This window comes from Cellulomonas alba, assembly GCF_030362835.1.
Taxonomy (GTDB): Bacteria; Actinomycetota; Actinomycetes; order Actinomycetales; family Cellulomonadaceae; genus Cellulomonas; species Cellulomonas alba.
This window is the reverse complement of record NZ_JAUCGQ010000001.1, coordinates 1,539,128-1,596,586: the sequence shown is the minus strand read 5'-3', so window position 1 is coordinate 1,596,586 and position 57,459 is coordinate 1,539,128. Positions and strand designations below refer to the sequence as shown.

General features: G+C 75.1%; 50 protein-coding genes and 1 pseudogene (2 of these 51 only partly in view). 30 read left to right on the top strand and 21 right to left on the bottom strand.

The genetic code is table 11. The features are described 5' to 3' along the window. Positions 1–1,877, top strand: partial view of a glycoside hydrolase family 31 protein gene (locus tag QRT04_RS07275; RefSeq protein ID WP_289454545.1) — the 3' portion only. It extends 481 nt beyond the left edge of the window; 1,877 of the gene's 2,358 nt are visible here — the last part of the coding sequence; its start codon lies beyond the left edge, outside the window; its stop codon occupies positions 1,875–1,877. A 34-nt stretch (positions 1,878–1,911) separates the two neighbouring features. Here QRT04_RS07275 and QRT04_RS07270 read toward each other — a convergent pair whose 3' ends face one another. Continuing rightward, entirely contained in the window at positions 1,912–2,790 is an 879-nt protein-coding gene (locus QRT04_RS07270; RefSeq protein WP_289454544.1) for a L,D-transpeptidase, read from the bottom strand. Between the two features lie 133 nt (positions 2,791–2,923). Here QRT04_RS07270 and QRT04_RS07265 point away from each other — a divergent pair, with 133 nt between their 5' ends. From QRT04_RS07265 to QRT04_RS07240, 6 genes are all read left to right on the top strand, one after another. Further along, positions 2,924–3,745, top strand: a complete 822-nt coding sequence (locus QRT04_RS07265; RefSeq protein WP_289454543.1) for a tyrosine-protein phosphatase — start codon at positions 2,924–2,926, stop codon at positions 3,743–3,745. A 261-nt stretch (positions 3,746–4,006) separates the two neighbouring features. Then, complete coding sequence (locus QRT04_RS07260; protein WP_289454542.1) at positions 4,007–4,228, top strand: hypothetical protein; 222 nt, start codon at positions 4,007–4,009, stop codon at positions 4,226–4,228. An 18-nt stretch (positions 4,229–4,246) separates the two neighbouring features. Beyond that, the gene (locus QRT04_RS07255; RefSeq protein ID WP_289454541.1) at positions 4,247–5,413 is read left to right on the top strand and encodes a LacI family DNA-binding transcriptional regulator; all 1,167 of its coding nucleotides are present in this window, start codon (positions 4,247–4,249) and stop codon (positions 5,411–5,413) included. A 143-nt stretch (positions 5,414–5,556) separates the two neighbouring features. Further along, a complete protein-coding gene (locus tag QRT04_RS07250; RefSeq protein ID WP_289454540.1) occupies positions 5,557–7,470 on the top strand; it encodes an AAA family ATPase in 1,914 nt (637 codons plus the stop codon). A gap of 9 nt (positions 7,471–7,479) precedes the next feature. Further along, a complete protein-coding gene (locus tag QRT04_RS07245; protein WP_289454539.1) occupies positions 7,480–8,409 on the top strand; it encodes an Fpg/Nei family DNA glycosylase in 930 nt (309 codons plus the stop codon). 139 nt (positions 8,410–8,548) lie between these two features. Next, a complete protein-coding gene (locus tag QRT04_RS07240) occupies positions 8,549–9,055 on the top strand; it encodes a hypothetical protein (RefSeq protein WP_289454538.1) in 507 nt (168 codons plus the stop codon). Positions 9,056–9,094: 39 nt separating this feature from the next. Here the strand turns inward: QRT04_RS07240 and QRT04_RS07235 are convergent, their stop codons facing one another. After that, positions 9,095–9,934, bottom strand: coding sequence for a hypothetical protein (locus QRT04_RS07235; protein ID WP_289454537.1), 840 nt, complete (start codon positions 9,932–9,934; stop codon positions 9,095–9,097). A 155-nt stretch (positions 9,935–10,089) separates the two neighbouring features. Next, positions 10,090–10,767: pseudogene (locus QRT04_RS07230) on the bottom strand (DUF1684 domain-containing protein); the annotation flags it as partial. On the opposite strand from QRT04_RS07230, the gene QRT04_RS07225 reads away from it, so the two are divergent. The 8 genes from QRT04_RS07225 to QRT04_RS07190 all read left to right on the top strand — a co-directional run bounded on the left by QRT04_RS07225 (position 10,766) and on the right by QRT04_RS07190 (position 22,812). Further along, entirely contained in the window at positions 10,766–11,200 is a 435-nt protein-coding gene (locus tag QRT04_RS07225) for a YdeI/OmpD-associated family protein (RefSeq protein ID WP_289454535.1), read from the top strand. The pseudogene QRT04_RS07230 and the gene QRT04_RS07225 sit on opposite strands and share 2 nt — an antisense overlap. An 84-nt stretch (positions 11,201–11,284) precedes the next feature. Continuing rightward, positions 11,285–13,195 carry a helicase HerA-like domain-containing protein gene (locus tag QRT04_RS07220; RefSeq protein WP_289454534.1) on the top strand — a complete coding sequence of 637 codons (1,911 nt, stop codon included), beginning with the start codon at positions 11,285–11,287 and terminating at the stop codon, positions 13,193–13,195. A gap of 74 nt (positions 13,196–13,269) precedes the next feature. After that, positions 13,270–14,448 carry an RtcB family protein gene (locus QRT04_RS07215; RefSeq protein ID WP_289454528.1) on the top strand — a complete coding sequence of 393 codons (1,179 nt, stop codon included), beginning with the start codon at positions 13,270–13,272 and terminating at the stop codon, positions 14,446–14,448. Between the two features lie 163 nt (positions 14,449–14,611). Further along, positions 14,612–16,645: a cellulose binding domain-containing protein gene (locus tag QRT04_RS07210; RefSeq protein WP_289454527.1), complete on the top strand. Its 2,034-nt coding sequence runs from the start codon at positions 14,612–14,614 to the stop codon at positions 16,643–16,645. Positions 16,646–16,706: 61 nt separating this feature from the next. After that, positions 16,707–17,648, top strand: coding sequence for an LLM class F420-dependent oxidoreductase (locus QRT04_RS07205; protein ID WP_289454526.1), 942 nt, complete (start codon positions 16,707–16,709; stop codon positions 17,646–17,648). 536 nt (positions 17,649–18,184) lie between these two features. Then, positions 18,185–19,873 (top strand): glycosyltransferase family 2 protein, encoded by a 1,689-nt coding sequence (locus QRT04_RS07200; RefSeq protein WP_289454524.1) that lies wholly within the window; start codon positions 18,185–18,187, stop codon positions 19,871–19,873. Then, the gene (locus QRT04_RS07195) at positions 19,870–20,598 is read left to right on the top strand and encodes an HlyD family efflux transporter periplasmic adaptor subunit (protein ID WP_289454522.1); all 729 of its coding nucleotides are present in this window, start codon (positions 19,870–19,872) and stop codon (positions 20,596–20,598) included. The genes QRT04_RS07200 and QRT04_RS07195 overlap by 4 nt, the downstream gene beginning before the upstream one ends. 54 nt (positions 20,599–20,652) lie before the next feature. Further along, entirely contained in the window at positions 20,653–22,812 is a 2,160-nt protein-coding gene (locus QRT04_RS07190; protein WP_289454520.1) for a glycosyl hydrolase, read from the top strand. Here QRT04_RS07190 and QRT04_RS07185 read toward each other — a convergent pair. The 4 genes from QRT04_RS07185 to QRT04_RS07170 all read right to left on the bottom strand — a co-directional run bounded on the left by QRT04_RS07185 (position 22,735) and on the right by QRT04_RS07170 (position 25,682). Beyond that, the gene (locus QRT04_RS07185) at positions 22,735–24,147 is read right to left on the bottom strand and encodes a glycosyltransferase 87 family protein (RefSeq protein WP_289454518.1); all 1,413 of its coding nucleotides are present in this window, start codon (positions 24,145–24,147) and stop codon (positions 22,735–22,737) included. The two genes, QRT04_RS07190 and QRT04_RS07185, sit on opposite strands and share 78 nt — an antisense overlap. A gap of 220 nt (positions 24,148–24,367) precedes the next feature. Beyond that, positions 24,368–24,646, bottom strand: coding sequence for a hypothetical protein (locus QRT04_RS07180; RefSeq protein ID WP_289454516.1), 279 nt, complete (start codon positions 24,644–24,646; stop codon positions 24,368–24,370). Between the two features lie 110 nt (positions 24,647–24,756). Continuing rightward, entirely contained in the window at positions 24,757–25,389 is a 633-nt protein-coding gene (locus QRT04_RS07175) for a LytR C-terminal domain-containing protein (RefSeq protein WP_289454514.1), read from the bottom strand. Then, a complete protein-coding gene (locus QRT04_RS07170; protein WP_289454512.1) occupies positions 25,386–25,682 on the bottom strand; it encodes a type II toxin-antitoxin system VapB family antitoxin in 297 nt (98 codons plus the stop codon). The genes QRT04_RS07175 and QRT04_RS07170 overlap by 4 nt, the downstream gene beginning before the upstream one ends. A gap of 137 nt (positions 25,683–25,819) precedes the next feature. Here QRT04_RS07170 and QRT04_RS07165 point away from each other — a divergent pair, with 137 nt between their 5' ends. The 5 genes from QRT04_RS07165 to QRT04_RS07145 all read left to right on the top strand — a co-directional run bounded on the left by QRT04_RS07165 (position 25,820) and on the right by QRT04_RS07145 (position 33,315). Further along, complete coding sequence (locus QRT04_RS07165; protein ID WP_289454510.1) at positions 25,820–26,428, top strand: PadR family transcriptional regulator; 609 nt, start codon at positions 25,820–25,822, stop codon at positions 26,426–26,428. Further along, positions 26,425–27,168 (top strand): ABC transporter ATP-binding protein, encoded by a 744-nt coding sequence (locus QRT04_RS07160; RefSeq protein WP_289454508.1) that lies wholly within the window; start codon positions 26,425–26,427, stop codon positions 27,166–27,168. The genes QRT04_RS07165 and QRT04_RS07160 overlap by 4 nt, the downstream gene beginning before the upstream one ends. 92 nt (positions 27,169–27,260) lie before the next feature. Continuing rightward, on the top strand, positions 27,261–29,996 hold the full coding sequence (locus tag QRT04_RS07155) for an ABC transporter permease (protein ID WP_289454506.1): 2,736 nt from the start codon (positions 27,261–27,263) through the stop codon (positions 29,994–29,996). Between the two features lie 198 nt (positions 29,997–30,194). After that, entirely contained in the window at positions 30,195–32,309 is a 2,115-nt protein-coding gene (locus tag QRT04_RS07150) for an MMPL family transporter (protein ID WP_289454505.1), read from the top strand. Positions 32,310–32,436: 127 nt separating this feature from the next. Continuing rightward, positions 32,437–33,315, top strand: a complete 879-nt coding sequence (locus QRT04_RS07145) for an aldo/keto reductase (RefSeq protein WP_289454504.1) — start codon at positions 32,437–32,439, stop codon at positions 33,313–33,315. A 60-nt stretch (positions 33,316–33,375) separates the two neighbouring features. Here QRT04_RS07145 and QRT04_RS07140 read toward each other — a convergent pair whose 3' ends face one another. The 6 genes from QRT04_RS07140 to QRT04_RS07115 form a co-directional block, all read right to left on the bottom strand. Beyond that, a complete protein-coding gene (locus tag QRT04_RS07140; RefSeq protein ID WP_289454502.1) occupies positions 33,376–33,942 on the bottom strand; it encodes an O-acetyl-ADP-ribose deacetylase in 567 nt (188 codons plus the stop codon). A gap of 695 nt (positions 33,943–34,637) precedes the next feature. Next, a complete protein-coding gene (gene dtd / locus QRT04_RS07135; protein WP_289454500.1) occupies positions 34,638–35,072 on the bottom strand; it encodes a D-aminoacyl-tRNA deacylase in 435 nt (144 codons plus the stop codon). Between the two features lie 13 nt (positions 35,073–35,085). Then, a complete protein-coding gene (locus QRT04_RS07130) occupies positions 35,086–35,430 on the bottom strand; it encodes a DUF2516 family protein (protein ID WP_289454498.1) in 345 nt (114 codons plus the stop codon). A 71-nt stretch (positions 35,431–35,501) separates the two neighbouring features. Beyond that, entirely contained in the window at positions 35,502–36,638 is a 1,137-nt protein-coding gene (locus QRT04_RS07125) for an FUSC family protein (RefSeq protein ID WP_289454496.1), read from the bottom strand. Between the two features lie 3 nt (positions 36,639–36,641). Further along, positions 36,642–37,856: a CAF17-like 4Fe-4S cluster assembly/insertion protein YgfZ gene (gene ygfZ / locus QRT04_RS07120; RefSeq protein ID WP_289454494.1), complete on the bottom strand. Its 1,215-nt coding sequence runs from the start codon at positions 37,854–37,856 to the stop codon at positions 36,642–36,644. A gap of 2 nt (positions 37,857–37,858) precedes the next feature. After that, the gene (locus tag QRT04_RS07115; RefSeq protein ID WP_289454492.1) at positions 37,859–38,467 is read right to left on the bottom strand and encodes an FABP family protein; all 609 of its coding nucleotides are present in this window, start codon (positions 38,465–38,467) and stop codon (positions 37,859–37,861) included. 149 nt (positions 38,468–38,616) lie between these two features. Between QRT04_RS07115 and QRT04_RS07110 the strand changes: the two genes are divergently transcribed. Then, positions 38,617–38,982: a DsrE family protein gene (locus QRT04_RS07110; protein ID WP_289454490.1), complete on the top strand. Its 366-nt coding sequence runs from the start codon at positions 38,617–38,619 to the stop codon at positions 38,980–38,982. Between the two features lie 19 nt (positions 38,983–39,001). Here QRT04_RS07110 and QRT04_RS07105 read toward each other — a convergent pair whose 3' ends face one another. The 3 genes from QRT04_RS07105 to QRT04_RS07095 all read right to left on the bottom strand — a co-directional run bounded on the left by QRT04_RS07105 (position 39,002) and on the right by QRT04_RS07095 (position 40,811). Then, positions 39,002–39,481, bottom strand: coding sequence for a DUF4395 domain-containing protein (locus tag QRT04_RS07105; protein WP_289454488.1), 480 nt, complete (start codon positions 39,479–39,481; stop codon positions 39,002–39,004). A 110-nt stretch (positions 39,482–39,591) separates the two neighbouring features. Beyond that, positions 39,592–40,074 (bottom strand): TlpA family protein disulfide reductase, encoded by a 483-nt coding sequence (locus QRT04_RS07100; protein ID WP_289455734.1) that lies wholly within the window; start codon positions 40,072–40,074, stop codon positions 39,592–39,594. A 2-nt stretch (positions 40,075–40,076) separates the two neighbouring features. Continuing rightward, a complete protein-coding gene (locus QRT04_RS07095; protein WP_289454486.1) occupies positions 40,077–40,811 on the bottom strand; it encodes a hypothetical protein in 735 nt (244 codons plus the stop codon). A gap of 173 nt (positions 40,812–40,984) precedes the next feature. Here QRT04_RS07095 and QRT04_RS07090 point away from each other — a divergent pair, with 173 nt between their 5' ends. The 4 genes from QRT04_RS07090 to QRT04_RS07075 all read left to right on the top strand — a co-directional run bounded on the left by QRT04_RS07090 (position 40,985) and on the right by QRT04_RS07075 (position 44,855). After that, positions 40,985–41,713, top strand: coding sequence for a winged helix-turn-helix transcriptional regulator (locus QRT04_RS07090; protein ID WP_289454484.1), 729 nt, complete (start codon positions 40,985–40,987; stop codon positions 41,711–41,713). A gap of 4 nt (positions 41,714–41,717) precedes the next feature. Further along, complete coding sequence (gene nhaA, locus QRT04_RS07085; RefSeq protein ID WP_289454482.1) at positions 41,718–42,944, top strand: Na+/H+ antiporter NhaA; 1,227 nt, start codon at positions 41,718–41,720, stop codon at positions 42,942–42,944. Positions 42,945–42,956: 12 nt separating this feature from the next. After that, on the top strand, positions 42,957–43,889 hold the full coding sequence (locus QRT04_RS07080; protein WP_289454480.1) for an alpha/beta fold hydrolase: 933 nt from the start codon (positions 42,957–42,959) through the stop codon (positions 43,887–43,889). 114 nt (positions 43,890–44,003) lie between these two features. Continuing rightward, positions 44,004–44,855, top strand: coding sequence for a SanA/YdcF family protein (locus QRT04_RS07075; RefSeq protein WP_289454478.1), 852 nt, complete (start codon positions 44,004–44,006; stop codon positions 44,853–44,855). A 6-nt stretch (positions 44,856–44,861) separates the two neighbouring features. On the opposite strand, the gene QRT04_RS07070 is transcribed toward QRT04_RS07075, so the two are convergent. Then, positions 44,862–45,659 carry an SDR family NAD(P)-dependent oxidoreductase gene (locus QRT04_RS07070; RefSeq protein WP_289454476.1) on the bottom strand — a complete coding sequence of 266 codons (798 nt, stop codon included), beginning with the start codon at positions 45,657–45,659 and terminating at the stop codon, positions 44,862–44,864. 85 nt (positions 45,660–45,744) lie between these two features. Between QRT04_RS07070 and QRT04_RS07065 the strand changes: the two genes are divergently transcribed. The 3 genes from QRT04_RS07065 (at position 45,745) to QRT04_RS07055 (ending at position 49,529) form a co-directional block, all read left to right on the top strand. After that, positions 45,745–48,132, top strand: a complete 2,388-nt coding sequence (locus QRT04_RS07065; protein WP_289454474.1) for a DNA polymerase III subunit gamma and tau — start codon at positions 45,745–45,747, stop codon at positions 48,130–48,132. 46 nt (positions 48,133–48,178) lie between these two features. After that, positions 48,179–48,778 (top strand): recombination mediator RecR, encoded by a 600-nt coding sequence (gene recR, locus QRT04_RS07060; protein WP_289454470.1) that lies wholly within the window; start codon positions 48,179–48,181, stop codon positions 48,776–48,778. Positions 48,779–48,962: 184 nt separating this feature from the next. Further along, positions 48,963–49,529, top strand: coding sequence for a DUF5063 domain-containing protein (locus QRT04_RS07055; protein ID WP_289454468.1), 567 nt, complete (start codon positions 48,963–48,965; stop codon positions 49,527–49,529). Positions 49,530–49,596: 67 nt separating this feature from the next. On the opposite strand, the gene QRT04_RS07050 is transcribed toward QRT04_RS07055, so the two are convergent. The 4 genes from QRT04_RS07050 to QRT04_RS07035 all read right to left on the bottom strand — a co-directional run bounded on the left by QRT04_RS07050 (position 49,597) and on the right by QRT04_RS07035 (position 55,052). After that, positions 49,597–50,697 carry an ABC transporter permease gene (locus QRT04_RS07050; RefSeq protein WP_289454466.1) on the bottom strand — a complete coding sequence of 367 codons (1,101 nt, stop codon included), beginning with the start codon at positions 50,695–50,697 and terminating at the stop codon, positions 49,597–49,599. Further along, a complete protein-coding gene (locus QRT04_RS07045; RefSeq protein WP_289454464.1) occupies positions 50,694–51,689 on the bottom strand; it encodes an ABC transporter ATP-binding protein in 996 nt (331 codons plus the stop codon). Before QRT04_RS07045 ends, QRT04_RS07050 begins: the two co-directional genes overlap by 4 nt. A 175-nt stretch (positions 51,690–51,864) precedes the next feature. Further along, entirely contained in the window at positions 51,865–53,157 is a 1,293-nt protein-coding gene (locus QRT04_RS07040; RefSeq protein WP_289454463.1) for a cellulose-binding domain-containing protein, read from the bottom strand. A gap of 122 nt (positions 53,158–53,279) precedes the next feature. Further along, positions 53,280–55,052 (bottom strand): endonuclease/exonuclease/phosphatase family protein, encoded by a 1,773-nt coding sequence (locus QRT04_RS07035; RefSeq protein WP_289454461.1) that lies wholly within the window; start codon positions 55,050–55,052, stop codon positions 53,280–53,282. 245 nt (positions 55,053–55,297) lie between these two features. On the opposite strand from QRT04_RS07035, the gene QRT04_RS07030 reads away from it, so the two are divergent. Together QRT04_RS07030 and QRT04_RS07025 are read left to right on the top strand one after the other, a co-directional pair. Further along, complete coding sequence (locus QRT04_RS07030; protein WP_289454458.1) at positions 55,298–56,578, top strand: aspartate kinase; 1,281 nt, start codon at positions 55,298–55,300, stop codon at positions 56,576–56,578. Then, positions 56,575–57,459 carry the 5' portion of an aspartate-semialdehyde dehydrogenase gene (locus QRT04_RS07025; RefSeq protein ID WP_289454456.1) on the top strand. Its footprint extends 168 nt past the window's final position, so the window shows 885 of its 1,053 coding nt (coding positions 1–885); its start codon is at positions 56,575–56,577; its stop codon lies off the right edge, out of view. The genes QRT04_RS07030 and QRT04_RS07025 overlap by 4 nt, the downstream gene beginning before the upstream one ends.

Sequence of the window (57,459 nt, the reverse complement as noted above, 5' to 3'; positions counted from 1 at the left end):
GCACGCGGCAGGACCTCTACGTGTTCGCGTACGGGCTCGACCACGCCGACGCGGTGCGCGCGCTGTACGCCGTGTCCGGTGCGCCACCGCTGCTGCCCCGCTGGGCGCTCGGCACCTGGTGGAGCCGCTTCCACCGGTACACGGCCGACTCGTACCTCGCGCTGATGGACCGGTTCCGCGACGCGGGCATCCCGCTCTCGGTCGCGGTGATCGACATGGACTGGCACCTGACGGACGTCGACCCGCGGCACGGCTCGGGCTGGACGGGGTACACGTGGGACCGGGCGCTGTTCCCGGACCCCGACGCGTTCCTCGCCGAGCTCCACCGCCGCGGCCTGCGCGTCACGCTCAACGTGCACCCCGCCGACGGAGTCCGGTCGTTCGAGGACTCGTACCCGGCGATGGCCGCCGCGCTCGGGGTGAGCGACGGCGAGCCCGTCGCGTTCGACGTCACGAACCGCGAGTTCGTCACCGCGTACCTCGAGATCCTGCACCGCGGCCTCGAGGCGCAGGGCGTCGACTTCTGGTGGATCGACTGGCAGTCGGGCGCGCACTCGCGGCTGGCCGGGCTCGACCCCTTGTGGATGCTCAACCACTTCCACTGGCTCGACAACGCGCGTGACGACCGGCCCGGCCTGATCCTGTCGCGCTATGCCGGCCCCGGATCGCACCGGTACCCGATCGGGTTCTCGGGCGACGCCGTCGTCTCGTGGGCGTCGCTCGCGTTCCAGCCCGAGTTCACCGCGACCGCCGCGAACGTCGGCTACGGCTGGTGGAGCCACGACATCGGCGGACACATGCACGGCGTCAAGGACGACGAGCTCGCGACGCGGTGGGTGCAGCTCGGCACGTTCTCCCCCGTGCTGCGGCTGCACTCGTCCGCCAACGCGTTCGGCACCAAGGAGCCGTGGTCGTTCGGGCTCGAGGCGGAGCGCGTGCAGACGCAGTTCCTGCGGCTGCGCCACCGGCTGCTGCCGTACCTGCACACGATGAACCACCGCGCCCACGCCGGCGCCGCGCTCGTCGAGCCGCTCTACTACCGCTGGCCGCACGCGACGCAGGCGTACGAGCACCCCACGCAGTTCACGTTCGGCACCCAGCTCGTGGTGGCGCCGGTCGTGCAGCCCGCGTCGCGCACGTCCCGGCTCGCGCGCGTGCCCGCGTGGCTGCCTGCCGGCACGTGGGTCGACGTGCTGACGGGCCTCGTCTACGACGGCGACCGCGAGCTCGCGTTCCACCGACCGCTCGAGGCCCTGCCGGTGCTCGCACCCGCAGGCGCGATCGTGCCGCTCGACGGTGCCGCGGTGCCGGGTGCCGCCAGCGACCTCCCGGAGCACGTCGAGCTGCTGGTGGCCGCCGGCGCCGACGGTGCGTTCGAGCTCGTCGAGGACGCCGGTTCGCGGGATCCCGCGGGGATCGTGCGCACCGCGATCACGTTCGACCAGGCCGCGGGCCGCCTGACGGTCCGTCCCGCCGAAGGGGCGACCGAGGTGCTCCCGCCACGACGCACGTGGACGTTCACGTTCCTCTCCCTCGACCCGGGTCGGGCTCCGGCCGTCGCGGTGGACGGCGTCACGGTCGACGCGCAGGAGTCGAGGCAGGACGGCCGGGTGTCGGTCACCGTCGCGGACGCGGAGCCCGGTGCCGCGCTGACCGTCGACCTCGGGCCGGCGCCCGACCTCGCGCCCAACGACGTGCCCGCGCGGTCGTTCGCGCTGCTCGACGCCGCGCAGATCGAGCTCGACGTCAAGGAGCGCGCGCACGCCGTCGTGGCGAGCGACCGGCCCCTGCACGTGCGGCTCTCCAGCCTGACGGCGCTCGCCGTCGATCCCGACGTGCACGCGGCGCTCGAGGAGCTGATGCTCGCGCGCCCGTGACGCGTGCCGCGCCGACGGACGCGCGGGCAGGCCGTCAGACGATCGTCACGGGCGTCCCGGCCGGCGCGTCCCACAGCACGTCCATGACGTGGTCCGTGATGCGCACGCACCCGTGCGACACGTGCCCGTGCCGCAGCGACGTCGTGGTGTGGATCGCGGTCACGGCGGTGCCCGTCGGCCGGTCCCAGTGGTCGATCGAGTCGCTCTGGATCGACAGCGGCAGCACGCGCGGCGTGGTCGTGCCCGGCTCGACCCAGTGCGGGCCGAGCAGGAACGCCAGCGTGCGCGGCGTCGGCCACTGCGGCGACCCGACGGCCCGGACGGGGTACGTCCGCACGCGCGTGCCGTCGTCGACCGTGAGCGTCAGCGCGTGGGTGTCGACGCGGATCGACCACGCGGTCGACCCGGCGCGCGTGTCGACGGCCCGCACCCACACGCTGTGGCCGTTGACCTCGTGCCGGTCGTCGCTCGGCAGCGCCCCGCGCGTCGCGACGAGCACGCGCAACCAGCCGTCGCGCTCGTCGAGCACGGGCACGACGGTCGCGAGGCCGAGCGTGCGCTCGGGCAGCACGCCGACCGGCCGGCCGGCAGGCGTCTCGAGCGCCGCGGTGTCGCGCGTGACGACCGCCGTGCGCCACGTGCCGTCCGCCGCGCGGAGCGGCGCGGTGTCGTCGAGCCCGGGCAGACCGCCGACCACGTGGAGCGGGTCGATCACGGGCAGGCCGCTCAGCCCGACGCGCGGCGGGACGGGCGTCGGCGGCGCGCCCTTCGCCACCGCGACGGCCGCGTGCAGCACGACGGGGGGCGGCCCGGCCGCCACCGGGGCGGACGGCGAGCAGCCGGCGAGCACGCCAACCGCGAGAACAGCCGCCGCGAGCACCCGCGCGGGTGCGGTCAGCGGCTCTCGGGGCACGGCACGCCTCCTCGCGGGTGGGGGATCCGCCTCCAGCATGCGCGGTCCGCCGGGCTCGTGCCAGGGGCGTCCGCGCGGGCGCGACCGCGGCGGCCGGGTGCCCAGGGCGGCGCGCGCGTGCCAGGCTCGCGGCATGACGGCCGAGACCGCCGACCCGCACGTGATCGCCACCCCCGCGGTGCCCAACCTGCGCGACCTCGGCGGCCGCGCGACCGCCGACGGCGGCGAGGTCGTGCACGGTGTCGTCTTCCGCTCCGCGACGCTCGACTCCGCCGACGTGCCGACCGACCCGGTGCTCGCGGCGCTCGGCATCCGCACGGTCGTCGACCTCCGCACCGCGGGCGAGCGCGCCACGCGCCCGGACCTGCTCCCCGACGGTGCGCGGGGCCTCGCCCTCGACGTGCTCGCCGACGCGACGCAGGCCGCCGCCGCGCGGTCCGGAGCCGCGCAGGTCGCCGACGTCGTGCGCGCGCCGGGAGGGGTCGCCGACGCGTTCGCGGGCGTCGACGCCGCGGCCCGCATGCGCGACACGTACCGCGACCTCGTCGTCGCGCCGAGCGCGCTCGCGGCCTACCGCGGGCTGGTGGACGCGGTGCTCGACCCGGCCGGTGTCCCGCTGCTCTTCCACTGCACCGCGGGCAAGGACCGGACCGGCTGGGGCGTGACGGTGCTGCTGCTGGCGGCGGGTGTCGACGAGGACGGCGCGATCGAGGAGTTCCTCGCGGTGAACCCCGCGGTGCGGGCGACGTTCGCACCGATGCTCGCGCAGCTCGAGGCGGTGGGCGGCGACCCGACGGTGCTCGCTCCGCTGCTCGAGGTCCGGCCCGACTACCTGGCGGCCGCCCTCGACGCGATGCGCGCGCGGTTCGGCTCGTTCGACGCGTACCTGTCGGACGGGCTGGGTCTGACGCCGCTGCGCGTCGAGGCTCTGCGGAACGTGCTGCGCGCCGACTGACCACGTCGCGGCGGCCCGCCGACCACCTGCCGAGAGCGGCCCGTCCGATCCCGCCCGCGCGCCGAGCACGCGGCGGTCCGACGCCGCCCGCGCGGCGGGTGTGCCGGGTGTCGAGCGCGCCGGAGCCCGCTCGTCATCCCGGCGACAGGCAGCTCGACCGCACTCGGAAGAAATCTCGCGATTCCACTTGACCGGTACAGCAGACGGTCATACTGTAGCGGTACAGAACTTGACCGGTACAGCAACGAGGAGGGACCCGCCATGGACACCGCACCGCTCGCCCTGATCATGAACAGCAAGGCCGTCGAGTACGCCGACAACGCGCGACCCGACTCGCCGGTCGTCGAGCCCCGGGCGCCCCGCGTCCGCCGCCCGCACGCGGTCCGGACGCGCTTCGCGCTCGCCGGCGTCCTGCACCGCGCGGCCGACGCGCTCACCCCGCCCGCCGCCCCGTGCGACCACGTGCCCCACGGCGCGTGGTGAGCGGGCGGCGTGCCCGAGGTGAGCCAGGACGTGGCCGTCGCGACGGCCGGCGACGCCTACCCTGACCTGCATGGTGCGAGCGACCGTGCGGGTCAGGGTGACGTCGTGGCCCGCGTGACGCTGCAGACCGTCGCCGACAAGGTCGGCGTCAGCCGCATGACGGTCTCGAACGCCTTCTCGCGCCCCGACCAGCTCTCCGCCGAGCTGCGTCGCAAGATCCTCGCCGCGGCCGACGAGCTCGGCTACGTCGGCCCCGACCCCGCCGCGCGAGCACTCGCGCGGGGGAGCGCCGGCACCATCGGCGTCGTCTTCACCGAGTCCGTCGGCGAGGCCTTCCGCGACCCCATCGCCGCGTCGTTCCTCGGCGCGGTCGCGACCGAGCTCGGCGGGACCGGCCGCGGCATGACGCTGCTGCCGTCGACGGGCGCGGGCGGCACGATCCCCGCGCGCGACATCGCGATGGACGGCGCGCTGCTCTACGCGTGCACCGCCGACAGCCAGGCGCTCGACTGGCTCCAGCGCCGGCGGCTCCCCCTGGTGTTCGTCGACCAGGCCCCCGTCGAGGGCGCCTCGAGCGTGCTGCTCGACGACCGCGCCGGCTCGGCCGAGGCGGCGCGCCACCTGCTCGAGCTGGGGCACCGACGCGTGGGGCTGCTCGTCACGGCGTGGGGCAGCCTCCGGCCCGGCGACAGCGCGCGCATCGCGCCCGACGCGGCGACCGCGGGCGACGGCTACGTCTCGCGCGAGCGGGTCGACGGCTGGATGTCCGAGCTCGGCCCCGCGGGTGCCGAAGTGCTCGCCGCGGAGATGTACGACAACACCGAGCGGTACGCGGAGCCCGCGGCGCGGCTGCTGCTCGACCGGCCCGACCGGCCGACCGCGATTCTCTGCTTCTCCGACCTCGTCGCGTGGACCGTGCTGCGGGTGGCCCGTGAGCTCGGGCTCGACGTGCCGGGCGACGTCTCGGTGGTCGGCTACGACGACAGCCCGATCGCCCGCAGCACGGCCCCCGAGCTGACGACCGTCCGCCAGGACCTCGACGCCAAGGGTCGCGCGACCGCGACGCTGCTCGACCACGAGATCGCTCGCTCGCGCGGCCTGCCGGGGGCGCCGGACGGGCCCGAGCACGTGACGATCCCGACCCGGCTCGTCGTGCGCGGGAGCACCGCGCCACCCCGGGGCTGAGCCGCCGGCCCTCCACGGGGATCGAGGGTTACGCCGATCGGGTGGTCCGAATTGTCCGATGTTGCCGGGTTCTCCGGTGGGCCGGACGATGACAGGATCGCGGCCGCCTGGTCGTGGCGCATCTCGACCGGAAGGCCTCGCCCGTGGACCAGCCCGCCGCGCCCGCCGCCCGCCCCGCCATCCCTGCCGCGAAGGACGCGCCCGCCGACCTCCCGGCCAGCCCGCTGCGCGCCGGCGCGCACGACATCGCGCTCGAGCGCGAGCGCGTGCGGCGCCGCCGTGTGTACCGGCTCGCGCTCACGGCGCTGACCGTCGAGGTCTACGTGATCGCGGCGGCGCTGATGGGCCGCCGGATCCTGCCGGCGCTGCCGACGCTCGACCCGATGATCGTCGTCCCCGTCCTCTTCTTCGTGCTGCTCACCGTGATGATGCTCGGCATGACGATGGGCACGGCGCGCTCGCCGCACCTCGTCTACCGGCCCGAGCAGGTCGACGTCCGGCTCGAGGACGTGATCGGCATCGACCCCGTGCTCGAGGACGTGCGCCGCTCGATCGACCTCTTCCAGACGCACCGCCGGTTCGCGGACCAGATGGGCGGCACGCCGCGCCGCGGCTTGCTGTTCGAGGGCCTGCCGGGCACGGGCAAGACGATGACGGCGAAGGCGATGGCCGCCGAGGCCGGGGTCCCGTTCCTGTTCGTCTCCGCGACGTCGTTCCAGTCGATGTACTACGGCGCGACCGCCAAGAAGATCCGCGCGTACTTCAAGGCGCTCCGCAAGGCGGCCCGCACCGAGGGCGGCGCGATCGGGTTCATCGAGGAGATCGACGCGATCGCGCTCGCGCGCGGCGGCATGCTGGGCGGCTCGGTGCCCGCGGGGCTCGGGGCGATGCACGGTGGCCCGCTCGGCCTCGTCACGAACCGCGTCGTGTCCGAGGGCACGGGCGGCGTCGTCAACGAGCTGCTCGTACAGATGCAGTCGTTCGACGAGCCCGCCGGCTGGGACAAGCTCGTCAACCGCGCGACGGCCCGCGTCAACCTGCTGCTGCCGGCGCACCGCCAGCTCAAGCAGCGCAAGCCCGGCCGCGCGCCGATCCTGCTCATCGCCGCGACGAACCGCGCCGACTCGCTCGACCCCGCGCTGCTGCGGCCGGGCCGGTTCGACCGGCACCTGACCTTCTCGCCGCCCGACGCGTACGGCCGCCGCGCGCTCGTCGACCACTTCCTCGCCAAGCGCGCGCACGACGCGGGCCTCGACGACCCCGCCGCGCGCGACCGCCTCGCCGCGGCGACCATCGGCTGGACGCCCGTGATGATCGAGCACCTGCTCGACGAGGCGCTCGTCAACGCGCTGCGCCGCAGCGTCACCGCGATGTCGTTCGAGGACGTCGAGCGGGCGCGCATCACCGAGATGGTCGGCATCGGCCAGCCCGTCCGGTACACGGAGCACGAGCGCCGCCTGATCGCGACGCACGAGGCCGGCCACGCCGTCACCGCCTGGCTCGTCGCGCCCAACCGCACGCTCGAGGTGCTGACGATCGTCCGCCGCGGGAGCGCGCTGGGCATGCTCGCGCACGACGACTGCGAGGAGGTCTGGACCCACTCGCACTACGACCTGCGTGCGCTCGTGCAGATCGCGATGGGCGGCTGGGTCGCCGAGGAGCTGTTCTTCGGGCAGACGTCGACCGGTCCGGCGAGCGACCTCGCGGCGGCGACGCGGACGGCGGCGCAGATGGTCGGCGCGGCCGGCATGACGGGCTCGCTGGTGTCGTTCGCGGCGACGGGCAAAGACCTCGTTTCGGCGGTGCTCGCCGACGCCGTGGCGCGCGAGCAGCTCGAGGGCGTGCTCGACGACGCGCGCAGCTCCGTGCGCCGGCTGCTGTCGAAGCAGCGCCACCTGGTCGAGGCGCTGCGCGACGCGCTGCTCGACCGGCACGAGCTGATCGGCGAGGAGATCACGGACGTGCTCGCGATCGCCCGCGACGCGCACGACGGCGTCTCGCGGCCGCCCGTGGTGCTCGAGCCGACCGTGGACCACTCGGACACCGCGCTCGCGTAGCCTGCGGCGGTGCCCGAAGGCCACACCGTCCACCGGATCGCGCGGCAGTTCCGTGCCGACCTCGTGGGGCACGCGCTCCGCGTGAGCTCGCCACAGGGCCGGTTCGCCGCGGGTGCCGCGCGGATCGACGGACGGCGCCTGGAGTCCGCGACGGCGGTCGGCAAGCAGCTGTTCCTCGGCTTCGAGGGCGGCGACGTGCTGCGCGTGCACCTCGGGCTCTACGGCGCGTGGGACTTCTACGGGCGCGTCTCGCCGGTCGTCGCGGGGCAGGAGGCGCGCGGGTCGATGGGCGCGCCTCGGCTGCGGCGCGCCGTGCGGATGGGCGAGGGGGAGACCGCGCTGCGCGGTCCGGACGGTGGCGCGGAGGACTTCCCGCCGCCGCCCGTCGGCCAGGTGCGCGTGCGGCTGGCCGCGCCCGAGTCGGTGGCCGACCTGCGCGGACCGACCGCGTGCGAGGTGATCGACGAGGATGCGGCCGCGCTCGTCGTCGAGCGGCTCGGACCGGACCCGGTCACCGCGCCCGACCTGCGGGCCGCGGGCGAGGTCGTCGTCGACCGGGTGGTGGCGCGCGGCGTGCCTGTCGGACAGCTGCTCATGGAGCAGTCGGTCGTCGCCGGCATCGGGAACATCTACCGGGCCGAGCTGCTGTTCCGCGCGCGGCTCGACCCGTGGACGCCCGGCCGGCACGTGCCGCGCGAGCTCGTGCGTGCGATCTGGCACGACTGGGCCGTGCTGCTCGCCGACGGGATCGAGACGGGCGCGATCCTCACGCGCGAGGACCTCGACGCCGACGGGCGGGCGCGCGCGCTCGCCGACCCGGAGCAGCGGCACTGGGTCTACGGCCGCGCGGGGCTGCCGTGCCGCGTGTGCGGGACGCCGGTGCTGGTCGAGGAGATGGCGACGCGCAAGCTGTACCGCTGCCCGGTCTGCCAGGCCTGACGCGCAGTCGGACGCAACCGGTCCGGCACGCGAGCACGACGTGCGCAGCGCGGCGCGCGCCGGTCTCAGCCAACCACCAGGATCCGCCCCTAGCGTGAGGTCCGCACGCCCGTCCCAGCCCGCCGACCAGGGGGTTCGCGTGAGCCACCGCATCAAGGTCGCGGCCCTCGCTGTCGCGCTGGTCGCCCTCGTCGGGTGCACCGCGACGCACGGCGCGCCGCAGCGGCCGGTCGCCTCGGTCACGTCCGCGGCGCCGGACTGCCGGGCGAGCGACGTCGTGGCGCAGCTGCTCGGCGGCCGCGGCAACCCGACGCCGGCCACGACTCCGGGGCGCGTGCCGAGCGGGTTCGTTCCCGCCGCCGCCGTCGAGTGCTCGAGCGCCGGCGGCGCGCAGGCCGTGGTGGAGCGCCGGATGTCGGGCGACCTCGCCGCTCTCGTGACGACGCTCGACCGGCCGTCGGACCGCGCCGCCGACGTGTGCCCGGCCATGGGGCAGATCCAGCCGGTGCTCTACCTGGTCGACGCGCAGGGGCGGACCGTGCGGGTCGCGTGGCCGCTCGACCGGTGCGGGTACGTCCAGCAGCGCGCGTCGGACGCTGTCGCGGCGCTGCACGTCGACTCGGAGCAGACGCTCGCGGTCGGCTGACGGCCGGGCCGCGGGACCGCGGACTGCGGCCAGCGGGGCTCAGGCCGGGTCGAGGCCGAGCAGGCGCCGCCACGCGCGGTGGTGCTGCACCGTGACGCCCTCGAACCGCGGCACCGCGGCGAACGCGGCGGCGACCAGCGCGGTCTCGCGCGCGAGGGTGCCGGCATCGTCGTCGCCGAACGTGTACTGCGGGCCGCCGGCGACCGCGGGCGTGTCGGTCTCGACACCGACCTCGCACGGCAGCCCCGCACGGGCGACCGCCTGGACGGCGGGCTCGGCGATCGCGACGATGCCGTCGGGCCCGCCCGCGCGGTCCCGGAACGCGACGACCGCGACCCGGTCCACGCGCGTCAGCAGGTCGTCGAGAAGCGTGCCGCGCGCGCCGGGAGTCGAGGCGAGCCACCACGGCGCGTCCACGCCGAGCGCGACCCCGGCCGGCAGCGACGCCCGCACGCGCGTCAGGAGCTCGAGCCATCGCTCGGTGACGCCCGCCCTGTCCGTGCCCCACGCGGGTGTGGCCCACGGCTCGACGTCGAGCTGCACGTGGTCCGCACGCCCGCGTGCGGCCCGCACAGCCGCAGCCGCCCAGGTGACCGCGAGCCCGGGATCCGCCAGCCAGCCGGGATCGCCGCCGAGCGGACCCGCGCGCAGCCCCGCGTCCGCCAGCGCGGCGGTCGCAGCGGTGAACCACTCGCCGACGGGTCCCTCGTCGGCCGCCCAGGGTGCCGCCAGGTGCACGCGCGTCATGCACCGCTCGACGCAGAACACGCTGAGGGCCTCCGGCGCTGCCGGCGCGTAGCCGGTTCCGCGCGCGTCGACGCCGCGGGGCACCGGGTTGTCCCAGGCCCACATGGCGGTGATCGCAGGGGGAGCCGTCACCGTTGCTTGTGCGGCTTCTTCGTGCGGTCCGGCTTGCGGTCGGCCTTGGGCGGCTTGCGGTCGGGTGGCGCGTGGCCGTGCGGCACGTCGCGGGGGGCCTCGTCCGAGGCGGCGGCCGCATGCGGCTCGTCGTCCCACGAGCGCGTCGGCCAGACCCGCTCGCCCACCGGGACCTCGGCGGTCAGCGTGTTCGCGCGCGTCGCGAGCGGGCAGGCCCACGCGGGCTCGTACGCGCACGTCGGGTTGTACGCGAAGTTGAGGTCGACCACCAGCAGCCCCCGGGTGGTCCCGAGGTCCGCCCCCTTGATCGTGTCGAGCAGGTAGCGGCCGCCGCCGAACGTGCCGCCCGGCCGGCCCGCGAGCGCGTCCCGCACCGGCAGGAACAGCCCGCCTCCGTACCCCTGCAGCGCCCAGAGCGCGAGCGACCCGAGCCCGGGCAGCTCGACCGAGGCCACGCGCTCGAACGTCACGACGCCGTCCGTGCCGGTCGACACGTCGAGGCGCTGCCGGGTACCGGGGCGCACCTCGACCTCGAACCGGAACGACGCGTCGTACGGCGCGACGTCGAGCCCGGCGAACGACGCGCGCGTCGCGGCGTCGAGCGGCGACGCGGGGTGGTCGGCGAACAGCTCGTCCCGCCGCTGCACCCACACGGCGTGCGCGCCGGCCGGGTCGTCGGCCGCGATCCGCCTGACCTCGGCGTACGCCTCCGCGACGCGGCGCCGCCAGTCGGCGACGAGGAGCGGGTCGGTGACGAGCGGGGCGGGCACCCGCCCACGGTCGCACGCCCGCGCGCCTGCGCGCGACTCAGCGCGCGGGTACGGTCCGGCCATGCGCTACCGGACGACGCTGCTGCTGCACGGCAAGACCGCGACGGGCTTCGAGGTGCCGGACGACGTGGTCGCGGAGCTCGGTCGCGGCCGGCGCGTGCCCGTCGTCGTGACGATCAACGGGTACTCCTACCGGACCACCGTCGCGCCCTACGGCGGCCGCAACCTGATCCCGCTCAACGCCGAGAACCGCGCGGGCGCGGGCATCGAGGCGGGCGACGAGGTCGACCTGGACCTCGAGGTCGACGACGAGCCCCGCACGGTCGAGGTCCCCGACGACCTCGCAGCCGCGCTCGCGGACGCCGGGGCGCGCGCCGCGTTCGACGCGCTCTCGTTCACGGCCCAGCGCGAGATCGTCACGGGCGTGCTCGGTGCGAAGAGGGCCGAGACGCGCGAGCGCCGGATCGCGCAGGCGGTCGCGAGCCTCGGGGCCTGACGGGGGCTGAGAGGGGCGGTCGCGAGCGGCGGGGCCGACGTCCCACGCCCTGCCGCGTGCAGCCCGCCGCCGTACGATCCCGACATGTCGGACAGCGCTGCCCCACAGTCCTCGGCCGACCTCGCCGCACTGCGGGCCGCCGCCGCCCAGGCCGCCGCGGAGGCGGCGCAGGCCAAGGCCGATGCCGCGGCAGCCGCGCTCGCCGCCGCGGAGGCGGCCGCGTCCGCGCCTGCCCCGCCGGTCGCTGATGCGTCGAACCCGCCGGTCGCCGACGAGTCGACGGCAGCGCCGGCCGCAGCGGCGTCCGCCGACCCGCCGGTCGCCGCGGCAGGTCCGTCAGGCCCGGAGGCGTCCCCCGCCCCGCACCCGCCCACCGCGGCTCCTGCCCTGTCCGAGTACGCCCAGCGGGTCACCGCGGGCTACGCGTTCGCCGGCGCGAAGCTCCCGCTCGGCGCGCTGGTCGAGGGCGACGCCCCGGTCCCCGCCGTCCAGGTCGGGCTCCCGCTCGCGATGCTCAACCGCCACGGCCTCGTCGCCGGCGCCACCGGCACGGGCAAGACGAAGACGCTGCAGGGCCTCGCGGAGGGTCTGTCGACCGCCGGCGTGCCGGTGTTCGTCGCCGACATCAAGGGCGACCTCTCCGGCCTGTCGGTCCCCGGCGCGGCGGACGAGAAGCTGCTCGCACGGACGGCGGCGCTCGGTCAGGAGTGGCAGCCGACGGCGTTCCCGGTCGAGTTCCTGACGCTCGGCGGCGTGGGCACCGGGAACCCGATCCGGACGACGGTCACGGACTTCGGGCCGCTGCTGCTCGGCAAGGTGCTCGGGCTGAACCCGACGCAGGAGTCGAGCCTCGGCCTGATCATGCACTGGGCGGACACCCGCGGTCTGGCGCTGCTCGACCTCAAGGACCTGCAGTCGACCATCGCGTACCTCGTCGGCGACGAGGGCAAGGCCGAGCTGCAGGGCATCGGAGGACTCTCCGCGGCGACGGCCGGCGTCATCCTGCGCGAGATCGTCACGCTCCAGAGCCAGGGCGCCGACGCGTTCTTCGGCGAGCCGGCGTTCGACGTCAGCGACCTGCTCCGCACCGCGTCGGACGGCCGCGGCGTGATCAGCGCGCTCGAGCTGCCCGGCGTCCAGGACCGACCCGCGCTGTTCTCGACCTTCCTGATGTGGCTGCTCGCCGAGCTGTTCCAGGTGCTGCCCGAGGTCGGCGACCCCGAGAAGCCGACGCTCGTCTTCTTCTTCGACGAGGCGCACCTCCTGTTCCACGACGCGTCCGACGACTTCCTCTCGCAGGTGACGCAGACCGTCCGGCTCATCCGGTCGAAGGGCGTCGGCGTCTTCTTCGTGACGCAGAGCCCGAAGGACGTGCCCGAGGACGTGCTCGGTCAGCTCGGCAACCGGGTGCAGCACGCGCTGCGCGCCTACACGCCCGACGACGCGAAGGCGCTGCGCGCGGCCGCCCGCACGTTCCCGACGTCGCCGTACGACCTCGAGAAGGTGCTGACGGCGCTCGGCACGGGCGAGGCGATCGTCACCGTGCTGTCCGAGAAGGGCGCCCCGACGCCCGTCGCGTGGACGCGGCTGCGCGCCCCCGAGTCGTCGATGAGCCCGGCGCCCGCCGACGGCATGGCGGCCGCGGTCGCCGCGTCACCGTTCGCGTCGCGGTACGGCGCGGCCGTCGACCGCGAGTCCGCCTACGAGCTGCTGGGCAAGCGGGCCGAGGAGGCCGCGACCGCCGCGCACGAGGCCGAGGCCGCCGCGCAGGCGCAGAAGCAGGCCGCCGACGAGGCCGCGGCCCAGGCCAAGCTCGACGCCGCCGCGGCGAAGGCGCGCGCCGACGAGGCCGCGCGCGAGGCGAAGGCCCGCGACGCCGCCACGCGCCACACGAAGTCGGAGGCCGAGAGCATCCTCACGTCGGTGCTCCGCTCGGCGGGCACGCAGATCGGCCGCGAGATCACGCGCTCGATCTTCGGCACGCGCCGCCGCTGAGGGCCGGCGGTCCGCCACCGGCCTGTGGATATCGGCGTGCCGCACCGCGCTCGCGGATGGCACGATCCCGCCCCATGACTCGCGAGAAGATCACTCCCACCCTGCTCTCCTGGGCGTCGATCCTCGAGCCGAAGACGCGCGACCAGGCGGTCACGACGGCGTCGCTGCCGTTCGTGTTCCCGCACGTCGCGCTCATGCCCGACGCCCACCTGGGCAAGGGCGCCACGGTCGGCTCGGTGATCCCGACGCTCGGCGCGATCATCCCCGCCGCGGTCGGCGTCGACATCGGCTGCGGCATGATCGCGGTCCGCACCCAGTGGACCGCCGACGAGGTCCGCGCCGCCGGTCCGCTCGCCGACCTGCGGCGCGCGATCGAGGCCGCGGTTCCGCTGTCGGCCGGCGCGTACAACGGCTCGCTGACGCCGTCCGCGGCCGCCCGGGTCGACACGCTCGAGGCCGCCGCCGCGAAGGCAGGGTTCGACCCCGGGCAGTACGCGGGCGGCTGGCGGCTGCAGCTCGGCTCGCTCGGGTCCGGCAACCACTTCATCGAGGTGACGGCCGACGAGAGCGACCGCGTCTGGCTGTTCCTGCACTCGGGCAGCCGCGGCGTGGGCAACAAGATCGCGCAGCGGCACATCCAGGTCGCGGCCGAGCTCTGCCGGAAGTGGTGGATCGCGCTGCCCGACCCCGACCTCGCCTACCTCGCCGAGGGCACCGACCAGTTCTGGTCGTACATCCGCGAGCTGCGGTGGGCGCAGGACTTCGCGGCCCTCAACCGCGAGGAGATGATGGACCGGGTCGTGACGGCGATCGCCGAGCACGTCGGCGAGGCGGTCGTCGAGCACGAGCGGGTCAACTGCCACCACAACTTCACGGAGAAGGAGCACCACTTCGGGAAGGACGTGTGGGTGTCCCGCAAGGGCGCGATCCGCGCGCGGGCAGGGGACCCCGGACTGATCCCGGGCTCGATGGGCACCGCGTCGTACGTCGTGGTGGGCAAGGGCGACAAGCTCGCGCTCGACTCGAGCCCGCACGGCGCGGGCCGGCAGTACTCGCGGGCGGCGGCGCGGCGGACGTTCACGCGCGACCAGCTCCGCGAGGCGATGGTCGGGATCGAGTACCGCGAGACCGACGCGTTCCTCGACGAGATCCCGGCCGCGTACAAGGACATCGACCAGGTGATGGAGGACGCGGCCGACCTCGTCGAGGTCCGGCACGTGCTGCGTCAGCTGGTCAACGTCAAGGGGGACTGAGCCCTCGACCGCGCGGGCCGCCACGCCGGCGGCCCGCGCGGAGGTCGTAAACCTTTCGACGGTCAGGAAGGCGGCGCATGGCCCCTCCCGCGGGCCCGCGCCCTCGCTAGCGTCGCCACGGCGAGAACGTCTGCGCTGCACCGTCGACGCGAGGGGACCTCCGATGCGAACTGCCCGTGCCGCCCTGGTCGCCCTCGTCGTCGCGGCGGGCGGGGTCGCCGCCGTGCCCGTCGCGCAGGCCGCCGACACGCCCGCGCCCGTACCGGTCCAGGTGACCGTCAACTCACGCGCAGGCCTCGCCACCACGGGCGACGCGGCCGTCGGCGTCAACCACGCGGTCTGGGACACCGACCTCGGCACCGACACGGTCGCCGACCTGCTGCACGACGCGGGGACGCAGATCATGCGGTACCCCGGCGGTTCGTACTCCGACATCTACCACTGGAAGGACAACACGGCACCGGGCGGGTACGTCGCGCCGGACACCGACTTCGACCACTTCATGGCGGGCGTCCACCGCGCGGGCGCGCAGGCGATGGTGATCGCCAACTACGGCACCGGCACCCCGCAGGAGGCGGCGGACTGGGTGCGGTACGCGAACGTCGAGAAGCAGGACGGCGTCAGGTACTGGGAGATCGGCAACGAGCTCTACGGCAACGGCCACTACGGCGCGAGCTGGGAGTCCGACGACCACCCCGCCAAGACGCCCGCCGAGTACGCGACGAACCTCGTGCAGTTCTCGCGCGCGATGAAGGCGGTCGACCCGACCATCAAGATCGGCGCGGTGCTGACGACGCCCGGCAACTGGCCCGACGGGCTCGTCGGAGACGGCGATGCGGGCACATGGAACCAGGTGGTGCTGTCGATCGCGGCGCCCGACATCGACTTCGCGATCCTGCACTGGTACCCGGGCGGCTCGTCGGCCCCCGTGGCTCTCGGCAAGGTCGCGCAGGTCCGGGACATCACCGCGATGACGCGTCAGCTGCTCGACCGGTACTCGCCCGACCGCAGGCTCGGCATCGCCGTCACCGAGATGAACGCCGGCTACGGCGAGAACACGCAGCCGGGCGCGCTGTTCGCGGCCGACGCGTACGCCGCGCTGCTCGAGAACGGCGTCTTCACCGTCGACTGGTGGGACGTGCACAACGGTCCGGGCACGGCGTCGACGGTCGCGGGCCAGACGGACTTCAACGACTTCGGCCTGCTCTCGAGCGGGACCTGCACGTCGGACGGCAGCGCGTGCGAGCCGCCGCGGAACACGCCGTTCGCGCCGTACTACGGCATCTCGCTCGTCTCGCGGCTCGCGCGACCCGGCGCCGAGTTCCTGCGGACCGGGAGCTCCGACCCGCTGGTCGTCGCTCATGCGGCGCGGCAGCCGGACGGCGACCTCGCGGTGCTGCTGGCGAACGAGGACCCCGACGCGGCGCGTGCGGTCACGATGAGCTACCAGGGCTACCAGCCGGCCGCGTCCGCGCAGGTGCTGAGCTACGGGAACGGCGACAGCCGGATCACCACCTCGTCCGGGAGCGCCGCGACGCGCATGCTGCCGCCGTACTCGCTGACGGTGCTGCTGCTGCACCCGTCGTCGACCCCGGCCGGCCCGGCGGCGGTCGGCCGGCCCACGGCCTCGGCGGTGACGGTGCACGACGCGACGCTGTCGTGGCCGGCCGCCGGCAGCGGCGTGAAGTACGAGGTCTTCCGGCAGAACGGCGCCGTGAGCGAGCAGTGGGGCGAGACGCCCGGCACCTCGTTCACGGTGCACAACCTCGAGCCGGGCACGACGTACACGGCCAACGTCGTGACGCGCGACTCCGCCGGGCGCGTCTCGTGGGCGTCGCCCCCGGTCACGTTCACGACCGGCACGCCCGACCCGGCCGCGTGCGCGGTGAGGCTGAGCGACACGAACGACTGGGGGAACGGGTACGTGGGCAGCATCGACATCACCAACACGAGCTCCGAGACCCTGCGCACGTGGACGCTGCGCTTCGCCTGGCCGACCGCCTGGCAGCAGCTCTCGAGCGGGTGGAACGCCACCTGGAGCGAGTCGGGCGGCACCGTCGCCGTACGCGGCGCCGACTCGGGTGCCGCGATCGCGCCCGGCGCGACCGTGAACGTCGGGTTCGTCGGCGCCTACCAGGGGCCCAACGTCCTCCCGGCGCTCTACACGCTCAACGGCAAGACCTGCACGACGCGGTAGCCGCGGTCCGGATGCCGCCGCGGGACGGAGGCGGCGGCATCCGCGTGCGAGGGTGAGGCCCATGCAGCTGCGCATCTTCACCGAGCCCCAGCAGGGCGCCACGTACTCCGACATCCTCGCGGTCGCGAAGGCCACGGAGGACCTCGGGTTCGACGCCTTCTTCCGCTCCGACCACTACCTCGGCATGGGCACCGACGGCCTGCCCGGGCCGACGGACGCGTGGACCACGCTCGCGGGCCTCGCGCGCGAGACGAGCCGCATCCGGCTGGGCACGCTCGTGACGCCGGTGACGTTCCGCCACCCCGGGGTGCTCGCGATCCAGGTCGCGCAGGTCGACGAGATGAGCGGCGGCCGGGTCGAGCTCGGCCTGGGGGCGGGCTGGTTCGAGCGCGAGCACGCGGCGTACGGCATCCCGTTCCCCGCCAAGCGGTTCGGGCTGCTGACCGAGCAGCTCGAGGTCGTCAGCGGCCTGTGGGGCACGCCGCTGGGCGAGCGCTTCGACTACGCGGGCGAGCACTACATGCTGACGGACTCGCCGGCGCTGCCGAAGCCCGTGCAGCGGTCGCCGCTCGACGCGTCGCGTGCGGGCGTGCCGATCATCGTCGGCGGCAGCGGCCCGTCGCGGACGCCGGCGCTCGCGGCCCGGTTCGCCGCCGAGTACAACCAGTCGTTCCCCGCGTTCGAGGACGTCGAGCCGCGGCTCGAGCGGGTGCGCCAGGCGTGCGCCGACGCGGGCCGCGACCCCGAGAGCCTCGTGCTGTCCGTCGCGCTCGTGCTGGCCGTGGGACGGACGGACGACGAGCTCGCCCGCCGCGCCGCGGCGATCGGCCGGGAGGCCGCCGAGCTGCGCGAGCACGGCCTCGCGGGCTCGCCGCAGGAGGTCGTCGACCGGCTGAGCTGGCTCGCGGGCCTCGGCATCACCCGGGTGTACCTCCAGACGCTGGACCTGCACGACCTCGACCACCTGGCCCTGGTGGCCGACGAGGTCGCGCCCCACGTCTGACCCGGCCGGGCGGCGGCGGCGCCCGCCCCGCCCGCCCTCGCCGATCCGCCGAGCTGCGTCCATCCCGCCCGGACGCGTACGTGCAGGTACGCAGCTCGGCGGGATGGACGCATCTCGTGACGAAGCCGCACCCGGCGCGCGTGCAGAGCGTCGCCGGCTCCCCGATCGTCTCGCGTCCTGAGATGGACAGCCGTCGAGTTCCGGGACGGCGCGCCCGGGCGCAGGACGCGTACCGACCTGCACCGACGCGCCGACGGAGCTCGCCGCGGCCCCCCACCGTGTGACCCCCGCCACACCGTCCTCCGGTCGACTGCTCCCGGAGCCGCCCCCTAGCGTCGTCGACATCCACGAGGGATCGCACCGCCGCGGCACGCCCGGCGGCAGAACCCCGCCGCCGGAGCGGCGCGAGGTCCCCTGTTGCAACCGGCGCCATCGACGCCGTCGCACCGGCGGGAGCTCTGCCCCGGCGGCCGTGCACGAGATTCGTGCGCGCCTCCGACCGAGCCCCCGTCATCCGGACCGACGACGGGAGCACCATGACGACGACCGCGTTCGACCGGCTCGCGACCGAGCCCCGACTCTCCGACCACCCCGACGCCGCGCCGCGCAGCTCGCCCGAGAACGAGGCGGCGCAGAGCCCGAGCCTCGCGCTCCTGGTGCTCCTCGCGACGGCCGGCATCCTCGTCTACGCCGCGTTCCTGCTGAACCCGCACAACCGCGGCGACTGGCTCCCCTACGTCATGGTGATCCTCGCCGAGACGGTGCTGGTCGCCCACGCCCTGCTGGCGATGTGGACCGTGCTCGCCAGCGGCCACAACCCGCGCGACTGGGCGTTCCACGCCGCGCAGGACCGCCTCTACGACCTCGCCGACATCGCCCGCGCGCACGACGAGGAGCGGCCCCAGAACTGGCAGATGTACCTCCACGACAGGCCGGTCACCGTCGACGTCTTCATCACGACGTACGGCGAGGACCTCGAGACGATCCGGCGCACGGTCACGGCCGCCGTCGCGATGCAGGGCCGCCACGAGACGTACGTGCTCGACGACGGCCGCTCGGACGACGTCCGCGACCTGGCGACCCAGCTGGGCGCGCGCTACATCCGCCGGCTCTCGAGCGGCGGCGCCAAAGCGGGCAACGTCAACCACGCGCTGTCGATCACGCACGGCGACTACTTCGTGGTGCTCGACGCCGACTTCGTGCCGTACCCCGAGTTCCTGCACGAGACGGTGCCGTTCTTCGCGGGCGGCGACGTCGCGTTCGTCCAGACGCCGCAGACGTACGGCAACCTGCACACCGTGGTCAGCCGCGGCGCGGGCTACATGCAGGCCGTCTTCTACCGCTTCATCCAGCCCGGGCGGAACCGGTTCAACGCCGCGTTCTGCGTCGGCACCAACGTGATCTTCCGCCGCACCGCGGTGAACTCGATCGGCGGCATGTACTCCGACTCGAAGTCTGAGGACGTCTGGACGTCGCTGATGCTGCACGAGAAGGGCTGGCGCACCGTCTACATCCCCACGACCCTCGCCGTCGGCGACACCCCGGAGACGATCGAGGCGTACACCAAGCAGCAGCAGCGGTGGGCGACCGGGGGGTTCGAGATCATGCTCGGCCACAACCCGCTGTCGCCGCGCCGCACGCTGACGCTCGACCAGCGCCTGCAGTACACGGTGACCGCGACGCACTACCTGACGGGGATCGCGCCGCTGCTCCTGCTGCTCGTGCCGCCGCTGCAGATCTACTTCGGCATGACGCCGATGAACCTGCACATCTCGCTGGGCCAGTGGCTCCTGTACTACGCCGGGTTCTACGTCCTGCAGATCGTGCTCGCGTTCTACACGCTGGGCTCGTTCCGCTGGGAGGTGCTGCTCCTCGCGTCGGCGTCGTTCCCCATCTACACGCGCGCCCTGGTCAACGCGTTCTTCAAGCGAGAGCAGGTCTGGCACGTCACGGGCCGCAAGGGTGCCTACCGGTCGCCCTTCGCGTTCATCGGGCCGCAGGTGCTGTTCTTCTGGTTCCTGCTGCTGACGACCGCGGTCGGGGTCTGGAAGGACGCCGCGAACGGGACGTTCAGCCTCGCGCTCGCCTGGAACGCCACCAACACGCTGATCCTGGGCAGCTTCGTGCTGACCGCCTGGCGCGAGGGCCACCGTGGCCGCCGCGCCGCGCGGCTGGCGGCCCGGGCCGACACCCGTCCCGCCCTCGTCGCCGGAGGTGCCGCATGACCCTCGCCAACCGCTTCAAGCTCCTGGTGGGCCTGCTCGTGGTCCTCGTGATCGCGGCGCTGGCCACCTACCACCTCAACGAGTCGCGCGGCCGCGCGGTCGCCGACTCGGCCCAGATCCTGGCCAAGACGTACGAGGTCGGCACGCCCTACTCGGGCCTCGTCATCGGCCAGCAGGTCGAGGTCGGCGACACCGTGAAGGCCGGCCAGCCGCTGTTCACCATCGACTCGGCGACGCTCGAGTACGACCGCAAGACGTACCACGTCGACACGACCGAGGGCACGAAGGTCGACGCCGCCGGCCACCTCGTGGTGCTCGCGAGCGGCGACGGCATCGTGACGAAGATCGACGCCGAGCGCGGCACGTTCGTGGGCGGGTCCGCCGACCTGGCGACCGTCGAGCGCGCGAGCACGCTGTACGTCCAGGCCGAGTACACGCTCAGCGCCAAGGAGTACGCCCGCGTCGCGCCGCACGCCCGCGTCGACGTCGAGCTGCCCAACCACCACACGGTGACCGGGCACGTCGGGCGCATCGACGTCCGCACCGCGGGCGGCAAGGCCGAGGCGATCATGACCGTCGCCGTCCCCGGCCTGACGGACGGTGCGCAGGACGGGGTCGTCTCGTCCGGTGCGCCCGTCACCGCGACCCTCGCGCTCGACAACGAGGGCCCCGTGACGACCGTCGCCGACGCCGTGAAGGGATACCTGCACAAGACGTTCGGCTGACCGACCGGCTGACCCGCCACCACCGGCCCGCCCGGGCCGACCCCGAGGAGGGGCATGACGAGGAACCGAAGCCTGCCCACCACCCTGATGACGACCGCCGCGGCGGCCGTGACCGCACTCGCGCTGGCGGCCTGCGGGCCGCAGGGGGACGCCGCGACCGGTGCCACCGGGAGCGCGCCCCACACCGGGCCCGTGCAGGGACCGAAGAGCGCGACGCCGCCGACGGTCGACACCGCGGCGCTCGTCGCGGGCGTCACGCACAAGGACGCGACCAAGCTCGGCAGGTCCCGGCTCGCGCCCGGCGTGCTGCCGCCGACGGACCGTTGGTACAGCGGCCTCGCGTTCGGCGACGCGCCGCAGCCCGTGTTCGCCGAGCCGCTGTCGTTCGCGCTGACGGGCTCCGGGTTCACGCTCGGCCTCCCGCAGCCGGTGCCCACCGAGAAGACGATCGCGGGCCCGCACGTGCCGGCCGTGACCGTCGCGGTCGCCGGCGCGGCGTCGTCGCGGATCGCCGCGGCCGACCCCGTGGGCGTGACGGTCGACCTGCTCGACGGCTCCGGGACCGTGCTCGGCACGGTCGGGCTGGCCGAGGGCACGCCGTACGTCACGTTCACCGCGAAGCGCGGCGTCGACGTGACCTCGACCGCGCAGGGCGGCACGTTCGCCGCCGGCGCGGGCGGTTCAGGGGCTGGCGCCGCCGGCGCGGGCGGACCCGACGCGACGGCCGGCGCGGCTGCGGCCGACGGCGCCACCGCGTCGGCCACGGTCGCCGGCCGCACGTGGGGCCTCGTCGCGCCGGGCTCGGGCTCGCACGCGGGCAGCACCCACCTCGACGCGGGGGCCACCGCGGGCTGGTACGCGCTGCCCGACGGCGCGAAGCCGCCGGCCGCCAAGGCGCTCGCCGCCGCGGCCCGCCACCCCGTGACGGGTGTCGACGTCTCCTACGGCGTCGACCGCGACGTCGCGCGCACCACGCTCGGCTACCGCACGGACGGCCCCGGCGCCTACGTGCTCATGCCGCACCACCGGACCGGCGACCAGCCGAAGCGGACCGGTTGCGCGCTCGGCACGTACCCGAGCATCTATGGCGACCTCGAGCTCTGCGCGGGTCGCACGCTCACCGCGTTCGCGCCGACCCTCGCGGCGACGGGGGCGTTCGACCTCGACGGCGTCCCCGCGAGCCGGGTGGCGGCGATCAGGGCGGCGCTCGTCAAGGACGTCGCCGCGACGAAGCCGTTCCCGACGGACACGTACTTCGGCGGCAAGGCGCTCTACCGGGCCGCGACGCTCGTGACGCTCGGCGAGCAGCTCGGCCTGACGCAGCAGGTGGCGAAGCTGCGCACGACGACCGAGCAGGCGCTCGACCGCTGGACGGAGCCGAAGGGCTGCACGCAGCGACCGGTCGAGTGCGTGGTCTACGACGCGGGCGCGCACTCCGCGCTCGGGCTCGAGGCGTCGTTCGGCTCCGACCAGCTCAACGACCACCACTTCCACGACGGCTACCTGCTGTCCGCCGCGGGCCTCCTCGCGGACGGGCACGCCGACCTCGCGAAGCGCTGGGCGCCCGTCATGAACCTGCTCGCGCAGGACGTCGCAGCCGCCCAGCCGTCCGAGCAGCTGCCTCAGCTGCGCATGGTCGACCCGTACGCCGGCCACTCGTGGGCCAGCGGGACGGCGCCGTTCGCGGACGGCAACAACCAGGAGTCGTCGTCGGAGGCGGTCAACGCCTGGAACGGGCTCGGCCTGTGGGCCGCGGCCTCGGGCCAGGCGGCGCTCGGCACCGAGGCGTCGTGGCTCGCGTCGAACGAGGCGCTCGCCGCCCGCACCTACTGGACGGACACGGCGCTCCCCGACGGGTTCGGGCACCAGGTCGTGTCGCTCAACTGGGGCGGCAAGCGCGACTACGCCACATGGTTCAGCCCCGACCCGAACGCGATCCTCGCGATCCAGCTGATCCCGATGGGCCCCGTCCAGCGCTACCTCGCGGGCGACCCGGCGCGCATCCGCGCGCAGGTCCACGAGGCGACCCCGGGGGGCACGTCGGTGCAGTTCGGCGGCTACCTGCTCGGGTACGCCGCGCTCGCCGGGAAGGCCGACGCCGCGAAAGCGTGGACCCAGGCGCTGTCGCTCCCGGACTCAGCGGTCGACGACGGCTCGTCGCACGCCGCGACGCTCGCGTTCGTCGCCGCCGCCCAGGCCCACCCGGCCTCGTGACGAACCGCCGGCCGGCCCCGCCACCGGGTCGGCCGGCGCGCGTCGCGGGCTGCCCGCCAGGCTCGCCGCGGGCCGCGGGTCCGTGAGCGGCGCGTCGGCGTCCTCCGGGCGTCGCACGAGCTCGCGGACCGTGAGCACCAGCAGGGCGACGAGCGCCGCGTTGCGTGCCGCGAGCACGAGCGTCACGGGCCACACGCCGCCGACCACCTGGTCGTAGTGCCACGGGAACACGGTCTGGGTCGCGAGCCCGATGCCGAGCGTCACGAGCGCGGTCGTCCGCCAGCGTGGCAGCCGCAGCGCGAGCGCGACGGCCACCGGAGCGGCGAGCCAGCCCATGTACTGCGGCGACCCGACCTTGTTGAAGACGAGCAGCACCAGCACCATCAGCATCGACCCGCGCGTGAGCAGCTCGACGTCCGCGCGCTCGTCGCTCCACAGACCCTGGCCGACGCGCTCGCGCCGCCACCACAGCAGCGCGACCGACGCGAGCAGCGCGAGCGGCATCAGCCAGCCCAGCACGTCCACCGCGACCCCCGAGCCCGGCCCGGTGATCTCCCACGTGATGATCTCCTGGTCGAGGAACCGGGTGACGCTCGGCGACCAGAGGCCCCACACGAGCCACGGCGTCGCTCCGGGGGCCTCGATCTGCAGGCCTCGCGACGTCTGCTCCGTGAGGAACGAGGCGATGTTCGCGGCGCCGCCGCCGAGCGCGACCGCGACGACGACCACCACGCAGACGACCGCCGCGGGCAGCACGACATCGCGCCACTGCCGGCGCGCGGAGACGAAGAGCGGCAGCATCAGCGCGCCCGGCGCGACCTTGATCCACGCGCCGATGGTCAGCAGCACGGACGCGACGCGCGGGTGGCGCAGCGCGAGCGCGAGCGCCGCGATCGTCACGGGTGCCACCACCGCGTCGAGGCGCCCCATCGCGATCGGCCCGAGCAGCAGCAGGAACGCGAGCCACCACCACGCGCCCAGCAGCGTGCGCCGGCGGGGCAGGTCGTCGGGCACCGGCTCGTCGCCGCCACCCGCGAGCCCGTGCCGCACCAGCCGCGGCGCGTGGAGCAGCGCGACCATCGCGAGCGCGTCGAGCAGCGTGATCATCACCGACCACGACGTCGCGTACGCCGCGGTGCCGACGGTCCCCGCCACGGAAGCCAGCAGCATCGGGACCAGGGCGCCCGCCGGGTACACCGACGGGCCCGACAGCACCGGCCACTCGCCGCGGTGCAGGCCGAGCCACATCCAGTACCGGTAGAGGTCGAGGTCCCAGAAGGCGCGCGCGGGGATCCACACCACGCCCACGAAGGCGAGCCACGCGTGCACGACCACGAAGGCCGCCCACAGGGCGGACGTCGAGCGGGCAAGGCGGGACCACGTCGTGTGCAGGGGAGCCTCCCAGGCAGTGGCGGCCGTCGTCGGCCGCGCGCGAGGACAGGCTAGCGAGCCTCCCCGTGACGCACGTGTGCGCGTCCGAGGGCGACGCCGCACGAGGCCGGCGCCGGGCCGGGGCGTGCCGGCCGGCCGTCAGGAGCCGACCGGCACGCGAAGGTCACTGCGGGTTCACGTACCCCGGGGGTACGGCCGTGCCCTGCATCGGACCGCCGGCGGGGAACGCGACGGGCGGCTCGACCTCGTCGGCCGACTGGTCGTCCTCGTCGTCGTCCAGGCGGTCGTCGTCGGGGTCGCCGGAGCGGTGGCGCGGCGCGGTCGCCCTGACGGGGTCGGGGCCGGAGCCGCCGTACCTGGCGCGCGCGGCGTCCGCGTCGTCGCCCGTCAGCACGTGGTCGGGGAGCGGCAGGTCCTGGGCTTCGGGGTTCGGCTCGGTCATCGGACAGATCTCCCTGGCGAGGGGCGCGACGCGCCCGTTGCGTCCACGGTGGCACGTCGGCGCACGCGCCGCACGGCGTGCGCGAGGGGTCGGCCGGGCGCCGGCCGCGACTACTTCTTCGCGGGGGTCGTGTGCGGCGTCGCCGTCGGCTTCAGCACGCCCAGCTGGTCGAGGGGCGTGCACGTGCTGGGCGTCGGGATCGCGGTGCCGGGGTCGAGGTCGACGTCGTCCACGGCGGCCACGTCGTCCCAGCCGTCGCCGATCAGCACGTCGACCGACGTGCCCTTGCGGGCGTCGAGCTTGAGCACGGAGTCGGGCACCTGGGCCGCGACGGTGTAGCCCGCGGCGATGCCCTGCCGGCCGAACACGATGACGGCGACGCCCGAGTAGGGGGACGCGTTGCCCGTCTTGCCGAGCTTGAAGTGCCGCTCCTCGAACTCCGCGGCGGTCGCGCTCGCGAGGCCTGCGCGGTCCGTCGTGTTGTAGACGTTGACGACGATCTTGTTGTACGCGACCGGCTTGGCGCCCTTCGGCGGGCAGGGGTACGGGTCGACCGCGTGCGTCGCCGTGGGCTCCGCGGCGAACCCGCGGGAGAGGAACGGGACGCTCACGCTGCCCGTGTAGACGGCCGCGGCGCCGAGCCCGATCACGGCGATCCCGGCGAGCAGCACGCCGAACACGACGGCCTGGCGCTCGTGGACGCGGCGCCGGCGCAGGTTCCGCGCCCGCTCGGGGTCCGTCATGAGATCACCAGCACGCGGGCGTGGAGCACGGGCCGCTGCTGGAGGGCGGCGCGGACCGCCCGGTGCAGGCCGTCCTCGAGGTACATGACGCCCTTGTACTGCACCACGTGGGCGAACAGGTCGCCGTAGAACGTCGAGTCCTCGGCCAGCAGGTGGTCGAGGTCGAGCGTGCGCTTGGTCGTCACGAGCTCGTCGAGCCGGACGAGGCGGGGCGCGACCTCGGCCCAGTCCTTGACGGACTCGTGCCCGTGGTCCGGGTAGGGCCTGCCCTCGCCCACCGCCTTGAAGATCACGCGCAGATTCTAGGGGGACGGCCACGCGCGCCCCGGCTGCCGCGTGCGGAGGTTCCGTGACGAACCGGGCAGAGGGCGTTGACGAGGTCCGTGGTTACTCGGTAACTTCTGGTTACTCGATAACCCGGGGAGGTCCCGTGTCCGTCCGCCAAGGGCTGCTCGCCCTGCTCGCCGACGAGCCGATGCACGCCTACCAGCTCCGCCAGCAGTTCGAGCTGCGCACCGGGGGGACGTGGCCCCTCAACATGGGGCAGGTCTCCACGACGCTCGACCGGCTGGTGCGCGACGACCTCGTGGAGCCCGAGCCCGAGCGCGGTGCCGACGACGACGTGCAGCGCTACCGGCTCACCGACCCGGGCCGCGCCGAGCTCGCGCACTGGTGGGCCACGCCGGTCGTGCGCAGCGCGCCGTCCCGCGACGAGCTCACCATCAAGCTCGCGCTCGCGGTCACGGCGTCCGGCGTCGACGTCCGCGCGATCGTCCAGGCGCAGCGCACCGAGACGCTCCGCGCGCTGCGCGACCTCACCCGCCTCAAGGCGGACCTGCCGGCCGGCGGCGTCGGCGACGACCTCGCGTGGTCGCTCGTGCTCGACAACCTCGTGTTCGCGGCGGAGGCCGAGGTCCGCTGGCTCGACCACGTCGAGGCCCGGGTCGCCCGCGCGTCGTCGTCCGGCGAGGGCGCGAGTCCTCCCCGCGGCGAGGCGGAGCGGGGCGCTGCGGCGAGCCGTCCGGCGGTGGCCCGATGACGCGGGGTCTGCTCGGGCCGGTGCTGCTGAGCGCGCGCGGCGTCACGCGGTTGCACGGCGCGGGCACCACCGAGGTCCGCGCGCTCGACGCGGTCGACCTCGACGTGCGGCTCGGAGAGCTCGTGGCCGTGATGGGCGCGTCGGGGTCGGGCAAGTCGACGCTGCTCAACATCGTCGGCGGCCTCGACACCCCGACGGGCGGCACCGTGACGCTCGCCGGGGCCGAGCTGTCCGCGCTCGATGCCAAGGCCCGTGCGCGGCTGCGACGCCGCAGCGTCGGGTACGTGTTCCAGGACTTCAACCTCATCCCGGCGCTCACCGCGGCCGAGAACGTGTCGCTGCCGCGCGAGCTCGACGGCGTCTCGGCGCGGACGGCCCGGGGCGAGGCGCTGGCCGCGCTCGGCGAGGTCGGTGTCGCCGACCTGGCCGACCGGTTCCCCGACGAGCTGTCGGGCGGCCAGCAGCAGCGCGTCGCGATCGCGCGTGCCCTCGTCGGGCCGCGTCGCCTGGTGCTGGCGGACGAGCCCACCGGGGCGCTCGACTCGGTGACGGGCGAGGAGATCATGCGCGTGCTGCGGGCGCGCGTCGACGGCGGTGCCGCAGGGCTGCTCGTCACGCACGAGCCCCGGTTCGCGGCGTGGGCCGACCGGACCGTGTTCCTGCGGGACGGCCGGCTCGTCGACACGACGGGTGGCCCGTCGGACGCCGACTCGCTTCTCAGCACTGCCGGCGGGCGCTGATGGCCGGAGGCTGGCACGCGCTGCGGGCCGCCGTCCGCATCGCCCGCCGGGACGCCGTGCGCAGCAGGGGGCGCACGGCTCTGGTGGCGGCGATGATCGGGGTGCCGGTGCTCGTGGGCGTGGCGGGCGGGACGCTCATCGCGTCGTCGCTGCCCACGGCGGCGACGTACGCGCGGTACGCGCTGGGCGACGAGGCGCAGGCGCTCGTCCAGGGCCGCGCCCAGGGCCCGGGCGTCATGCAGGACGCCCGTGACCAAGGCGGAGGGATGTCCGGCGGTGCCGGGCCCGACCACCGGGACGCCACGCTGACGCAGTACGAGGCGCTCCTCGCGGACGCGCTCCCCGCCGCCGATCGCCTCGTCCGCGTCGTCCAGGCGACGGTGCGGGCGGCGACGCCCGACGCGCACTGGAACGTCTCGGTCTCCGAGTATCCGCCCGAGGACCTCGCGCGGGTCCAGACGAGCCCGCTGCTCCACGGCCGCCTGCCCTCCGCGGCCGGTGAGGTCGCGGTCGACCGCGACCTCGCGCGCCGGCTCCGCCTCGCGGTCGGCGACGCGTTCACGACGACGCTCGGCAAGGCCACCACGCCGACCGAGGTCCGTGTGGTGGGCATCGTGGCGGGCCGCAACCCGCACGGTTCGCCCGGCATCGTCACGACGACCGGCACGGTGCTGCCCGCGGTCCCGGACCGGCCGCTCGACACCGACGCGGTGCCGGGTGCCGGCGACGGCTACGTGGGTCTGGCGGGCGGGTCGGTCGCCCGGGACCTCGACGCGCTCACGACCGAGTGGGTCGTGCTCGGGGACGCCCCGGTCACATGGCACGACGTCCGCGCCGTGAACGCGGTCGGCTCGCACGTGGTCAGCCGCGACGTGGTCGAGCACCCCGAGCAGATCCCCCCGGCGGACACGTTCGGCGAGTCGCCCGTGTCGACGGGGACGGTCGCCCTGGTCGCCGCGGTGACCGTGATGGCGCTCGTCGAGGCGGTGCTGCTCATCGGGCCCGCCTTCGCCGTCGGCGCACGCCGTTCCGAGCGGCAGCTCGCGCTCCTGGCCGCCTCGGGTGCCGAGCGCCGCACGCTGCGCCACGTCGTGCTGACGGGCGGGGTCGTCATCGGCCTGCTCGCGTCCGTCGTCGCAGCGGCGGCAGGCCTCGCGATCGCGGCCGGCGTGCGGGCGTGGCAGCTCGCGCACCATCTCTGGGGCTTCCCGGACCTGCGCGTCTACTGGTGGCTCGTGGTCGGCGCGGTCGCGCTCGGGACTCTGGTCGCGGCCGCGGCCGCGTGGTTCCCGGCGCGGCGGGCGGCCCGTGTCGACGTCACCGCGGCGCTCGCGGGGCGCCGCGCGGAGCCGAGGGCGCGGCGCGCGGTCCCGATCGTCGGGCTCGCGATGTTCGTCGCCGGCGCCGTCGCCGCGACCTTCGGGGCGGCCAACTCGAAGACCGGCGTGCTCGTGGCCGGGATGCTCCTGCTCGAGCTCGGCATGGTGGCCGCGTCCGGCGGGCTGGTGTCGCTCGTGGCGCGGATCGCGCCGTTCGCGGGGGTGGCCGGACGACTCGCGCTGCGAGACGCGGCCCGGCAGCGAGGCCGCACCGCTCCCGCCGTCGCGGCGGTGATCGCGGCGATCGCGGGCGTCAGTGCGGGCGCCGTGTACACGGCGTCGCAGGCGGCCCACGACGAGAACGCGTACGTGCAGGCGGTCGCCGACGGACGGGTCGTCCTGGAGACCGGGCTCCAGGAGGACCCTCGTGCCGTCGCGCGGACGGACGACGGCTCCGCACTCGTCGCCCGGGACCTCGACGTGCTGCGCACGGCCCTGCCGGTCGCGGCGTTCGCGCCGGCCCGCACGATCGCTGCACCGCCGGGCGCGGACGTCGACGCGGACGGCCTCGAGCACCCCGAGTGGATCAGCGCCGCGCTCGCGCCCGGTGGTGCGTGCCCCGTGGCCGAGCCGGAGCGGCACCCGCACGCGGTCGCCAAGGACCCTCGCTGCTGGCTCGGTCGGGGCTCGATGGGCGAAGGGTTCGGTCGCCTCGTCGACGACGGCACGTTCGTCGGGGCGACCGGTGTCCCCGGCGCGGACCGCGCGGCGGCCGCGCTCGCTGCCGGCACGGTCGTCGTGGGCTCGCCCTACCAGATCTGGCCCGACGGCACGGCGCACCTCGAGATCCCGGTCTCCGGGCAGGACGACCCGCGGACGGTGGTGGTCCCCGCCGTCGCGGTCGAGCAGCCCGGGGAGTGGACCGACCAGCCGGTGCTCCCGCCCGCCGTCGCGGCGCGGCTCGGCGTCTCGACCGAGCTCCGGGGTGGCGTCGTCACGACGTCGCGCGCCGTGACGTGGGACGAGGTCGGCAAGGCCGTCGAGGCCGTCCAGGCCGTCGACGAGAACGCGTACCTGTCGCTCGTCGACCACGACCGCTCGGCGGACACCCGGCTCGTGCTCCTCGTCCTCGTGGCCGCCGCGCTGGTCGCCGGCATCGGCGCGACCGCGATCGCCTTGGCCCTCTCGGCAGCCGAGTCGCGCCCCGACCTCGCGACGCTCGGCGCGGTCGGCGCCAGCCCCTCGGTGCGGCGCCGGTTCGCCGCGTCGCAGGCGGGCGTGGTCGCCGTGCTCGGCACCACGCTCGGGGTCGTCACGGGCGCGGCGCTGGGGCACGTCGTCGTGGTCGCCTCCCGGTTCAGCGGTGGCGGGTTCGACCAGTACTGGCAGCCGGTCGTGCCCTGGGCGCCTCTGGCGGCCATCGCCGTCGGTGTGCCCGCGCTGGCCATGGCAGGAGCGGCGGCCTGCACCCGGTCGCGGCTGCCGATGGTGCGACGCGTCGTCGGCTGACCCGTCGCGGCCGGCCCGTCTGCGGGGACGGGCCGACCGCGTCGTGGGTGCCAGCACCCGGTGTATCAGGGGTCCGGTCAGGGGTTCTTCCGGGGAGGTCCCGGATATCCCTGTGCCCGTGCGCGGCGGAAACCTAGGATCGAAATCCCCCCGAGAAGCGCGCGGCCACCAGGCCGCCGATCAGTCGCGAGGTCAGCCATGTCGCAGGTCGCGGGTTGGGTCACCCACCGCTACGTCAAGTTCGTCGTCATCGCGTTCTGGCTCGTCGTCGTGGCGGTGCTCGCGCCGCTCGGCGGCAAGCTCACGAGCGTCGAGCACAACGACGCCAAGAGCTGGCTCCCCGCGAGCGCGGAGTCGACCAAGGCGCTCGACAAGGCCGGCGTGTTCGTCGACCAGAACACCATCCCCGCGGTCCTCGTCTACCAGCGGGACGGCGGGCTCACGCAGCAGGACCTCGCCGCCATCACCGCCGACGCGCAGAAGTTCGGCACGCTCGACACGGTCGACGGCAAGGTCGTCGGTCCGGTGCAGTCGCAGGACGGCGAGGCGGCGCAGGTGATCGTGCCGCTCAACCTCGGCAGCAACGGCTGGGACAAGGCCGCCGACGCGGTCGACCAGATCAAGGCCGAGGCGACGACCGCCGACGGGCTCGCCTTCTACGTCACGGGTCCCGCCGGCCAGGCCGCCGACTCGTCCGCGGCGTTCTCCGGCATCGAGAGCACGTTGCTGTTCGCGGCCGTCGGCGTCGTCATCGTGATCCTGCTGCTGACGTACCGCAGCCCGGTGCTCTGGCTCCTGCCCGTGATCTCCGCGGGCATCGCGCTCACGGTGTCGCAGGGCGTCATCTACCTGCTGGCAGACAACACCGGCCTGACCGTCAACGCGCAGAGCGCGGGGATCCTCACCGTGCTGGTCTTCGGAGCGGGGACGGACTACGCGCTGCTGCTCGTCGCCCGATATCGCGAGGAGCTCCGCAAGCACGGCGACCGGCACGAGGCCATGGCCGTCGCGCTGCACCGTGCGAGCCCGGCCATCATCGCGAGCGGCTCGACCGTCGCGATCAGCATGCTCGTACTGCTCCTCGCGACCGTCGCCTCGACCTCGGGCCTCGGCCCGGTCGCCGCGATCGGCATCGTGGTCGCGCTCGCGGTCATGCTGACGCTGCTGCCCGCGCTGCTCGTCGTCTGCGGGCGGTGGGTGTTCTGGCCGCGCGTGCCGCACCTGGGCGACTCCGAGCCGACCGAGCACGGCTTCTGGGCGCGCGTCGGCACGCGCATCTCGCACCGCCCGCGGCGGACGTGGGTCGTCACGTCGCTCGTGCTCGTCGTCGTGTCGTTCGGCGTGGTGCAGCTCAACGCGACCGGCCTCTCGGACGCCGAGTCGTTCCGGGGCGACATGCCGTCGATCACGGGTCAGCAGGTGCTCGAGGCGCACTTCCCGGGCGGCGCCGGCTCGCCGGTCGTCGTCGTGGCGGACGCGGCGCAGGGCGACGCGGTGAGGGTGGCGTTCGCGGGTGTCGACGGGATCGACGGATCGACCGTCACGGAGCCGGTCGTCAAGGGCGGCGTCGCCTACCTCGAGGGCACGCTGACGGCGGCCCCCGACAGCAGCGCCGCGGCCGACACGATCGACCGGGTACGGACCGCGGTCCACGCGGTGCCGGACGCGAACGCCCTCGTCGGCGGCGCGACCGCGATCAACCTCGACGTGGAGCGTGCCGCGGCGCACGACAACCGCGTGATCATCCCGATCATCCTGCTCGTGGTGTTCCTGATCCTGTCGGTGCTGCTGCGCGCGATCCTGGCGCCGCTCGTGCTGATCGGGACAGTGATCCTGTCGTTCGCCGCGGCGATCGGCTTCTCGGCACTCGTGTTCCGCCACGTGTTCGGCTTCGCCGGCGCGGACACGTCGTTCCCGCTGTTCGTGTTCGTGTTCCTCGTCGCGCTCGGCATCGACTACAACATCTTCCTCATGACGCGCGTCCGCGAGGAGGCGCTGCGGGTCGGCCACCACCGCGGCTCGCTGGTCGGGCTCGCCGCGACGGGCGGCGTCATCACGTCGGCCGGGCTCGTGCTCGCCGGCACGTTCGCGGTGCTCGGCACGCTGCCGATCGTCGGGTTCGCGGAGATCGGGTTCGCGGTCGCGTTCGGCGTGCTGCTCGACACGATCGTGGTCCGCTCGGTGCTCGTCACCGCGCTCAACCTCGACATCGGCTCGCGCATGTGGTGGCCGAGCGCGCTGGCACGTCGTCCCGAGCCCGCCGCGGAGCCCGCCGCGCCGCCGGAGCCGGAGCCGGTCACCGCGTCGGTCTGAGGCGTCTGGTCACCAGGGATGCGGGCCCACGGTCGCGATCGGCGGCCGCGGCCCCGCATCCCTGCGCCCGGGCGGCGGCGAGCCGCGCGATTGGCCGGGTCCGGGTCCGGTGGGTTCTGATGGGGGCATGCACACACGCCGCATCGGAGACATCGAGGTCAGCGCCATCGGACTGGGCGGCATGCCCATGTCGATCGAGGGTCGCCCCGACCGGGACCGCTCCATCGCCACCATCCACGCCGCGCTCGACGCCGGTGTCACGCTGATCGACACCGCCGACTCGTACCACCTGCTCGCGGGCGAGGTCGGCCACAACGAGGAGCTCATCGCCGAGGCGCTGCGCTCGTGGGGCGGCGACACCTCGGGCGTCGTCGTCGCGACGAAGGGCGGCCACCTGCGTCCCGGCGACGGCTCGTGGACGGTCGACGGCTCGCCCGCCCACCTGCGCGAGGCCGTCGAGGGGTCGCTGCGCCGGCTCGGTGTCGAGGCCATCGACCTCTACCAGTTCCACCGCCCCGACAACACGGTCCCGTACGCCGACTCGGTGGGCGTCCTGGCAGAGCTGCTCGACGCGGGCAAGATCCGCATGGCGGGCATCTCGAACGCCGACCCGCAGCAGATCCGCCAGGCGCAGGAGGTGCTCGGCGGCCGGCTGGTGTCGGTGCAGAACCAGTACTCGCCGGCGTTCCAGTCGTCGCACCCCGAGCTCGAGCTCTGCGCCGAGCTCGGCCTCGCGTTCCTGCCGTGGAGCCCGCTCGGCGGCATCGGCCGCGCGGGCGGCCTGGGCGACCGCTTCGACGCCTTCGCCGACGTTGCGGCCAACCATCACGTCTCGTCGCAGCAGGTCGCGCTCGCGTGGGAGCTCGCACAGGCGCCGGTCGTCATCCCGATCCCGGGGTCGTCGCGTCCCGAGACGATCCGCGACTCCGTGGCGGCCGCCGAGCTCGTGCTCGGACCCGAGGAGATCACGCGGCTCGACGCGGCGGTCCGGTCGCCGCAGGGCTGACCCGCGGGAGGCCGCCTGACGACGGGCCGTGCGGCCGCGCGAGCGCCGCACCGCCTGTCGTCAGGCCGCCCGCTCGTGCTCGTCGATCGCCGCCTGGAACGTGCGGCGCGCCTCCTCGCTGAACAGCACGAACCGCACGAGGTCGATGCCGTGGCCGTGGGTCTGGCCCTCGACCCACAGGTCCTCCGTGCCGGCTCGCCAGCCGAACGCGACGCGGACGGCGGTGCGCGCGACCTCGGCCATCTCCCATCCGTAGACGCCCGCGCTCACGGCCGGGAACGCGATGCTGTGCGCCCCGATCTCGACGGCGACCGCGAGCGACGTCGCGAAGCAGGACGCGAGCATCGAGCCGCTGGTCTCGCCGCGGTGCCGGTTCGGGCCGACCGTGTGGATCACCCAGGACGCCGGCAGGCGGAAGCCCGGCGTCGCGACCGCGTCGCCGACCGGCAGCCCGTCGGGGTAGCGCGTCCGACGCAGCTCGCGGCACGCCTCGAGGAGCTCGGGTCCCGCAGCTGCGTGGATGGCACCGTCGACGCCACCGCCACCCAGCAGCGACGAGTTCGCGGCGTTGACGATCGCGTCGACGCGTTCGAGCGTGATGTCGCCGTGCACGGCCTCGATCTGCATGCCGCCATCGTGGCCCTGGCCGCCGGTCGCCGTCTCGTCCGGACGGCCCCGAGGGCCGGCACGGCCGCAGACGCGACAAGGCCCCTCGGACGCTTACTCCGAGGGGCCTTCGCCGGGTTCAAGGGTACGAGTCGGGCGCGCCCGGACGGGTGAACGACGCGCCAACCGTCCACATATTTCGTCCACAGGCCTGTGTTTGCCGCGCGTTCTCGCAGGTTCGCCTGTGGACACGCATGTGGAGCGAGCGGTGGACGAAATAACCCCTCGCGACCCCCTTGCAGGCCCTTCACGAGCAGGACTAGAACTCTCACATCGACCTCGACGGATCGAAGAACCGCAAGGAACGACGGAGCTCCTCGGAGCACCGAACCGGCCGAAACGGGGACAGGTCCATCGAAGCCGGGCCGACCGGAGAACGGGCGACCACATCGAAGGGGCAACCCGGAGAGCTGCGGGCGACGCCGCAGTGGGAGCTACGGACCGGAAGGTCGATCGCAGGGATCCCGCCCGCGAGGGACCGGTTCGCCGGACCGTCGGGTGTCGGGTGAGGCCGCATCGTCGAAGCGGCGCCAGGTTCACCGGCTCAGGCCGGAGACACGAGGCCTGTGGTCACCGGAAGGGCCCCTCGGACGCTTACTCCGAGGGGCCTTTTCCGTGTGGTCGCGCGGTCGGCGTGCGCGCCTGTGCCGTCGGCGTCAGGCCGGCGTCGACTCCAGCAGGATCGTCACGGGCCCGTCGTTGACGAGCTCGACCGCCATGTCCGCGCCGAACACGCCCGTCGCGACGTCGAGCCCGCGCCCGCGCAGCGCCTCGACCACGGCGTCGACGAGCGGCTCGGCGACCGGTCCGGGCGCCGCGGCGTTCCACGTCGGACGGCGGCCCTTGCGCGTGTCGCCGTAGAGCGTGAACTGGCTGACGACGAGCACGGGTGCGCCCACGTCGACCGCCGACTGCTCGTCGCGCAGGACGCGCAGCTCGGCGATCTTGCGCGCGATCAGCTCGACCTGCGCCGGCCCGTCGCCGGGCGTGACGCCGACGAGCGCGAGCAGCCCGGGGCGGTCGATCGCGCCGACGACGATGCCGTCGACCGTCACCGAGGCGCGTGTGACCCGCTGGACGACCGCCCTCACCCGAGGGTGCCCGTCACCAACCGCCCGTCGACGACGGCGGCCGGCGCGGGCCGCCGCCCCGCGGTCCCCGGCCCGACGGACCGAGCGCGGGCTTGACGTCGACGAGGTAGACGATCGCCGCGACCGCGGCGAGCAGCGTGAGGAAGCCGAGGAACGGGATGCCCGAACCCACGACGGCGGCGAGGGCGAGGAAGGTCGCGGCGACGAGGATCCACGTCCAGAACTGCTTGGTCCGCTTGCCGGCCGCGACGAACCCGCCCGCGGGGCGCCGGGTCGCGTCGACCAGCGCCCACACGCAGAGCACGAGGATCGCGACGTAGAAGACGAGGTACAGCAGGTGCCCGATGGATTGCGCCACGGGCAGAGCCTACGGGGCGCGTCTCGCCCGGTCACCGGCTCAGGGCATGGCCGGGGCCGAGCTCGAGCGGCTCAGAGCTCGGGCAGCGCGGCCCGCGCGTCGCGCTGCCGGACGCCCGCCGCCTCCTGCACGTCGACCGTGAGCGAGCGCGCGAGCAGCACGAGGCTCTGGGCCTGCCAGTCGTCGGGCGCGAGGACGTACGGGTCGAGCGCGCGCGCGACCTCCTGGGCGACGGCGGCGGCGCGGTCCGTGGAGCGGCCCGAGCCCAGCGCCGCCGCGAGCTCGTCGCACGCCCGCGCGAGGTCGTCGAGCCGTGCGCCGAGCTCGCCGGTGTCGTGCGGCGGGTCGACTTCGACCGCGGCGCGGCAACGGCGCGCGAGCACGCGCGCGTTCCGGACGGCCCGGTCAACCAGGACCGACGTCGCGCCCAGCCGGCCGAGCTCGTCGCGGTGGCGGAACGACGCGGGCGCCACGCGGGCCAGCTCGCGGGCGCTCGACGCCGCGTCCGACCACTCGTCGAGCACCGGCTGCGTCAGCCGGGCGCGCGCGAGCGCGTCGTCGACCTCCTGCGCGTCCGAGGTGCGCAGGCCGCGCGCGAGCACGTGCAGGACGCCCGCGAGCTCCTCCGTGGCGCGCCGCGCGAGGGCGCGCGGGTGGCGGCGCGGGTCGTGCGGCGTCAGGACCGCGACGAGGAACGCGACCGCGCCACCGATGGCCGCGTCGAGCCACCGGCCGAACGCCCCGCCGCTGACGGCGGCCGCGGGGAGCCCGACGAGCACCATCGACTGCACGCCGGCCTGCGTGGTCAGCATCGCGCCGCGGTCCAGGAAGCGCGCCACCAGCGCCGACGCGACGAGCACGAGCGCGATCTGCCACCAGCCCGAGCCGATCAGGTGGCTCAGCAGGTCGCCCAGGCCGACGCCCACCGCGACCCCGATCGCGAGCTCGCCGACGCGACGCAGCGACCGGTCCATCGTGAACCCGAGCACCACCCACGCGCAGACGGGTGCGAAGAACGGGTACGGATGCCCCACCACGTAGTGCGCGATCGAGTACGCGATCGAGACCGCGACGGCCGCCTGGAGCACCGGCAGGAACGAGGTGCGCACGCGGGCCCAGCCCTGCCGCGTCTGCGCCTCGAGGACGACGCGGCCCGAGCGGCGGTCGGACGGGAGTCGGCGACCGTCGGCCGCCCGCGCGTCCGCCACGGTCTACAGCCCGGCGCGCGGCGTGAGCCCGCTGCCGGGCTGTGCGAGGCCGCGCGTGAGCGGGCCCCGCTGGGTGGGCCGGTCGACCGAGACGCCGTCGCCCGGCACGACCGGCTCCTGGCCGGCCGCGACCGCGCCGCCCTCGCACTCGACGCCCAGCGGCACGTCGACGGGCGTCGAGCGCTTCACGACCGCGAGCGCGATCGGTCCCAGCTCGTGGTGGCGCGCCACGGTCGTGACGACGCCGACCTCGCGGCCCAGCTCGCCGGCCCCGCCGTCGCTCGCCTCGTGCACCGCGGCGCCCGGTTCGGGCAGCAGGTGGCCCGAGCCGTCGAGGTGCAGCATGACGAGCCGGCGCGGCGGGCGGCCCAGGTTGTGCACGCGCGCGACCGTCTCCTGGCCGCGGTAGCACCCCTTGTGCAGGTGCACCGCGGTCCGCAGCCAGTCGAGCTCGTGCGGGATCGTGCGGTGGTCGACCTCGTGGCTCGCGCGCGGGCGCCAGGCCTCGACGCGCGCCGCCTCCGCGGCCCAGGTGCCGACGACCGTCCAGCCTGCGGCCTCGCGCGCGGCGACCGCGTCGGCCAGCGTCGCGCGCGGCACGAGCACGAGGCGCCACGGCCGGTCGGCCCCGGGGTGCTCGTCGTCCGCCGGGCCGTAGCGCGTGCCGCCGAGGGCCGTCGTCGGCCAGGGGTCGCGCCAGGTGACGGGCTCGTCGGGCGCGCCCTCGGCGTCCACGGGCTCGCCGATCGCGGCCCACTCGTCCGTCACGTCCGCGACCTCGACGCGCATCATGAAGCGCATCCGGTCGAGCCACGCGGCGAGCGCGACGGGCGTCTCCGTGATCAGCCAGGTCGACTCGCCGTCGTCGACGACCCCGGCTGCGTGCTCGACGTGGCCGTGCGGCGACAGCACGAGCAGCTCGGTCGACGTGCGCGGCCGCAGCGCCGTGAGCTCCTGCGAGGTGATCGAGTTCAGCCAGCTCAGCCGGTCGGGCCCCGCGACGCGGACGACCCCGAGGTGCGACTGGTCGACGACCGCCCCGCCGCGGGCCAGCGCGCGCTGCTCGGCGGTCGGGTCGCCGTAGTGCCACGCGACGCCCGTGTCGGCGCCACCCGCGGGCACGGCGCCGCGCCGAGTCAGCAGCGGGGACGTGTGCCGCGCCGGCTCGACGAGCCGCTGCTCGGGGGCGGCGCTGTCCGGTGCACCGGGCGTCGTCATCGTCAGTCCTCGACCCGCGACAGCCGGGCCGACGCGTAGGACTGCATCGGCTCGCCGAACGCCGCGAGGTCGTGCGCCCACATGAGCTCGCCGTTGACCAGGCCGTACAGCCGCTTGGCGGCCGTGACCTCGGCGCCGGTCTCGGTGCGGGCGATGACGTCGCTCACGAGGTCGATCCGTCCGTTGCCGACCGCGCCGATGTAGACCGCGACGTGGCCGGACGGGTCGGCGAGCAGCACCTCGACCGGGTGCTGCTCGTCGCGCAGTCCGTCGGGCCGCTGCGGCGGCACGCGCCAGTAGCCGGTCTCGGTCGACCAGACGGGCGCGTCGTGGTCGGGCTCGCTGGGCGCCGGTGCCGCGTCCGGGTCGCCGCCGGTGTCCGGCGTGCTCTCCGCGTCGAGCGCCGCGGCGTCGTCGGGTGCGACGACCAGGCGGATCGTCGAGGTGTAGGCGAGGTACGGGCCGCCGTCGTGGTCGAAGACGACGTCCTGCGTGAACGTCGTCTCCTCGACGCCGGGGTAGCCGACGACGCCCTCGCCGCGCCAGCGGCCGACGAGCCAGGCGAGCGGGTACACCTCGGGCGCGAGGCCCTCCGGAAGGACGAACGGCATGGTCAGTTCGGGCTCTTGACGAGGCGGTAGACCACGAAGCCCGCGAACCAGACGATGGCCAGCGTCGCGGCGACCAGCAGGCCGATGAAGACACCCTCGAGCGCGCTCATGCACCCAGCCTAACGAGCGCTCGCCCGTAGGCTGCCCGCGTGACGACCCGCGCGCTCGTGATCAAGGCCACCTCGGGCACCGACCGGCCGGAGGCGGCGAACCAGGCGTTCACCGTGGCGGCTGCCGCCGCGGCCGCGGGAGCGCCCGTCTCGCTGTGGCTGACCGGCGAGTCCGCGTGGTTCGCGCTGCCCGGTCGGGCGGACGACCTCGAGCTCGCGCACGCCACGCCGCTCGCCGAGCTGCTGGCCGTCGTGCTCGAGGCGGGCACCGTCACGGTCTGCACGCAGTGCGCCGCGCGCCGCGACATCGGGCCGGACGACGTGCTGCCCGGCATCCGGATCGCGGGCGCCGCGGTGTTCGTCGAGGAAGCGCTCGCGGACGGCGCGCAGGCGCTCGTGTACTGAGCGCCCGCACGCCCCGGCGTCAGGCCGCGCGGGACCGCAGGCGCAGGCCCAGCAGGTAGAGCTCGCAGCCGAGGCACAGCCCGAACACCGCGTTGAGGAACGCCGCGACGAGCGCGAGAGCGGCCGACACCGGCACGGCGACGCCGACGCCGACCAGCGCGAGCAGCAGGCCGACGCCGGTCACGACGAGCCCGACGAGCTGGGCGAACCGCGGCGGCCGCGGGTCCTCGAGCTCGGTCGGCGGGGCGAGGCGCGGGCGGACGAGCGTGCGGAACAGCCAGCCCTGCCACGTCCCCTGGGCACCGCGTACCGCGCCCACGGCGAAGCTCGCGACGATCACGGCGAGCAGGACCGTCGCCGCGGTGCTCGTGCCGAGCAGCAGCACGACGGCGAGCAGCACGGCGGTGACGGCGGCGCCGAAGCGGGGGCCGCGCGGGTCGATGCCCGCGGGCGTCGGACGGGCAGCGACCTCGGCGGGGGTGGTCTCGGGACCGGACATGGTGGGCTCCTGGGAGGGGACGGGCGGGAGTTCGGTGGTTCCGCGCGAGCCCGGTCGAGACGCCGGACCCCCGCGCAAGCGCCGAGCTCGCGCGGGACCGGTGACGGTCGTCAGCGCGCGGCGACGCCGTCGGTACAGGAGCCCGGCACGGCGTCGAGCGCCGCGAGGGCGTGGCGACGGTCGGTCGCGCCCGACAGGCGGCCGACCACGGTGCCCTGCGCGTCGAGCACGAGGGTCGTGGGAGTGCGCAGCACCTGGAACCGCCGCACGAGGTCGAGATGCTCCTCGACGTCGAGGTCGACGTGCACCGCGTCAGGACGGTCCGCGACGAGCCCTGCGAGCACCGAGTGCGTGCGGCGGCAGGGCGCGCAGACCTCGGACGACAGCTGGACGAACGTCGCGCGGGTGCCGAGCTCCGCGCCGAGGTCGTCGGCCGTCAGCCGGTCGGTGCGGCCGTCGTCGTCCGGCGTCCCGGCGTCCCGGCGGAGCAGGCTCGCGTCCACCGCGGCGTAGCGCCCGTTGCGCGCGCGCCACCACAGCCCGAGGCCGGTGGCCGCGGCGAGGACGACGACGAGGAGCAGCACGCGCACCATGATCACCCCACCAGGACCCGCTCGACCACATAGACGACAAAACCAGTCACCATGACCGGCAATGTCACCGCGGCGAGCGGCGGGATCCGGCGCGAGAGCGACGGCAGCTTGTCGAACAGCGTGTGCAGCGCGGCGACCAGGACCCCGATCGCGAGGCCGAGCAGCGCGCCTGCCGAGACCGCGACGTCGGGCAGCAGCAGCCCCGCGAGCGCGCCGGCACCGGCCGAGGCGGCCGCGGTCACGAGCGCGCTGAACCACGGCGACAGGTGGACGGCGACGACGGCGGACCCCACCGCGAGCGCGAGCGCGCCCGCCACCACGAGGTTCTCCCCGCCCGGCTCGCGCCCGGTCGCGACCCAGCCGGCCACCGCGAGCGCCACCGCCACACCCGCCACGGTGCCCGTCACCGACTCCACGAGCCGCTCGCGGCCGTCGCGCCGCATCATCTCGTTGATGAACGCGAGCAGGATCGCGGCCGCGAGCACGAGCGGCAGCAGCCGCAGGTAGGGCTGCCCGTCGGTGAGGTGCACGGTCAGCACGGCGGCGAGACCGCCGAGCGCGACCACCACCGTCGATCCCGGCTTGAACGGCAGGCCCGCGAGCGCCGGCCAGCCGACCGCGAACACGACGGCGAGCACGCCGACGGCGAGCGTCAGCGGCAGGTTGCCCAGGAATCCGGCGACCGCGACGACCGCGGCGAGCACGGCCGTGACGACCGCGCGGGTGGCGAGCTGCATGCGAGGCCCTACCGCGCCACGAGGTCGCGCCGCAGGTCGCGGCGCACGAGGGGCACGTCGAAGGGGGTCAGCACGCGGACGATTGTCGCAGACGGGCGACGCCCCTCGGGCGTGGGCACGTCGGTCGCTGGCTGCACGGTAGCGTGTGCGCCACAGTCCGTGAGGAGGTGGTGGTGGCAGACCTGCTGCTGCTCACGCCGTCGTCCGGGGGGTCCGCCCAGGTCCTGCCGGCCCTCGGGCTGCTGTCGCACCGCGTGCGCGTGCTGCCCGTCGAGCCGTCGGCGCTCGTCGACGCCCCCGACGCCGACATCGTGGTGCTCGACGCGCGCCGCGACCTCGTGACGGCCCGGACCACGTGCCGCCTGCTCCGCGCCACCGGCCTGACCACCCCGCTCGTGCTCGTCCTCACCGAGGGCGGCCTCACCGTCGTCACCGCCGAGTGGGGCGCGGACGACATCCTGCTCGAGTCGGCCGGCCCGGCCGAGGTCGAGACGCGGTTCCGGCTCGTCATCGAGCGCTCGGCGCGCACGACGTACGACGAGGGCCCGCAGGAGATCAGCAGCGGCGACCTGACGATCGACGCCGGCGGCTACACGGCCCGCCTGCGCGGCCGCCCGCTCGACCTCACCTACAAGGAGTTCGAGCTCCTCAAGTACCTCGTGCAGCACCCGGGCCGCGTGTTCACCCGCGCGCAGCTGCTCCAGGAGGTCTGGGGCTACGACTACTACGGCGGCACGCGGACCGTCGACGTCCACGTGCGGCGCCTGCGCGCGAAGCTCGGTCCCGAGCACGAGCAGCTCATCGGCACGGTGCGCAACGTGGGCTACCGGTTCGACCCCCCGAAGGAGCGGCGCCCTCCGACGGACGGCCGCGCCGAGGTTCCCGAGACCGCCGACGCCTGACGCCGTGGCGCGGGACAGGCTGTTCGGCGCGCTCGGCGCGGAGTCGGAGCGGAACCTCGCCGACACGCTGCGGTCGGAGCGGGCCGGCGGCGTGCTGCTGCTCGTGGGCACGGTCGCGGCGCTCGTGTGGGCCAACGCGTGGCCCGCGTCCTACGCGACGGTCTCGGACGCCGAGCTCGGACCCGCGGCGCTCGGCCTGCACCTGAGCGTGCACGCGTGGGCGAGCGACGGGCTCCTCGCGATCTTCTTCTTCGTGGTCGGGCTGGAGCTCGCGCGCGAGCTGACCGTGGGGGAGCTGCGGCACGCCGCGACGGCCGTGGTGCCCGCCGTCGCGGCCGTCGGTGGCATGGTCGTGCCGGCGCTCCTCTACCTCGCGGTGAACCTCACGGCCTCCGGCGGCGAGCCGCGCGGCTGGGCCGTGCCGACGGCCACGGACATCGCGTTCGCGGTCTCGGTGCTCGCGCTCGTCGGGCGGTCGCTGCCGGACGCGCTGCGGGCGTTCCTGCTGACGCTCGCGGTGGTCGACGACCTGCTCGCGATCGTCGTGATCGGCGTCGTCTACACCGATCACGTCGGGCTCGGGTGGCTCGGGGCCGGCGCGGTGGCCGTCGCTGCGTTCGCGTTCCTCGCACGGCGCGGCGTCACAACCGGGTTCGTGCTCGTGCCGCTCGGCGTCCTCGCGTGGGCGTGCGTGCACGCGTCGGGCGTGCACGCCACCATCGCGGGGGTGGCGCTTGGCCTCGTCACGCCGGTGACCGGTCCGCACGCCGCGGCTGAACGGTGGGAGCACCGGTGGCGACCCATCTCCGCGGGGTTCGCGGTGCCGGTGTTCGCGCTGTTCGCGGCGGGCGTGACGCTGAGCGCCGCGGCGTTCACCGAGGCGTTCCACGACCCCGTCGCGCGCGGCGTGGCGCTCGGGCTCGTGGTCGGCAAGCCGCTCGGCATCCTCGTGGCGACCTGGCTCGTCGCGCGGTTCACGCGAGCGCGGCTCGCGCCGACGCTCACGTGGGCGGACGTCGGCGCGGTCGGCCTCGTCGGTGGGATCGGGTTCACCGTCTCGCTGCTGGTCGGCGAGCTCGCGTTCGGCGAGGGCAGCAGCCACGACGAGCACGTGATCGTGGCGGTGCTCGTCGGATCGGCGCTCGCGGCGCTGCTGGGCGGGACCGCGCTGCGCTGGCGCGACCACCGTCATGCGGCCGCCGCTGGACGTCGCGCGGGACCGACCCGGTAGGTTCGTGCCCCGATGAGCACCGTCGACTCCGCCGCGCTCCTCATCGACGGCCCCTGGCAGCACAAGTTCGTCCCCGCGAACGGTGCGCGCTTCCACGTCGCCGTCGCCGGGCCGGACGACCGCGAGGCGCAGCTCGTCGTGCTCCTGCACGGCGTGCCGCAGTTCTGGTGGGCGTGGCGCCACCAGCTGCCCGCCCTCGCCACCGCGGGCTACCGCGTCGCCGCGATGGACCTGCGCGGCACCGGCGGCTCGGACAAGCCGCCGCGCGGGTACGACGTGCCGACCCTCACCGCCGACGTCGCCGGCGTCGTGCGCTCGCTCGGCGCGTCCCACGCGGTCGTCGTCGGCAGCGGCACCGGCGGCGAGATCGCGTGGGCCATGGCCGGCTTCCACCCGGAGATCGTCACGGCGATCGGCGTGCTCTCGTCCCCGCACCCGCTCGACACCCGCGGCCACCCCGCCACCGCGCTACGCCCCGCGGGCGCCGGGCGGCTCGCGTACGTCCAGCTCCCGTCGCTCCCCGAGCGGGCGCTGACCGGCGGCGACCTCGTCTCGCGCCTGCTGCACGAGTGGGGCGGCACGCCGGGGTGGCCCGACGCCGCCACGGAGGAGACGTACCGCACCGCCATCCGCGTGCCGTTCGCGGCGCACTCGCAGATGGAGCAGCTCCGCTGGCTCGTGCGGTCCGTGCCGCGGCTCGACGGGCGGCGCTACCACGCGGGGCTCGAGCGGACGCGGCCCGTGCCGGCGCTCCAGATCCACGGTGCACGCGACGGCCTGCGTCCCGCGGGGCACGCGGCGCTGACGCGCGAGACCGCCGCGCTGTTCGGTGCCGGGTACCGGTTCGAGCTCCTCGCGACCGCGGGCCACTTCCTCGCCGACGAGGCGCCCGAGCGGGTCACGTCACTCCTGCTCGAGTGGCTGTCGGAGGTGGCGCCCGCCTGACGGCTCGCGTCGCCGCGGCGGACCCGGTCGACGCGACGCGGCAAGATGTGGAGCGTCTGTGCGCGTCATGCCGTTCGCCGGTGCCGTGGGGCGCCCGGGGCCTACATTCCGCGCATGACGACCGTCGGTGGCGAGCGGTCCGGCGACGTGGCCGGCCCGGGTACGGGATCCATCCCGCACGTCGGCGCCGCCTCGCGTGACGGTGCCGGGGCGCCGGAGCGTGCCGGGACGCCCGACCGTGCCGGGGCGCCGGATCGGGCCAGCGCCGCGGACGGGGCCGGGATGTCGGCTGCGCGGCCGCCGCGTCCGTCTCGTCGCCGGCGTCGGTGGCGCTGGGTGCGGCGGTTCGCGCTCGGCGCGCTCGCCGTGGCGGTGCTCGTCGCGCTGCCGGTCGCGTGGGTGCAGCTCTCGGGCCGGGCGGACGAGCGGGCGCTGGCGGACGTGCCCCACGAGCCGGTCGCGCTCGTGCTCGGCGCGGGCATCGCGGCCAACGGGCAGCCGTCGCCGTACCTGCGGCGCCGGCTCGATGCCGCGGCGGCGCTCTACCGCGACGGGCGGGTGGCGACGGTGCTCGTCAGCGGCGACCACTCGACGCCGTACCACGACGAGCCGACCGTCATGCGCACGTACCTGCTGGCGCACGGCGTGCCCGCGTCCGCGATCGTCCGCGACGACGCCGGGCTCGACACGCACGCGTCGTGCGTGCGGGCGCACGACGTCTACGGCGTGGACCGCGCGGTCGTCATCACGCAGGACTACCACCTGCCCCGCGCGCTGTTCACGTGCCGCCACGCGGGCATCGACGTGGTCGGCGTGCCGGTCTCGGCGGCGAGCGCTCGGCCGGACCAGTCGGTGCTGTGGCACCTGCGTGAGGCGCCGGCCTCGCTGCGTGCCGCTCTCGACGCGGTGGTGCCGCGCGACGCGCCGACGCTGCCCGGCGACGCGCAGACGGCCCTCGGCGGCTGACGCGGCTCACGTCCGGACGTCCACGCCGTACCGGTCGGCGAGCCGGTCGACGTGGAGCACGCGGCCGGACTGCTCGGCGACGAGCGCCGAATCCCGGGCGAGCGCGGCCACGACGCGTCCGGCGCCCTCGGCGGACTGCGACCGCGCGAGGTCGAGGTGCTCCGCGAACTGCATGACGCCCTCGGTGCGCACGAGCCCCGGGTGGAGCGCGACGGACGACACGCCGTGCGGGGCCAGCTGGCGGGCCGCGACGCGGGCGAGCTCGTCGTCCGCCGCCTTCGCCATCGTGTAGGCGACGCCATGGCTCTCCTCGGGCGCCGCGACGTCGAACGAGATGCCCACGACGAGCCCGCGGCGGGCGACGAGCAGCGGAGCGGCGAGCGCGAGCGCGACGTAGTGCGCGCGGACCCCGGCGGCGAACATGAGGTCGAACAGCTCGACGGGCTGCTCCCACACCGGCGCCGTCCACTCGGGCCACGCACCGGCGTTCAGCCGCTCGTAGCCGCCCCAGACGTTGTTCACCAGCAGGTCGAGCCCGCCGTGCTCGGTCCGCAGCCGCTCGACCACGGCACGGACCGCGGCGTCGTCGGTGTGGTCGCACGCGACCGGGACGCCCCGGCCGCCGGCCGCGTCCACGGCGGCGGCGGTCTCCTCGACGGTGCCGGGCAGGTGGCTCGTCCGGTGTCCGCCCGACGAGCGCGCCGTGACCCAGACGGTCCAACCGGCCGCGCCGAGCGCCACGGCGACGCCGCGACCGACCCCGCGGCTCGCTCCCGAGACCCACGCCACGCGCTCGTCGGGCACGGCGGCCACCTCCTCCGCGGACGCTACGACCGGGCACCCACACGCCCTGGCGGCGGTGTCGGCGGAGGCGTCTAGGGTGTGCCGCGTGACGACAGCCCTCTACCGCCGCTACCGGCCGGAGACGTTCGCCGAGGTGATCGGTCAGGACCACGTCACCGCACCGCTGCGGCAGGCGCTGCGCAGCGGCCAGGTCAACCACGCGTACCTCTTCTCGGGCCCGCGCGGGTGCGGCAAGACGACCAGCGCGCGGATCCTCGCGCGGATCCTCAACTGCGCGCGGAACACCGAGGCGTCGCCGACCGACACCCCCTGCGGCGAGTGCGAGTCGTGCGTCGAGCTCGCGCGCGGCGGCCCCGGCTCGCTCGACGTCGTCGAGATCGACGCGGCCAGCCACGGCGGCGTCGACGACGCGCGCGAGCTGCGGGAGCGTGCCACGTTCGCGCCCGCACGCGACCGGTTCAAGGTCTTCATCCTCGACGAGGCCCACATGGTGTCGAACCAGGGCTTCAACGCGCTCCTCAAGATCGTCGAGGAGCCGCCGCCGCACGTGAAGTTCATCTTCGCGACGACGGAGCCGGACAAGGTCATCGGCACCATCCGGTCGCGCACGCACCACTACCCGTTCCGGCTCGTGCCGCCCGACGTGCTCGTGCCGTACCTCGAGCAGCTCTGCGCCACCGAGGGCGTGCAGGTCGGCTCGGGCGTGCTGCCGCTCGTGGTCCGTGCGGGCGGCGGCTCGGTCCGGGACACGCTGTCGGTGCTCGACCAGCTGATCGCGGGCGCGGGCGACGACGGGATCCACTACGAGGGCGCCGCGGCGCTGCTCGGCTACACGCAGGCGTCGCTGCTCGACGACCTCGTCGAGGCCGTCGCGGCGCGCGACGGTGCGGCGGCGTTCCGGGTCGTCGAGCGCGTCATCTCCACGGGTCACGAGCCGCGGCGGTTCGTCGAGGACCTGCTCGAGCGGCTGCGCGACCTGATCGTCATCTCGGCGTCGGGCGACGCCGCCGACGCGGTGCTCCGGCACGTGCCCGCCGACCAGCTCGAGCGGATGCGCCAGCAGGCGCGGCACCTGGGGGCGTCGGAGCTCTCGCGCTCCGCCGACCTCGCGAACGCCGCGCTGACGGAGATGACGGGCGCCACGTCCCCGCGGCTGCACCTCGAGCTGCTCATGGCGCGGCTGCTGCTGCCTGCGGCCGACGACTCGCGCTCGGGTCTCGGTGCGCGGCTCGACCGGCTCGAGCGCGGGGTGCCCGCCGGCGCGGGTGCTGCGACGGCCGAGGCCGACGAGGCGCTCCGCGGAGGGTCGTCTGCGGCGTCCGAGCCGTCGGGCGCGAGCGCCGCGCAGGCGCGCGCTGCGCTCGCTGCGGCCGCGGCCGAGCGAGCGTCGGCACCGCTGCCCGTGCCCGTCGTCCCTGCCGGCACGGACGCCGACGCTGAGCGTGGCGCCGACGCGGACGTCGCTGGCGATGCCGACACGGACGCCGGCGCCGACACGGATGGCACCGACACGGACGGCGGCGCCGGCACGGATGGCGCCGACACGGATGGCATCGACGGGGACGCCGACGCCGAGATCGGGTCCGCGATCGACGGCGATGCAGCGCCGGGTTCCGGCTTCGTGGCCGGGTCCGCAGTGGTCGAGCCGGCCGCGGTCGCGCCGGCAGTGGCCGCCGGCGCCGCACCGGCCGGTGCACCCGTCGACGACGTCGAGCCCGACGTGCCGGTGACGGCTCCCGTCGCCGTGCCCGCCGCGGGTGGGCAGACCGAGGTGCTGCGCCGGCGCTGGCCCGAGGTGCTCGAGACGGTCAAGGGCCTGCGCCGTGTCACGTGGGCGCTCGTCGGCCCCGACAACGCGCAGGTCGCCGAGCTCGACGCGACCACACTGCGCCTCGCGTTCGGCAACGCGAACCTTGCGGCGACGTTCCGCAACGGCGGTCACAGCGACGTCGTCTCGCGCGCCGTGCGCGAGACGCTCGGGTTCGACGTCCGCGTCGAGCCCGTGGTCGGCGACGCCCCGGTGGCGGCGCCGCGCCCGTCGGGCGGCGAGGCAGCGGGTCGTCCGGGGACGGAAACCCCCGGTGCGGCCGCGCCACGACCGGCGTCGACGGCGTCCTCCGGCCGCGCGCCCGGCGGTCGACCGGCCGCGAGCGCGGCCGCCGAGGACGACGTGCCGTGGGACGAGCCCGAGCCGCCCGACCCTGGCGCGGACGCGTCGGAGCCGACGTTCCCCGGCGGCGAGCCCGTCGGCGACCCGGCCGAGCCGCCTCGTGCGCCGAGCGCGCGCGAGCGTGCCGTGGCCGCGGCTCGCGCCTCGGCGGCGGCCGAGAAGGCGACGGCCCGGTACGAGGACGACGAACCGTCGCCCGACGATCCGGACATCACGTCGTCCGGCCTCGTCGGCGCCCCGCTGATCGCGCAGATGCTCGGCGGGACCGTCATCGACGAGCAGCTGGACGAGCCCCGGCCCTAGCGCGCCGCGCGGCCGAGCACGCGGCCCGCGCACGTAGGCTGAACCCGTGTACGAGGGCGCGGTCCAGGACCTGATCGACGAGCTCGGGCGGCTGCCCGGCGTCGGTCCGAAGAGCGCCCAGCGCATCGCTTTCCACCTGCTCGCGGCCGACCCGGCCGACGTGCGGCGCCTCGCGGACGCGCTCATCGAGGTCAAGGCCCGCGTGAGGTTCTGCGAGATCTGCGGCAACGTCGCGCAGGAGGAGCAGTGCCGGATCTGCCGCGACCCGCGCCGCTCGCCCACGACCATCTGCGTCGTCGAGGAGCCGAAGGACGTCGTCGCGATCGAGCGCACGCGCGAGTTCCGCGGCAAGTACCACGTGCTCGGCGGGGCCATCAACCCGATCGCGGGCGTCGGGCCCGACGACCTGCGGATCGCGCAGCTCATGAGCCGGCTCGCGGACGGCACGGTCACCGAGGTCATCCTCGCCACCGACCCGAACGTCGAGGGTGAGGCGACCGCCACCTACCTCGCGCGGCTGCTCGTCCCGATGGGCCTGACGGTGAGCCGGCTCGCGAGCGGGCTCCCCGTCGGCGGCGACCTCGAGTACGCCGACGAGGTCACGCTCGGCCGCGCGTTCGAGGGCCGCCGGCGGATCAGCGCCTGAGGGCGGTGGCCGGCTCCGCTGCCCGTGCGCACGGGCACACACCGGCGACCGCCGACCGGGCCCGTCGCCGCTCGACACGCCGGGCGCGACGCGCCGCCGGGATGACGCGGCCCGCCGCGTCCAGCAGTCTGGGGACCAACGAATCACGCGCCGGCTGCCCGGCCCGACCGACGAGGAGGCGACCATGGCTGACGCCGTCGACGTCGACCTGCTGGAGCTCGCCCGTGCGGTGTCCGACGAGGCCCGCGCGTTCCTGACCACGGTCACCGAGGTGGCAGCGGGCACGAACCCGGAGGCGGCGCTGCCGCTGGCGCTGCTCGCCGTCTCGGACGTGCTCGCCGCGGGAGCCCGCCTCGGTGCGACGACGGACGTCGTCCCGGCCGAGCGGTTCGAGCCCGACGCGGGTCCCGACCCGGACGTCGACCCGCTGCGCGCGAACCTCGCCAACGTCTTCGACGGCGTCGACGAGTACTCCGAGGTGGTCGATCCGATGCTCGGCGTCGAGGTCGAGCAGTCGACGATCTCGGGTGACCTCGTCGCGATCGCCGGTGCGCTCGCGCAGGGCCTGCGGCACTACGCCGCGGGGCGCACGACCGAGGCGCTGTGGTGGTGGCAGTTCTCCTACCTGTCCGACTGGGGCGAGCGCGCGGCGAGCGTCCTGCGCACGCTGCAGACGATGCTCGCCCACCTGCGGCTGGACGTCGCCGACGACGTGGCCGCCGAGGCGGAGTACGACGCGCTGCAGCCCTGACGGGACGTCCGGCCGGGCCGCCCCGCGCCCGGCCCGCGCGCAGCTCGCGAGTCCGGCCCGCGGCCGCTCACGCCACCCGGGTGCCCCGCGCGAGCTTCCCCTGCGGCAGCGACAGCCGCCGCACCGCGACCACGAACCCGGCGGCCCCGAGCAGCAGGTTGACGCCCAGGCCCCACGGCCAGATCGGCGCGTCCGCGGTCGGCTCGACCCGGCCGCCGTCGACGCCCCAGCACTCGTCGATCGTGGCGGACGCCCCGGTGCGCGCCAGGCGGACGCCCTCGCGCAGCACGCCGAGCGGGTCGTTGCGGGCCTCGGCCTGGTCCAGCGAGCTCGACGTCCCGGCGCCGTCCGCCATCACGACGAACGGGTTCAGCGCGAGCAGCCACCACGTGCGCTCGGTGTGCGCGACGGAGCGCTGCTGCGTCGTCAGCTCGCACGTCGTCGGGTTGCCGGTCACGTCGTCGGTGCGCTGGACGCGGACCTGGACCGACTCGGTCTGCTCGACGGACGGGTAGGTGACGCCGAACAGCAGGGGAGTGCCGAGCACGAGCGCCGCCACCGTGACGAACGTCAGCACGGTCGAGCCGGCGGGCCGCGCGACCAGCGCGGAGAACCCGAGGCCCATGCCGCAGACCGCCGCGAGCAGCACCGCGACGAGCACCACCACCCGGAGCACGGACCACCACGGCGTCGGTCCGACGGCCGCGGCGAACCCCAGGAACGGCACGCTCGCCAGCAGGAACGCGCAGGACGCGGTCCAGGCGGCGAGCACCTTGCCGAGCGCGATCTCGGCGGGGGTCAGGAGCGTGACCTGCAGCGTCGCGAGGGTGCCGGCCGCGCGGTCGCCGTTGATCGACGTCGAGGCCAGCGTCGGCGTCACGAGCAGGCCGAGGCCCAGCACCAGGAACGTCACGGCAGCGAAGAGCAGCGCACCACGCTGGCGGTCGGCGCCGTCGTCCACCGCCGAGAGCGCGCCCGAGATGAGCAGCGTCAGGCCGCCCACCACGACGAACCACGCGACGAGCGCGACCACCCAGCGCGTCGACCGCACGCGCTGGCGCAGCTCGAGCGCCGCGACCGTCCGAACGCCGTGCCACGTGACGTGCCAGTGACCCGGGTGGGCCGGGGGGACCGCCACCGGGTGCTCGTCGAGCTCGACCGTCGTCATCGCCGCTCCTCCTCGAGCGTCAGGTAGGCGCGTTCGAGCGCGCCCGCCGCCGGCGCCGCCGACACGAGCGGCACGCCTCCCGCGACCGCGTCGCGGATGAGCGCGGCAGCGCCCTCGTCGCCGTTCACCTCGACCAGCACGCCGCCCGGTCCGGTGGTTGGCGCGGTCCAGGGCTCGTCGGGTCGCCAGGCGGCGCCGGCCGCGTCGAGCCACGCCGTCAGCGCGGGCAGCGACAGTGCGCGGACGTGGAACGTGCGGCGTCCGTCGCCGGGGCTCGTGACGCCGTGCGAGGTGTCCGGCACGACGGTCCGACCGCGCGACAGGAACACGGCGTCGTCGGACATCTCCTCGAGCTCGGTGAGGACGTGGCTCGACACGAGCACGGTGCGGCCCTCGTCGGCGAGGCGGCGCAGGAGCTGGCGCAGGTCGACGCGCGAGCGCGGGTCGAGACCGGAGGCGGGCTCGTCGAGCAGCAGCACCTGCGGGTCGTGGACGAGCGCGCGCGCGAGGCCCAGGCGCTGCTTCTGGCCGCGCGACAGGACGCTCGCGGGCCGGTCGGCGTACTCGGTGAGGTGCACGGTGGCGAGCAGCTCGTCGATGCGGCGTCGCGACGGCGCCCGGTCCAGGCGGTACGCGTCGGCGAACGTGGTCAGCACCTCGCGCGCGGTCAGCGAGTCCCACGTGCCGAACGCGTCGGGCATCCAGCCGGTGCGCGCCCGCGCGGCCGGGCCGGCCGTCACCGGGTCGTGGCCGGCGACGCTGACCTCGCCGCCGTCGGGCGTCAGCAGCCCCGCGAGGACGAGCAGCAGCGTCGTCTTGCCCGAGCCGTTCGGGCCGACGAGCGCCGTCACCGCGCCCGGCCTCGCCTCGAGGTCCACGCCCGCGAGAGCCTGCACCGCGCCGAACGCGCGCGTCACGCCCCGCACCACGATGCCGTCGTCGGTCGTCGTCCCGCTGCCGGCGGCCTCCGCGGCCGCGTCCTGCGTCGTCATGCCCGCGACGGTAGGCGCTCGACGCAGGCGGTGTCGTCAGCCCGGGGGATGAGTGCCGGGTGTCGCGTGCGGTCCTCGCGGCGGAGAGCCCATCGGCTCGCGCGTGCGAGGGCGCTCGCCGCGGGCGCGCCCGGCGGCACGGCGACCGCAGCGCGCCCGTCTCGGCGGCCGCGCGTCAGCAGCCGACCCGCTGCGCGCTCACCGCGACGTCGTCGAACCAGAGGGTGTCGGCACCCTCGCCGTACGACTCCCAGCCGAGCCGGAGGTCGGTGAGTCGCGGCGTCCACGTGCGGTTGTCCCACTGGCTGTCGACGTCGGCGGTCGGCGTCCGGTCCGCGACGAGCCCGCGGACGACCGATCCGTCGAGCCACGTGGTCAGGGCGCCCGCCGACCCGTCGACCTCGGCCTCGACGCAGTGCCACGTCCCCGTCGGCAGAGGGGTGCTCTGCGCGACGCCGACGGGGCTCTGGGCGGGCAGCGTCGCGTCGTCGGACTCGCGGTTCCACTGGAGCGCGCCGTTCTGGCCGCCCATGCGCAGGTCGCGGTCGCCGTCGGCGGCGTCGTTCATCGCGAGGAACGTCGTGTGCGACGTCGGCTGCGCGGTCGAGTGCCGGACCCAGAACCGCACGAACACCGGCGACACGCTGCTCACCGGCGCCTGCGCCTGGACGAACAGGTGGTTGCAGTACCCGGCGGCACCGTCGACGCGCAGCGACCGCGAGCCGCCGTGCGCGACGGAGGAGTCGATGCTCGCGCGGCCCGCGCCCGAGCAGTCGGGCGTCACGACGGTCCACGGGCCGCTCGGGGTCGTGCCGGTCTGTGACTCGAGGCCGTCGCAGAAGGCCGCGCCGCCGCAGCCGGTCGCGGGCGGGGTGGTGGGGGTGGATGTCGGGGTGGACGTCGGGGTCGGCGTCGGGGTGGGTGTGACGGTCGGGGTCGGCGTGGCCGTGACCGTGGGGGTCTGGCTCGGCGACGTCGGCGTGCCCGAGCCGCCGCCGCAGGCCACGCCGTTCAGCGTGAACGCCGCGGGCGCGGGGTTCGACCCCGACCACGTGCCCTGGAACCCGAAGCTGACGCTCCCGCCTGCGGGGATGTCGGCGTTCCAGGCGGCGCTCGTCGCGGTGGCCGTCGGCCCGGACTCGGTGACGGTCGAGCTCCACGACTGCGTCGCGTGCTGCCCGGCGGGCCACGTCCAGGCGAGCGTCCAGCCGTGCACCGTGCTCGCCGACGTGACCGCCACGTCGGCGGTGAAGCCGCCCGGCCACGAGCTCGTCCGCCAGCTCACCTGGCACGCGGGCGACGCCGCGCTCGCCGCCGCCTCGCCCGCGAGCCCGGCGACTCCTGTGCCGAGCGCGACCGCCGCGACGGTGAGCGCGACGCCGGGCAGCCGCGGCAGCCGCGGCCGCCGCGTCCGCGGGCGAACGGCGAGGCGCGTCCGTCCGGGCAGGGCGTGGTCGGTGCGGGGCATGGGTCCTCCCGGGGTCGCGCGGCGCGACGGCGCGCGCAGTCGGTGCTCTCAGCACCCCACGGCACCAGCCGGCCGACGCGGCGCGGAACCCGCCCAAACGGTTCGGCGGCGCGCTCGCCCGATCACCCGATCGCGATGACCGCCGACACCCGGTGGTGGTCCGACGGCGCGTGCCGCTCGTTCGTCCGGCGTACCTCGAGGCTCACGACCCGCGTGCCGCTCGACGTCAGCACATGGTCGAGGTGGTGGCCGCGCGCCTTCGTCGCGTGGAACCCGTGGTACGAGTTCCACCGCGTGCCCACGAGCCGGTCCGCGGTGAGCTCGCCGTCCGCGAGGCCGGCCTGCGCGAAGACGCCGACGGGCGTCGCCGGGGCGCTGCCGAGGTAGCTGTTGAGGTCGCCGACCAGCACGACGGGCAGGTGGTGCGGGTTGTGGCGGCGGATCACCGCGGCGACCCGGCGGGCCTGCCGCAGCCGCTCGGCCGCCGCCGCGCGCGAGCCCGCGCCCTCCAGGTGCGCCGTCAGGTGCGTGTCCGCGACGAGCACCGAGCGGTGCGTCGCCTTGTCGCGCAGCACGGCCCACGTCACGTACCGCGGCTGGTCGCGCCGCGTGTCCGAGACGCGGGTCGAGCCGCAGGCCGTCAGCTGGAAGCGCGACGCGCGGTACAGGATCGGCGTGCTGCCGGCCGCGCAGTCGCGGTGGCTCGACGGGTGCCGCGCGATCGTCAGACGGGCATGGCGCGCGACGACCTGCTGGGGAGACCCTCCGTGGAAGGTCCGCGGCGCCTCCTGGACGCCCGCCACGTCGAAGCCGCGCAACGCCCTGCCCTCGGCCGCGAACCGCGTCCGCCAGCTCTCGCCGCCGTGCGCCCGGTACTGCGGGCCGAGCAGGTTGTACGACGCGACCTTGATCGTCAGCCGCGGACGGCCCGTGACGGCACCCTGGACGCGCGCGGTGGCCACCGAGCCCGACGTCCGCGGCACGCGGCCGAACCGGCTGGCGGTGACGCGCACCCAGACGATGCCCCGGAGCGACCGGGCGACGCCGGCCGGGGTGCGCATCGACGCGGCGGCGGTCGGCTTCGACGTCCAGACGGCCCGGCCGTGCTGCGAGCTCGCCAGCGACACGGTGTAGCCCGTCGCGTTCGCGACCTGGGGCCAGCGGACGTCGAACGTGCCGTCGGACCGCGGCTGCGCGACCGGCGCCCGGACGGCGGCCACGTGCTTGACGGGCAGCGTGACGCTCGCGGTGGTCGGCGCGCTCTCGTGGCTGCCGCGGAGCGGGAGCACGCTGACGTAGTACCGGGCGCCGTCGCGCGGCGCGGCGACGCGCGTCGACGTCTCCCACACCACGTCGTCCAGGAACGGCTGCGACAGGTCCGGGTGCGCCGAGGCCACGACGCGGTACGAGCTCGCGTCGGTGGGCCTGGCCCACGAGAGCGAGAACCCGCCCGTGCCGACCTGGCCGACGTGCACCGCGTCGAGGTAGCCCGGCAGCCGCCAGCCGGTCCGGAGCTCGCGCACCGGGGTCGGGTCGCCGACGCGCTTCCCGTTCGACGGCGTCACCTGGAGGAAGTACTCGGTGCCCTCCGTCAGCCCGCGGTCGACGTACGCGTGCGGACGCGCGGCGGCGCTGCGCTCGCTCCAGACGACGTGCCGCATCAGCGGGTCGGTCGCGACGGCGATGCGGGTGCTCGCCGCGCCCTCGGGTCGCGCCCAGTCGACGTGGAACGACCGCCAGCCGACCGAGCTGACCGCGACGGGACCGACGGGCTCGATGCGCGGCTCCTGCGCGAAGGCCTGGGAGGCGGTGAACGAGGCCACGGCGAGGCCGATGACGACGAGGGGGGTGACGGGCGCGAGGCGCCGGAGGCGGTGGCGGTGACGGTGGCGCATCGAGGTTCCGGTGTCGGGGGCGTGGTGCCGCCCCGGGGTGGGTCCGGACTGTCATCGGCACGCGAGGCCCCGGAGTTCAGGCCACCCGCCTGTGGATCGTGCGGCGACACGCCGTCGGCCCGCGGTCGTGCTCGCATCGTGATCGGGTTGGCGGGCGGGCAGCCGACGCGCCTACCATCGCCGCGACCAATCCCACCCGGCGGGCCGTTGAGACAGACGGAGGCCGGCGACAGATGGAGCAAGACGTGGCACTCGTCGTGCAGAAATACGGCGGCTCGTCCGTGGCGGACGCCGACAGCATCAAGCGCGTGGCCAAGCGGATCGCCGCGGCCAAGCGCGCCGGGGACGACATCGTGGTCGTCGTCTCGGCGATGGGGGACACCACGGACGACCTCATCGACCTCGCCCAGCAGGTGAGCCCCCTGCCGCCGCAGCGCGAGATGGACATCCTCCTCACGGCCGGCGAGCGCATCTCGATGTCGCTGCTCGCGATGGCGGTGAACAACCTCGGCGTCAAGGCCAAGTCGTTCACGGGCCAGCAGGCGGGCGTCATCACCGACGCGGTGCACGGCAAGGCCCGCATCGTCGACGTGGTGCCGAGCCGCGTCCGCGAGACGATCGAGCGCGGCCAGGTCGCGATCGTCGCGGGCTTTCAGGGCGTCACGCAGGACACGAACGACGTGACGACGCTCGGCCGCGGCGGCTCGGACACGACGGCCGTCGCGCTCGCGGCGGGCCTCGGCGCCGACGTCTGCGAGATCTACACCGACGTCGACGGCGTGTTCACGGCCGACCCGCGGGTCGCGCCCAGCGCGCGCAAGGTCGACCGCATCAGCTACGACGAGATGCTCGAGATGGCGGCGAGCGGGGCCAAGGTGCTCGTGCTGCGCTGCGTGGAGTACGGGCGGCGCTTCAACGTGCCGATCCACGTGCGCTCGTCGTTCTCCAACCACACCGGCACCCTCGTCACGGACGAGAAGGGCATCGACGAGAAGGGCGACGTCATGGAACAGCCGATCATCGCGGGCGTCGCGCACGACCGCTCGGAGGCCAAGATCACGATCGTCGGCGTCCCGGACGTGCCTGGCAAGGCCGCGCGCATCTTCGAGGTCGTGGCCGGCGCGGGTGTCAACATCGACATGATCGTGCAGAACGTGTCGGCGGCGGCGACGGGCCTGACGGACATCTCGTTCACGCTCCCGGCGTCCGACGGCACCGCCGCGATGGCCACGCTGACCGAGCGTCAGCCGGAGATCGGCTACGCGTCGCTGCAGTACGACGACACGATCGGCAAGCTCTCGCTCATCGGTGCGGGCATGAAGTCGCACCCCGGCGTCTCGGCGCAGCTGTTCGCGGCGCTCGCGAACGCGGGGATCAACATCGAGATGATCTCGACGTCGGAGATCCGCATCTCCGTCGTCACGCGCGCGGACGACCTGGACGACGCCGTGCGCGCGGTGCACACCGCGTTCGACCTCGACTCCGAGCAGGACGAGGCCGTGGTCTACGGAGGGACCGGACGATGAGCGGGCTGAACGTTGCAGTGGTCGGTGCGACCGGCCAGGTGGGCGGCGTCATGCGCCGGCTGCTCGAGGAGCGCGACTTCCCGGTCGCCTCGATCCGGTACTTCGCGAGCGCGCGCTCGGCGGGCTCGACGCTGCCGTGGCGCGGCGAGGACGTCGTGGTCGAGGACGTCGCGACGGCGGACCTGAGCGGCATCGACCTCGCGCTGTTCTCGGCGGGCGGCGGCACCTCGAAGGAGCATGCGCCGCGGTTCGCCGCCGCCGGCGCGATCGTCGTCGACAACTCGTCCGCGTGGCGTCGCGACCCGCAGGTGCCGCTCGTCGTCTCCGAGGTGAACCCGGACGCGCTCGACGAGATCCCGGTCGGCATCGTCGCGAACCCGAACTGCACGACGATGGCCGCGATGCCGGTCCTCAAGGTGCTGCACGAGGAGGCGGGCCTGCGCCGGCTCGTCGTCTCGACGTACCAGGCGGTGTCGGGCTCGGGCCTCGCGGGTGCCCGCGAGCTCGACGGCCAGATCCGCGCCGCGGTCGAGCAGGACACGCTCGCGCTGGTCCAGGACGGGAGCGCGGTCCGGTTCCCCGAGCCCGTCAAGTACGTCGCGCCGATCGCGTTCGACGTCATCCCGCTCGCGGGCTCGATCGTCGACGACGGCCTGCTCGAGACCGACGAGGAGCAGAAGCTGCGGCACGAGTCGCGCAAGATCCTCTCGATCCCGGACCTGCTGGTCAGCGGCACGTGCGTGCGCGTCCCGGTGTTCACGGGCCACTCGCTGTCGATCAACGCGGAGTTCGAGCGGCCGATCACGCCGCAGCGCGCGTACGAGCTGCTCGCGGACGCACCGGGCGTGCAGGTCGCCGACGTCCCGACGCCGCTCGGCGCC

Excerpts from the sequence above, each read along its gene's own strand:
- QRT04_RS07140 (WP_289454502.1), bottom strand. The coding sequence starts at position 33,942 with ATGCAGATCGAGGCCGTGCACGGCGACATCACGCTCGAACGCGTCGAC.
- QRT04_RS07145 (WP_289454504.1), top strand. The coding sequence starts at position 32,437 with ATGCACACACGCCGCATCGGAGACATCGAGGTCAGCGCCATCGGACTG.
- QRT04_RS07205 (WP_289454526.1), top strand. The coding sequence starts at position 16,707 with ATGCAGCTGCGCATCTTCACCGAGCCCCAGCAGGGCGCCACGTACTCC.
- QRT04_RS07190 (WP_289454520.1), top strand. The coding sequence starts at position 20,653 with ATGACGAGGAACCGAAGCCTGCCCACCACCCTGATGACGACCGCCGCG.
- QRT04_RS07035 (WP_289454461.1), bottom strand. The coding sequence starts at position 55,052 with ATGCGCCACCGTCACCGCCACCGCCTCCGGCGCCTCGCGCCCGTCACC.
- QRT04_RS07265 (WP_289454543.1), top strand. The coding sequence starts at position 2,924 with ATGACGGCCGAGACCGCCGACCCGCACGTGATCGCCACCCCCGCGGTG.
- QRT04_RS07050 (WP_289454466.1), bottom strand. The coding sequence starts at position 50,697 with ATGACGACGGTCGAGCTCGACGAGCACCCGGTGGCGGTCCCCCCGGCC.
- QRT04_RS07105 (WP_289454488.1), bottom strand. The coding sequence starts at position 39,481 with ATGTCCGGTCCCGAGACCACCCCCGCCGAGGTCGCTGCCCGTCCGACG.
- QRT04_RS07195 (WP_289454522.1), top strand. The coding sequence starts at position 19,870 with ATGACCCTCGCCAACCGCTTCAAGCTCCTGGTGGGCCTGCTCGTGGTC.
- QRT04_RS07080 (WP_289454480.1), top strand. The coding sequence starts at position 42,957 with ATGAGCACCGTCGACTCCGCCGCGCTCCTCATCGACGGCCCCTGGCAG.
- QRT04_RS07040 (WP_289454463.1), bottom strand. The coding sequence starts at position 53,157 with ATGCCCCGCACCGACCACGCCCTGCCCGGACGGACGCGCCTCGCCGTT.
- QRT04_RS07100 (WP_289455734.1), bottom strand. The coding sequence starts at position 40,074 with ATGGTGCGCGTGCTGCTCCTCGTCGTCGTCCTCGCCGCGGCCACCGGC.
- QRT04_RS07095 (WP_289454486.1), bottom strand. The coding sequence starts at position 40,811 with ATGCAGCTCGCCACCCGCGCGGTCGTCACGGCCGTGCTCGCCGCGGTC.
- QRT04_RS07210 (WP_289454527.1), top strand. The coding sequence starts at position 14,612 with ATGCGAACTGCCCGTGCCGCCCTGGTCGCCCTCGTCGTCGCGGCGGGC.
- QRT04_RS07155 (WP_289454506.1), top strand. The coding sequence starts at position 27,261 with ATGATCGGGGTGCCGGTGCTCGTGGGCGTGGCGGGCGGGACGCTCATC.
- QRT04_RS07055 (WP_289454468.1), top strand. The coding sequence starts at position 48,963 with ATGGCTGACGCCGTCGACGTCGACCTGCTGGAGCTCGCCCGTGCGGTG.
- QRT04_RS07260 (WP_289454542.1), top strand. The coding sequence starts at position 4,007 with ATGGACACCGCACCGCTCGCCCTGATCATGAACAGCAAGGCCGTCGAG.
- QRT04_RS07075 (WP_289454478.1), top strand. The coding sequence starts at position 44,004 with ATGACGACCGTCGGTGGCGAGCGGTCCGGCGACGTGGCCGGCCCGGGT.
- QRT04_RS07225 (WP_289454535.1), top strand. The coding sequence starts at position 10,766 with ATGCGCTACCGGACGACGCTGCTGCTGCACGGCAAGACCGCGACGGGC.
- QRT04_RS07045 (WP_289454464.1), bottom strand. The coding sequence starts at position 51,689 with ATGACGACGCAGGACGCGGCCGCGGAGGCCGCCGGCAGCGGGACGACG.
- ygfZ (WP_289454494.1), bottom strand. The coding sequence starts at position 37,856 with ATGACGACGCCCGGTGCACCGGACAGCGCCGCCCCCGAGCAGCGGCTC.
- QRT04_RS07175 (WP_289454514.1), bottom strand. The coding sequence starts at position 25,389 with ATGACGGACCCCGAGCGGGCGCGGAACCTGCGCCGGCGCCGCGTCCAC.
- QRT04_RS07160 (WP_289454508.1), top strand. The coding sequence starts at position 26,425 with ATGACGCGGGGTCTGCTCGGGCCGGTGCTGCTGAGCGCGCGCGGCGTC.
- QRT04_RS07220 (WP_289454534.1), top strand. The coding sequence starts at position 11,285 with ATGTCGGACAGCGCTGCCCCACAGTCCTCGGCCGACCTCGCCGCACTG.
- QRT04_RS07150 (WP_289454505.1), top strand. The coding sequence starts at position 30,195 with ATGTCGCAGGTCGCGGGTTGGGTCACCCACCGCTACGTCAAGTTCGTC.
- QRT04_RS07115 (WP_289454492.1), bottom strand. The coding sequence starts at position 38,467 with ATGCCGTTCGTCCTTCCGGAGGGCCTCGCGCCCGAGGTGTACCCGCTC.
- QRT04_RS07180 (WP_289454516.1), bottom strand. The coding sequence starts at position 24,646 with ATGACCGAGCCGAACCCCGAAGCCCAGGACCTGCCGCTCCCCGACCAC.
- QRT04_RS07200 (WP_289454524.1), top strand. The coding sequence starts at position 18,185 with ATGACGACGACCGCGTTCGACCGGCTCGCGACCGAGCCCCGACTCTCC.
- QRT04_RS07215 (WP_289454528.1), top strand. The coding sequence starts at position 13,270 with ATGACTCGCGAGAAGATCACTCCCACCCTGCTCTCCTGGGCGTCGATC.